This is a genomic window from Brevundimonas sp. FV1ye28 (genome assembly GCF_058681135.1).
Genome location: NZ_CM178731.1, coordinates 680,845 through 735,304 on the forward strand (window position 1 = coordinate 680,845; position 54,460 = coordinate 735,304).

General features: G+C 67.0%; 62 protein-coding genes and 4 tRNA genes (2 of these 66 running past the window's edge). 52 read left to right on the forward strand and 14 right to left on the reverse strand.

Annotated elements, in window-relative coordinates; all coding sequences use genetic code 11:
* From ACW171_RS03450 to ACW171_RS03470, 5 genes are all read left to right on the forward strand, one after another.
* A protein-coding gene (locus ACW171_RS03450; protein ID WP_492095703.1) for an NAD(P)H-hydrate dehydratase crosses the window boundary here: on the forward strand, positions 1-72 show its 3' portion. The gene continues 747 nt to the left of window position 1, outside the view; only the last 72 of its 819 coding nucleotides appear in the window; its start codon lies beyond the left edge, outside the window; it ends in the stop codon at positions 70-72.
* Positions 73-165: 93 nt separating this feature from the next.
* Complete coding sequence (locus ACW171_RS03455; protein ID WP_492095704.1) at positions 166-438, forward strand: hypothetical protein; 273 nt, start codon at positions 166-168, stop codon at positions 436-438.
* 40 nt (positions 439-478) lie between these two features.
* Complete coding sequence (locus tag ACW171_RS03460; RefSeq protein ID WP_492095705.1) at positions 479-991, forward strand: flavin reductase family protein; 513 nt, start codon at positions 479-481, stop codon at positions 989-991.
* Complete coding sequence (locus ACW171_RS03465) at positions 988-1,842, forward strand: NAD(P)-dependent oxidoreductase (RefSeq protein WP_492095706.1); 855 nt, start codon at positions 988-990, stop codon at positions 1,840-1,842. The genes ACW171_RS03460 and ACW171_RS03465 overlap by 4 nt, the downstream gene beginning before the upstream one ends.
* Positions 1,843-1,995: 153 nt before the next feature.
* A complete protein-coding gene (locus ACW171_RS03470) occupies positions 1,996-3,069 on the forward strand; it encodes an alpha/beta fold hydrolase (RefSeq protein WP_492095707.1) in 1,074 nt (357 codons plus the stop codon).
* A 187-nt stretch (positions 3,070-3,256) separates the two neighbouring features.
* On the opposite strand, the gene ACW171_RS03475 is transcribed toward ACW171_RS03470, so the two are convergent.
* From ACW171_RS03475 to hemB, 3 genes are all read right to left on the reverse strand, one after another.
* Positions 3,257-3,889 carry a peptidylprolyl isomerase gene (locus tag ACW171_RS03475; protein WP_492095708.1) on the reverse strand — a complete coding sequence of 211 codons (633 nt, stop codon included), beginning with the start codon at positions 3,887-3,889 and terminating at the stop codon, positions 3,257-3,259.
* A gap of 40 nt (positions 3,890-3,929) precedes the next feature.
* Positions 3,930-5,138 carry a hypothetical protein gene (locus ACW171_RS03480; protein ID WP_492095709.1) on the reverse strand — a complete coding sequence of 403 codons (1,209 nt, stop codon included), beginning with the start codon at positions 5,136-5,138 and terminating at the stop codon, positions 3,930-3,932.
* Between the two features lie 62 nt (positions 5,139-5,200).
* On the reverse strand, positions 5,201-6,205 hold the full coding sequence (gene hemB, locus ACW171_RS03485; RefSeq protein WP_492095710.1) for a porphobilinogen synthase: 1,005 nt from the start codon (positions 6,203-6,205) through the stop codon (positions 5,201-5,203).
* Positions 6,206-6,399: 194 nt separating this feature from the next.
* On the opposite strand from hemB, the gene ACW171_RS03490 reads away from it, so the two are divergent.
* From ACW171_RS03490 to mmsB, 7 genes are all read left to right on the forward strand, one after another.
* Positions 6,400-7,539 carry an isobutyryl-CoA dehydrogenase gene (locus tag ACW171_RS03490; RefSeq protein WP_492095711.1) on the forward strand — a complete coding sequence of 380 codons (1,140 nt, stop codon included), beginning with the start codon at positions 6,400-6,402 and terminating at the stop codon, positions 7,537-7,539.
* Positions 7,536-9,056: a tryptophan halogenase family protein gene (locus tag ACW171_RS03495; RefSeq protein WP_492095712.1), complete on the forward strand. Its 1,521-nt coding sequence runs from the start codon at positions 7,536-7,538 to the stop codon at positions 9,054-9,056. The genes ACW171_RS03490 and ACW171_RS03495 overlap by 4 nt, the downstream gene beginning before the upstream one ends.
* Before the next feature lie 48 nt (positions 9,057-9,104).
* Positions 9,105-9,371, forward strand: a complete 267-nt coding sequence (locus tag ACW171_RS03500; protein ID WP_492095713.1) for a type II toxin-antitoxin system Phd/YefM family antitoxin — start codon at positions 9,105-9,107, stop codon at positions 9,369-9,371.
* Positions 9,362-9,784 (forward strand): type II toxin-antitoxin system VapC family toxin, encoded by a 423-nt coding sequence (locus tag ACW171_RS03505; protein ID WP_492095714.1) that lies wholly within the window; start codon positions 9,362-9,364, stop codon positions 9,782-9,784. The genes ACW171_RS03500 and ACW171_RS03505 overlap by 10 nt, the downstream gene beginning before the upstream one ends.
* A complete protein-coding gene (locus tag ACW171_RS03510; protein WP_492095715.1) occupies positions 9,781-10,815 on the forward strand; it encodes an enoyl-CoA hydratase/isomerase family protein in 1,035 nt (344 codons plus the stop codon). Before ACW171_RS03505 ends, ACW171_RS03510 begins: the two co-directional genes overlap by 4 nt.
* Before the next feature lie 63 nt (positions 10,816-10,878).
* Complete coding sequence (locus ACW171_RS03515; RefSeq protein ID WP_492095716.1) at positions 10,879-11,655, forward strand: class I SAM-dependent methyltransferase; 777 nt, start codon at positions 10,879-10,881, stop codon at positions 11,653-11,655.
* A gap of 69 nt (positions 11,656-11,724) precedes the next feature.
* Positions 11,725-12,636, forward strand: a complete 912-nt coding sequence (gene mmsB / locus ACW171_RS03520) for a 3-hydroxyisobutyrate dehydrogenase (protein WP_492095717.1) — start codon at positions 11,725-11,727, stop codon at positions 12,634-12,636.
* A gap of 13 nt (positions 12,637-12,649) precedes the next feature.
* On the opposite strand, the gene ACW171_RS03525 is transcribed toward mmsB, so the two are convergent.
* Positions 12,650-12,991, reverse strand: coding sequence for a hypothetical protein (locus tag ACW171_RS03525; protein WP_492095718.1), 342 nt, complete (start codon positions 12,989-12,991; stop codon positions 12,650-12,652).
* A 183-nt stretch (positions 12,992-13,174) separates the two neighbouring features.
* Between ACW171_RS03525 and hemA the strand changes: the two genes are divergently transcribed.
* The 12 genes from hemA to ACW171_RS03585 all read left to right on the forward strand — a co-directional run bounded on the left by hemA (position 13,175) and on the right by ACW171_RS03585 (position 23,730).
* Positions 13,175-14,401 (forward strand): 5-aminolevulinate synthase, encoded by a 1,227-nt coding sequence (gene hemA / locus ACW171_RS03530; RefSeq protein WP_492095719.1) that lies wholly within the window; start codon positions 13,175-13,177, stop codon positions 14,399-14,401.
* 2 nt (positions 14,402-14,403) lie between these two features.
* Positions 14,404-14,580 carry a DUF6898 family protein gene (locus tag ACW171_RS03535; RefSeq protein ID WP_492095720.1) on the forward strand — a complete coding sequence of 59 codons (177 nt, stop codon included), beginning with the start codon at positions 14,404-14,406 and terminating at the stop codon, positions 14,578-14,580.
* Positions 14,581-14,646: 66 nt separating this feature from the next.
* Entirely contained in the window at positions 14,647-15,939 is a 1,293-nt protein-coding gene (gene glyA / locus ACW171_RS03540) for a serine hydroxymethyltransferase (protein ID WP_492096580.1), read from the forward strand.
* Positions 15,940-15,948: 9 nt separating this feature from the next.
* Entirely contained in the window at positions 15,949-16,425 is a 477-nt protein-coding gene (gene nrdR / locus ACW171_RS03545; protein WP_492095721.1) for a transcriptional regulator NrdR, read from the forward strand.
* A complete protein-coding gene (locus tag ACW171_RS03550; RefSeq protein WP_492095722.1) occupies positions 16,425-17,057 on the forward strand; it encodes a RibD family protein in 633 nt (210 codons plus the stop codon). The genes nrdR and ACW171_RS03550 overlap by 1 nt, the downstream gene beginning before the upstream one ends.
* A 4-nt stretch (positions 17,058-17,061) precedes the next feature.
* Positions 17,062-17,652, forward strand: a complete 591-nt coding sequence (locus tag ACW171_RS03555; protein ID WP_492095723.1) for a riboflavin synthase — start codon at positions 17,062-17,064, stop codon at positions 17,650-17,652.
* Complete coding sequence (ribB, locus tag ACW171_RS03560) at positions 17,652-18,797, forward strand: 3,4-dihydroxy-2-butanone-4-phosphate synthase (protein ID WP_492095724.1); 1,146 nt, start codon at positions 17,652-17,654, stop codon at positions 18,795-18,797. The genes ACW171_RS03555 and ribB overlap by 1 nt, the downstream gene beginning before the upstream one ends.
* Positions 18,767-19,255, forward strand: a complete 489-nt coding sequence (gene ribH / locus ACW171_RS03565; protein WP_492095725.1) for a 6,7-dimethyl-8-ribityllumazine synthase — start codon at positions 18,767-18,769, stop codon at positions 19,253-19,255. Before ribB ends, ribH begins: the two co-directional genes overlap by 31 nt.
* The gene (gene nusB, locus ACW171_RS03570) at positions 19,252-19,782 is read left to right on the forward strand and encodes a transcription antitermination factor NusB (protein ID WP_492095726.1); all 531 of its coding nucleotides are present in this window, start codon (positions 19,252-19,254) and stop codon (positions 19,780-19,782) included. Before ribH ends, nusB begins: the two co-directional genes overlap by 4 nt.
* 3 nt (positions 19,783-19,785) lie before the next feature.
* Complete coding sequence (gene thiL / locus ACW171_RS03575) at positions 19,786-20,775, forward strand: thiamine-phosphate kinase (RefSeq protein ID WP_492095727.1); 990 nt, start codon at positions 19,786-19,788, stop codon at positions 20,773-20,775.
* A 122-nt stretch (positions 20,776-20,897) separates the two neighbouring features.
* Complete coding sequence (locus tag ACW171_RS03580) at positions 20,898-21,299, forward strand: hypothetical protein (protein WP_492095728.1); 402 nt, start codon at positions 20,898-20,900, stop codon at positions 21,297-21,299.
* 283 nt (positions 21,300-21,582) lie between these two features.
* A complete protein-coding gene (locus tag ACW171_RS03585) occupies positions 21,583-23,730 on the forward strand; it encodes a sodium-translocating pyrophosphatase (protein WP_492095729.1) in 2,148 nt (715 codons plus the stop codon).
* Between the two features lie 217 nt (positions 23,731-23,947).
* On the opposite strand, the gene ACW171_RS03590 is transcribed toward ACW171_RS03585, so the two are convergent.
* Positions 23,948-24,427, reverse strand: a complete 480-nt coding sequence (locus tag ACW171_RS03590; RefSeq protein WP_492095730.1) for an outer membrane protein assembly factor BamE — start codon at positions 24,425-24,427, stop codon at positions 23,948-23,950.
* A 91-nt stretch (positions 24,428-24,518) separates the two neighbouring features.
* Between ACW171_RS03590 and ACW171_RS03595 the strand changes: the two genes are divergently transcribed.
* The 6 genes from ACW171_RS03595 to ACW171_RS03620 all read left to right on the forward strand — a co-directional run bounded on the left by ACW171_RS03595 (position 24,519) and on the right by ACW171_RS03620 (position 28,547).
* A complete protein-coding gene (locus ACW171_RS03595; RefSeq protein ID WP_492095731.1) occupies positions 24,519-25,058 on the forward strand; it encodes a ubiquinol-cytochrome C chaperone family protein in 540 nt (179 codons plus the stop codon).
* Entirely contained in the window at positions 25,055-25,579 is a 525-nt protein-coding gene (locus ACW171_RS03600) for a YceD family protein (RefSeq protein WP_492095732.1), read from the forward strand. Before ACW171_RS03595 ends, ACW171_RS03600 begins: the two co-directional genes overlap by 4 nt.
* Positions 25,580-25,675: 96 nt before the next feature.
* A complete protein-coding gene (plsX, locus tag ACW171_RS03605) occupies positions 25,676-26,752 on the forward strand; it encodes a phosphate acyltransferase PlsX (RefSeq protein ID WP_492095733.1) in 1,077 nt (358 codons plus the stop codon).
* Positions 26,749-27,726: a beta-ketoacyl-ACP synthase III gene (locus ACW171_RS03610; RefSeq protein WP_492095734.1), complete on the forward strand. Its 978-nt coding sequence runs from the start codon at positions 26,749-26,751 to the stop codon at positions 27,724-27,726. Before plsX ends, ACW171_RS03610 begins: the two co-directional genes overlap by 4 nt.
* Before the next feature lie 81 nt (positions 27,727-27,807).
* Positions 27,808-28,116, forward strand: a complete 309-nt coding sequence (locus ACW171_RS03615; protein WP_492095735.1) for an integration host factor subunit alpha — start codon at positions 27,808-27,810, stop codon at positions 28,114-28,116.
* On the forward strand, positions 28,116-28,547 hold the full coding sequence (locus ACW171_RS03620; protein ID WP_492095736.1) for a MerR family transcriptional regulator: 432 nt from the start codon (positions 28,116-28,118) through the stop codon (positions 28,545-28,547). Before ACW171_RS03615 ends, ACW171_RS03620 begins: the two co-directional genes overlap by 1 nt.
* A gap of 78 nt (positions 28,548-28,625) precedes the next feature.
* Here the strand turns inward: ACW171_RS03620 and ACW171_RS03625 are convergent.
* The 3 genes from ACW171_RS03625 to ACW171_RS03635 all read right to left on the reverse strand — a co-directional run bounded on the left by ACW171_RS03625 (position 28,626) and on the right by ACW171_RS03635 (position 29,256).
* Positions 28,626-28,702: transfer RNA gene (locus tag ACW171_RS03625), tRNA-Pro, on the reverse strand.
* A 72-nt stretch (positions 28,703-28,774) separates the two neighbouring features.
* Complete coding sequence (locus ACW171_RS03630; RefSeq protein ID WP_492095737.1) at positions 28,775-28,993, reverse strand: DUF2842 domain-containing protein; 219 nt, start codon at positions 28,991-28,993, stop codon at positions 28,775-28,777.
* Complete coding sequence (locus ACW171_RS03635; RefSeq protein WP_492095738.1) at positions 28,993-29,256, reverse strand: transglycosylase; 264 nt, start codon at positions 29,254-29,256, stop codon at positions 28,993-28,995. Before ACW171_RS03635 ends, ACW171_RS03630 begins: the two co-directional genes overlap by 1 nt.
* Positions 29,257-29,389: 133 nt before the next feature.
* On the opposite strand from ACW171_RS03635, the gene ACW171_RS03640 reads away from it, so the two are divergent.
* The 4 genes from ACW171_RS03640 (at position 29,390) to argC (ending at position 32,986) form a co-directional block, all read left to right on the forward strand.
* Positions 29,390-30,481: a COX15/CtaA family protein gene (locus tag ACW171_RS03640; protein ID WP_492095739.1), complete on the forward strand. Its 1,092-nt coding sequence runs from the start codon at positions 29,390-29,392 to the stop codon at positions 30,479-30,481.
* Positions 30,482-30,825: 344 nt separating this feature from the next.
* Positions 30,826-31,302 carry a 50S ribosomal protein L13 gene (gene rplM / locus ACW171_RS03645; RefSeq protein WP_492095740.1) on the forward strand — a complete coding sequence of 159 codons (477 nt, stop codon included), beginning with the start codon at positions 30,826-30,828 and terminating at the stop codon, positions 31,300-31,302.
* 3 nt (positions 31,303-31,305) lie between these two features.
* Complete coding sequence (gene rpsI / locus ACW171_RS03650) at positions 31,306-31,806, forward strand: 30S ribosomal protein S9 (RefSeq protein ID WP_492095741.1); 501 nt, start codon at positions 31,306-31,308, stop codon at positions 31,804-31,806.
* Between the two features lie 241 nt (positions 31,807-32,047).
* Positions 32,048-32,986: an N-acetyl-gamma-glutamyl-phosphate reductase gene (argC, locus tag ACW171_RS03655; protein ID WP_492095742.1), complete on the forward strand. Its 939-nt coding sequence runs from the start codon at positions 32,048-32,050 to the stop codon at positions 32,984-32,986.
* Here the strand turns inward: argC and ACW171_RS03660 are convergent, their stop codons facing one another.
* Positions 32,987-33,388, reverse strand: a complete 402-nt coding sequence (locus ACW171_RS03660) for an OmpA family protein (protein ID WP_492095743.1) — start codon at positions 33,386-33,388, stop codon at positions 32,987-32,989.
* A gap of 66 nt (positions 33,389-33,454) precedes the next feature.
* On the opposite strand from ACW171_RS03660, the gene msrB reads away from it, so the two are divergent.
* Positions 33,455-33,958: a peptide-methionine (R)-S-oxide reductase MsrB gene (gene msrB, locus ACW171_RS03665; RefSeq protein ID WP_492095744.1), complete on the forward strand. Its 504-nt coding sequence runs from the start codon at positions 33,455-33,457 to the stop codon at positions 33,956-33,958.
* Here msrB and ACW171_RS03670 read toward each other — a convergent pair.
* Both ACW171_RS03670 and phaC read right to left on the reverse strand, forming a co-directional pair.
* Positions 33,955-34,329, reverse strand: coding sequence for a hypothetical protein (locus tag ACW171_RS03670; RefSeq protein ID WP_492095745.1), 375 nt, complete (start codon positions 34,327-34,329; stop codon positions 33,955-33,957). The genes msrB and ACW171_RS03670 overlap by 4 nt on opposite strands.
* Positions 34,326-36,317: a class I poly(R)-hydroxyalkanoic acid synthase gene (phaC, locus tag ACW171_RS03675; protein ID WP_492095746.1), complete on the reverse strand. Its 1,992-nt coding sequence runs from the start codon at positions 36,315-36,317 to the stop codon at positions 34,326-34,328. Before phaC ends, ACW171_RS03670 begins: the two co-directional genes overlap by 4 nt.
* 72 nt (positions 36,318-36,389) lie before the next feature.
* Between phaC and ACW171_RS03680 the strand changes: the two genes are divergently transcribed.
* The 10 genes from ACW171_RS03680 (at position 36,390) to ACW171_RS03725 (ending at position 42,256) form a co-directional block, all read left to right on the forward strand.
* On the forward strand, positions 36,390-36,866 hold the full coding sequence (locus ACW171_RS03680) for a hypothetical protein (RefSeq protein ID WP_492095747.1): 477 nt from the start codon (positions 36,390-36,392) through the stop codon (positions 36,864-36,866).
* A gap of 66 nt (positions 36,867-36,932) precedes the next feature.
* Positions 36,933-37,889 carry a class II fructose-bisphosphatase gene (gene glpX, locus ACW171_RS03685; RefSeq protein WP_492095748.1) on the forward strand — a complete coding sequence of 319 codons (957 nt, stop codon included), beginning with the start codon at positions 36,933-36,935 and terminating at the stop codon, positions 37,887-37,889.
* A complete protein-coding gene (recJ, locus tag ACW171_RS03690) occupies positions 37,889-39,706 on the forward strand; it encodes a single-stranded-DNA-specific exonuclease RecJ (RefSeq protein ID WP_492095749.1) in 1,818 nt (605 codons plus the stop codon). Before glpX ends, recJ begins: the two co-directional genes overlap by 1 nt.
* A gap of 60 nt (positions 39,707-39,766) precedes the next feature.
* A tRNA-Glu gene (locus ACW171_RS03695) sits at positions 39,767-39,841 on the forward strand.
* Between the two features lie 219 nt (positions 39,842-40,060).
* Positions 40,061-40,624: a cold-shock protein gene (locus tag ACW171_RS03700; RefSeq protein ID WP_492095750.1), complete on the forward strand. Its 564-nt coding sequence runs from the start codon at positions 40,061-40,063 to the stop codon at positions 40,622-40,624.
* 23 nt (positions 40,625-40,647) lie between these two features.
* Positions 40,648-41,124, forward strand: a complete 477-nt coding sequence (locus ACW171_RS03705; protein WP_492095751.1) for a DUF192 domain-containing protein — start codon at positions 40,648-40,650, stop codon at positions 41,122-41,124.
* A gap of 48 nt (positions 41,125-41,172) precedes the next feature.
* A tRNA-Pro gene (locus ACW171_RS03710) sits at positions 41,173-41,249 on the forward strand.
* A gap of 219 nt (positions 41,250-41,468) precedes the next feature.
* A complete protein-coding gene (locus ACW171_RS03715) occupies positions 41,469-41,774 on the forward strand; it encodes an ETC complex I subunit (RefSeq protein WP_492095752.1) in 306 nt (101 codons plus the stop codon).
* A gap of 123 nt (positions 41,775-41,897) precedes the next feature.
* A tRNA-Arg gene (locus ACW171_RS03720) sits at positions 41,898-41,974 on the forward strand.
* Between the two features lie 21 nt (positions 41,975-41,995).
* Positions 41,996-42,256, forward strand: coding sequence for a hypothetical protein (locus tag ACW171_RS03725; protein ID WP_492095753.1), 261 nt, complete (start codon positions 41,996-41,998; stop codon positions 42,254-42,256).
* Here ACW171_RS03725 and metC read toward each other — a convergent pair.
* The gene (gene metC, locus ACW171_RS03730; RefSeq protein ID WP_492095754.1) at positions 42,253-43,425 is read right to left on the reverse strand and encodes a cystathionine beta-lyase; all 1,173 of its coding nucleotides are present in this window, start codon (positions 43,423-43,425) and stop codon (positions 42,253-42,255) included. The genes ACW171_RS03725 and metC overlap by 4 nt on opposite strands.
* A gap of 107 nt (positions 43,426-43,532) precedes the next feature.
* Between metC and ACW171_RS03735 the strand changes: the two genes are divergently transcribed.
* A complete protein-coding gene (locus ACW171_RS03735) occupies positions 43,533-44,645 on the forward strand; it encodes an amino acid ABC transporter substrate-binding protein (RefSeq protein WP_492095755.1) in 1,113 nt (370 codons plus the stop codon).
* Positions 44,646-44,694: 49 nt separating this feature from the next.
* Complete coding sequence (locus ACW171_RS03740; RefSeq protein WP_492095756.1) at positions 44,695-46,026, forward strand: dicarboxylate/amino acid:cation symporter; 1,332 nt, start codon at positions 44,695-44,697, stop codon at positions 46,024-46,026.
* A gap of 2 nt (positions 46,027-46,028) precedes the next feature.
* Here ACW171_RS03740 and sseA read toward each other — a convergent pair whose 3' ends face one another.
* The gene (sseA, locus tag ACW171_RS03745) at positions 46,029-46,865 is read right to left on the reverse strand and encodes a 3-mercaptopyruvate sulfurtransferase (protein WP_492095757.1); all 837 of its coding nucleotides are present in this window, start codon (positions 46,863-46,865) and stop codon (positions 46,029-46,031) included.
* Between sseA and ACW171_RS03750 the strand changes: the two genes are divergently transcribed.
* Positions 46,864-48,429: a cryptochrome/photolyase family protein gene (locus ACW171_RS03750; protein ID WP_492095758.1), complete on the forward strand. Its 1,566-nt coding sequence runs from the start codon at positions 46,864-46,866 to the stop codon at positions 48,427-48,429. The genes sseA and ACW171_RS03750 overlap by 2 nt on opposite strands.
* A gap of 3 nt (positions 48,430-48,432) precedes the next feature.
* Here the strand turns inward: ACW171_RS03750 and ACW171_RS03755 are convergent, their stop codons facing one another.
* Positions 48,433-49,896, reverse strand: coding sequence for a cryptochrome/photolyase family protein (locus ACW171_RS03755; protein ID WP_492095759.1), 1,464 nt, complete (start codon positions 49,894-49,896; stop codon positions 48,433-48,435).
* 117 nt (positions 49,897-50,013) lie between these two features.
* Between ACW171_RS03755 and kdsA the strand changes: the two genes are divergently transcribed.
* The 4 genes in view from kdsA to ACW171_RS03775 are tightly spaced (at most 18 nt apart) and all read left to right on the forward strand, a layout consistent with a single transcriptional unit that may run on beyond the window.
* Positions 50,014-50,895 (forward strand): 3-deoxy-8-phosphooctulonate synthase, encoded by an 882-nt coding sequence (kdsA, locus tag ACW171_RS03760; RefSeq protein WP_492095760.1) that lies wholly within the window; start codon positions 50,014-50,016, stop codon positions 50,893-50,895.
* 18 nt (positions 50,896-50,913) lie between these two features.
* Positions 50,914-52,386, forward strand: a complete 1,473-nt coding sequence (rfaE2, locus tag ACW171_RS03765; RefSeq protein ID WP_492095761.1) for a D-glycero-beta-D-manno-heptose 1-phosphate adenylyltransferase — start codon at positions 50,914-50,916, stop codon at positions 52,384-52,386.
* 8 nt (positions 52,387-52,394) lie between these two features.
* Positions 52,395-53,384, forward strand: a complete 990-nt coding sequence (gene rfaD, locus ACW171_RS03770; protein ID WP_492096581.1) for an ADP-glyceromanno-heptose 6-epimerase — start codon at positions 52,395-52,397, stop codon at positions 53,382-53,384.
* Positions 53,381-54,460, forward strand: partial view of a DUF3089 domain-containing protein gene (locus tag ACW171_RS03775; RefSeq protein WP_492095762.1) — the 5' portion only. It continues 27 nt past the right edge of the window; 1,080 of the gene's 1,107 nt are visible here — the first part of the coding sequence; its start codon is at positions 53,381-53,383; its stop codon lies off the right edge, out of view. Before rfaD ends, ACW171_RS03775 begins: the two co-directional genes overlap by 4 nt.

A 54,460-nucleotide genomic window follows, 5' to 3' on the forward strand; every position in this document is an offset into this window, starting at 1 on the left:
CGGTTCGGGCCGGGACTGACGGCGGAGGATCTGCCGGGGCTAATCCCGGCGGTGCTGCGCGATCTGGCGTGACGGCGATCGCAATCCACAGCGGAAGAACAAAGGCGGAACAATTGGCTTGAGGCGTTTGTCTCGGCGTGGTTCGCTGGCGGGAGGGAGCCCGCCATGCGTGACATTCGAAACGATTTCTATGAGCCGCGAAACCTGAGCGAGCCGGGGGCGCGGCTGGTTGTCGCGTGCGACGCGCGGGGGTGCGAGCGGGCGACCCTGATGGACCCCCGGCCGCTGTTCGGGGCGCGGCGATACTGGCCCGTCAGCGGGCGATCGGAGCGGTTCCGGTGCACCTGCGGGTCGCGGGTGACGACGCTGACCTACACGGCGAATACAGCCCAGAAGGATGGGCCGATCTCGATGGATGCGATCCGTCTCTGGCTCTGACGCAGTTGCCTGATCCAGCCGGGTCGCCTAGGTCCGGTGGGTGAGCCTTGAATCCCTTCCCGCAGAAGTCGCCGGGGGCGACGTGACCGCCTATCGCAGGGCGCTGGGCGCGTTCGCGACCGGGGTCTGCGTCGTGACGGCCGACAGCCAGCTCGGGCCGCTGGGGATCACCATCAACTCTTTTACCTCGGTGTCGCTGACGCCGCGCCTGGTGGTGTGGTGCCTGGATGAGCGGTCCGAGCGCTGGCCTGCCTTCTGCGAGGCGGAACGGTTCTCGATCCACGTTCTGGATGCCCAGTCGGAGGCCCTGGCCCGCCGCTTCGCCAAGGGCATCGGACTGATGGAGCCGCATGAGTTCCAGCGCGTGGGCGAGGCGCCGCCGAGGCTGGGTGCCGCGGCTGCACGGTTCGACTGCAAGACCCACGACCGGGTGCAGATGGGCGACCATATGATGATCATCGGCGAGGTCGAGGGCTTCGAGGCCTCGGGCGGGGCGGCCGCCCTGACCTATTTCCAGGGCCGCTACGGCATCGCCGGCGGAGCCCAGGCGTGAGGATCGGTTTCGCGGGCCTGGGCGTGATGGGCGGGCCGATGGCGCGCCATCTGGTCAAGGCCGGTCACGAGGTCGCGGGCTACAACCGCTCGCCCGACAAGGCGCGGGCCTGGGCTGAGGCCAGCGGCGGGGTGTTCGCGGGGACCGTGGGCGAGGCGGCGACGGGCGCGGACCTGTTCATCCTGTGCGTCGGCAATGACGACGACGTGCGCCAGGTCGTGGGCGAGGCGCTGTCCACCCTGAAGTCGGGCGCCGTCATCGTGGATCACACGACAACCTCGGCCAGGGTGGCGCGGGAGATGGCCGAGCTGTGCGGCGTGCAAGGCGTGGCCTTCATCGACGCGCCGGTCTCGGGCGGTCAGGCGGGGGCCGAGAACGGCCAGCTCAGCGTCATGGCGGGCGGCGATGCGGAGGCGCTGGAAACGGCGCGGCCGGCGGTCATGGCCTATTCCAAGGCGATCCAGCACATGGGCCCCTCGGGGGCGGGCCAGCTTACGAAGATGGTCAACCAGATCGCCATCGCCGGCGTGGTCCAGGGGCTGGCTGAGGCCGTGCATTTCGCCAAGGTCGCGGGGCTGGATACGGACGCCGCCTATGACGCCGTGTCCAAGGGCGCGGCCCAGTCCTGGCAGATGGACAACCGCTGGAAGACGGCGGCCAAGGGCGAGTTCGAGTTCGGCTTCGCGGTCGACTGGATGCGCAAGGACCTGGGGCTGGTGCTGGACGAGGCGCGGGCGAACGGCGCGGTGCTTTCGCTGACGGCCCTGGTGGATCAGTTCTATTCAGAGGTTCAGGGGATGGGCGGGAACCGCTGGGACACGTCGAGCCTGAAGGCGCGCCTGAAGCCCTGAACCGCCCGGATTGGACTCGAAGGGCCCCGAGTCCAGCGAGTCCATTTCGCCGAGAAGTGCCGCATAGTGGGTTGAATTTCATAGACTACATAGGGTGAGGTGGAGTTGGGCTCCGGGACGCCCTTGAGTCCAAATCATGTGCTGGAGGGTAAGATGAGCCTGCGTTTCGCGACGATGCTGATGTGTGCGGCGCTCTGGTGCGGTTCAGCGAGCGCCCAGACCTGGACGCCGGTCGAGGGGGATGTGGCAATCGGCGACCTGCCGATGGCGCGTGGCGAGGCCCTGGCCAACGCTCGGATACACTATCGGACTTTGGGCGAGCCCCGGCGCGATGCGGACGGCAAGGTCACCAATGCGGTGATGCTGCTGCATGGCACGGGCGGGACGGGGGCGACCTTCCTGTCTCCGCAGTTCGCGGGCGAGCTGTTCGGACCGGGCCAGCCGCTGGATGTGACCCGCTACTATATCATCATGCCCGACGGGCTGGGCCACGGCGGATCGTCGAAGCCCAGCGATGGCCTGCGCGCCCGCTTCCCCGAGTACGGCTACAACGAGATGGTCGAGGCGCAGCGGCGGATGCTGGTCGACGGGCTGAAGGTCGATCGTCTGCGGCTGATCCTAGGCACCTCGATGGGCTGCATGCATGCCTTCGTGTGGGGCGAGGAACACCCCGAGTTCGCCGACGCCCTGATGCCCATGGCCTGCATCCCGACCGAGATCGTCGGGCGCAACCGGCTGTGGCGCTCGATGGTCAAGGACGCCATTCGCGCGGACCCGCTGTGGAACGGTGGCGACTATGTCGAACAGCCCGTGCAGGGGTTGAGGACGGCGGTGGACCTGTTGCTGCTGGCCGGCGGAGCGGTGATGCCGATGCATCGCGATCTGGCCACGCCCGAGGCCGTCGACGGCTATCTGGCGACCCAGCTGGAGCGGCGGCTGCCGACGATCGACGCCAACGACTTCTGGTATCAGGTCAATGCGTCCTGGGACTACGACCCCTCGGCCAACCTGGAGCGGATCACGGTACCGGTGGCCTGGATCAACTCGGCCGACGACTTCATCAATCCGCCGGAACTGGGACTGGCCGAACGGTTCGCGCCGCGGATCGCCAACGGGACCTATCGGCTGATCCCCAACAGCCTCGACGGCAAGGGCCACGGGACCCATACGTGGGCGCGGTTCTGGAAGGACGATCTGGTGGCGTTGCTGGCGCGGAGCGAACGGTAGGTCCTATCGACACTCAGGCTCCTTCCCATCCGTGAACCCCGGCGAAGGCCGGGGTCCAGATCACGGATCCAGGCGGCCGGGATATCGCACCGACCTTCCTGCGGGGCGTCGGCGTTCGCCATCTGGACCCCGGCCTTCGCCGGGGTGCACGGTGAAAAAGGGTCGCACGGTCCGGTGTCGGTGGAGCCTAAGGAGCGGCTTCCCGCCAGGCCTGGAGGATTGTGATCTTGGGTTCCAGCATCTGGCCGCGCATGAAGCCTTCGCCCTCGGTGGGGGAGGTGGGCGCCGCGAGGATGGTGCGGATCACGTCCATCCCCTCGACGACCCGGCCGAAGACGGCGAAGCCGTCGGGATCGATCGAGAAGGACCGGCCGGCGTCATAGGACAGGGTCGGTCCGACCGAGACGAAGAAGTCGCCCGTGGCGGTGCCGGGCGCATAGCGAGCCATGGAGACCGCGCCGTCGATGTGGCTGAGGCCCGTCTGGGTCGTCGGCTCGTGAGCGATGGGCGGCAGGCTGCGCTCGGGATCATTGTTCGTGCCGCCCTGGACCAGGCCGGTAGGGGCGCCCGGCGCGGCCTGCATGGCGCGATAGAAGCTCGTGCCGTCGAAGCGGTGCTCGTCCACGTATCTGAGGAAGTTGGCGGCGGTGACCGGGGCCTTGGTCGTCTCGACCTCGATGACGATGCGGCCGGCCGAGGTTTCCATCTGCACGCGGGGCAGGACGGGCGCGGGCGCGTCCTGGGCACCGGCGATGGCGGGCCATAGCAGCAAGGCGGCCCACAACAGGACGGGGAGGCCGAAGAAGCGGCGTCTGATCATCGGAGGTGTCTCACGTCGTTCGCGGGCGACGCTAGCGGGATCAGCCGGCCTCTGCCAGAGCGCGATCCAGCGACAGGACGGGCAGTTCGCCAATGTCCCAGCCACGCGCGCCGATGGGCTCGGCCAGGGGGCGGCAGATGCCGGGGCCGGTCAGGAAGGGGAAGTCGAGGCTGACGGCCAGCTCGCGCTCGACCTTGGTGCGGACGTTGGTCAGTCCGGCCCAGATGCGACGGCGCCTGTATTCCGAGGCGTGCGAGGCGAACCGCCGGAGCGCGGCCGTCCGAACTTCCTGTGTCGCGTGGGGCAGGACGAGGGTGACGCTGGTGACGGTCTTCTCGGCCAGTTGGCGGACCTCGAAATCGGGATCCTGGGTGCGGAGGTCCAGGCGGGCGAAGGCGCAGCTGAGGGCCTCGTGGATCACCTTGATGGACTGGAACGACGGGGCGCGCGGCACGTCATAGACGGTTGCGGCCAGTTGAACGCGGGTCTCCGGCGGCAGGATGCCCAGCAGTTCGACATAGTTGGCGCGCTGGGTCGGGCGGACCAGGGTCGAGAAGGAGACCGGCACATAGAGGGGCGCGGTGCTGGGGAAGTCGAGCAGGAAGCGCAGCGCCGTCATCACGCAGCCGCCGTCGAACGATTCGGAATCGATCGGCAGGTGCTCCTCTCCATCGACGGCGCTGTACCAGGTCTCGGCGCGGGACGGGGTGCAGCTGATGACGTCGCCGACGAAGGCCCGGCCACGGGGGAAATAGATCCCTTGGGCGGCGTCGATGGAGGGGCCGAAGTTGAAATCGTCGATCGGGCCCTTGGGTGCGCGCACGTCCTCGGGCACATCGATCAGGGTTCCGTCGGGCGCGATGCGACGCAGGCGGCCGCCTTTCGGCAGGCGACCGGGGTCCTCCATGGCCAGCACCACCTCTTCGGCGGTGGCGGCGGTGAAGGCCTGGATGGCTTCGTCCTCACCCTCGAACAAGACCAGTTTGACGGCGTCCTCGACGCCGGTGCCGAACAGCCGCTCCTGAAGCTCGGTGGCCAGGTGGGCCAGTTCGACGGTGTCGAGCTGGTCTGTCTGGGGGTCGCTGAGCAGATAGCAGTAGTGGCTCAACTGATCGGCGGTGCGTGGCCGGACCCAGCGGACCTCAAGGAAGATGTTGGCATATTTGGCGACCAGCGGGCCGAGCGTCTCCGCAGGCAAATCCGTGCGATTTGCGTCGACCATGACCCGCAGGCACGAAACAGCCGTCATCCGGTTCCCTTTTCCCGAGCATTTGCGGGTCCGGGTGAAGATTTGGCGAAGGAGCTTTGCCGTTAGCGGCCCAGCAGACGGGCGGCTTGGGGCGCGAAATAGCTGAGCACGCCGGCGCAGCCCGCACGCTTGAAGCCGTGCAGGGTCTCCAGGATGGCGCGGTCCTGGTCCAGCCAGCCGTTGGCGATGGAGGCCTGCATCATGGCGTACTCGCCGCTGACTTGGTAGGCGAAGGTCGGGATCTTGAAGGTCTCGGAGACCCGCTGGACGATATCGAGATAGGGCATGCCGGGCTTGACCATGACCATGTCGGTGCCCTCGGAGATGTCCATGGCGACCTCCTTCAGGGCCTCGTCGGAGTTGGCGTAGTCCATCTGATAGGTCTTCTTGTCGCCGGTCAGCATCTTCGCCGAGCCGACAGCGTCGCGGTACGGGCCGTAGAAGGCCGAGGCGAACTTGGCGGCGTAGGACAGGATCAGGGTGTCGTGGAAGCCGTTGGCCTCCAGCGCCTCTCGGATGGCCTGGACCCGGCCGTCCATCATGTCGGAGGGGGCGACGACGTCGGCGCCGGCGTGGGCCTGGATAAAGGCCTGTTCGGCGAGGCGGTCGAGCGAGGCGTCGTTGACGATGCGGCCGTCTTCCACGACGCCGTCATGGCCGTGGTCGGTGTAGCAGTCGAGCGCCACGTCGCACATGACGCCGATCTCGGGCGCCGCGTCCTTGATGGCCTTGATGCAGTCGGGGATCAGGCCGTCGGGATCGGTCGCGCCTGTGCCGATGGCGTCCTTGGTGGCGGCGTCGACATTGGGGAAGAGGGCGACCATGGGGATGCCGAGGTCGCGGGCCTCGACGGCGGCCTGGGCTGCGGCTTTCGGCGACAGGCGGAAGACGCCGGGCATGGAGGGGACGGGGACGCGGTCTTCCGAGCCATCGTGGACGATCAGGGGCCAGATCAGGTCTGACGGCGTCAGGGTGGTCTCGGCGACGAGGCGGCGCACCCACGGCTGGCTGCGCAGGCGGCGGGGACGGGCCATGGGGAAGGCGGCGGGCATGAAGGGGAGGGTCATGGGCTGTATCTACCTTCCTTCTCCCGGCGGGAGAAGGTGGCCGCGAAGCGGACGGATGAGGGGTTGGCTTCGCCGTTGAGGCACGACCCTCACCCTTTCGCGCCAGAACGACGGCTGCGCCGCCGTGCGCTCAAGCCCTCTCCCACCGGGAGAGGGATGCGGATAGAAGCGTCGAAAAGTTTGCAGGAAACACCATGGATTTCGCCCTCAACGAAGATCAACGCGCCATTCAGGATGCGGCGCGGGCCTTCGCCGACGCAGAACTGGCGCCGCACTCGGCCGAGTGGGACGAGCACAAGATCTTCCCGGTCGATGTGATGCGTCAGGCGGCCGAGATGGGCTTCTGCGGGATCTACGCGTCGGAGGAGCATGGCGGCATGGCCCTGGGCCGGGTCGAGGCGGCCTTGATTTTTGAAGAGCTGTCACGCGGAGACGTGGCGACGGCGGCCTTCATCTCGATCCACAATATGTCGACCTGGATGATCGACCGGTTCGGCTCCGACGACCTGCGTCAGCGCTATGTGCCGAAGCTGACGACGATGGAGAACATCGCCTCCTACTGCCTGACCGAGCCGGGCTCGGGATCGGACGCGGCGGCTATGCGGACGACGGCGGTCAGGGACGGTGACGACTGGGTTCTGAACGGGTCAAAGGCCTTCATCTCGGGGGCCGGGACCTCGGACATCTATGTCGTCATGGCGCGGACCGGCGAGGCGGGGGCCAAAGGGATTTCCGCCTTCGTCGTCGACAAGGATGCGCCGGGCCTCAGCTTCGGAGCGCAAGAGAAGAAGATGGGCTGGAACGCCCAGCCGACGGCCATCGTCCAGTTCGACGACTGTCGCGTGCCGGCGGCGAACCTGCTGGGCACGGAAGGGGACGGCTTCCGCTATGCGATGTCGGGTCTGGACGGCGGGCGGCTGAACATCGCGGCCTGTTCGCTGGGCGGGGCGCGGCTGGCGCTGGAGACGGCGCTCGCCTACGTCACGACGCGCAAACAGTTCGGCAAGCCGATCGCCGATTTCCAGAACACCCAGTTCAAGCTGGCGGACATGGCGACGGAGCTGGAGGCGGCGCGGCTGATGGTGCTGCGCGGGGCCTGGGCCATCGACACCGACCATCCCGAGAAGACCAAATGGTGCGCCATGGCCAAGCGCATGGCGACGGACGCCTGTCACCAGATCGCCGATGAGGCGCTGCAGCTTCACGGCGGCTACGGCTATCTGAAGGACTATCCGCTGGAGCGGATCGTGCGGGATCTGCGGGTGCACCGCATCCTGGAGGGGACGAACGAGATCATGCGGGTGATCACCGCGCGCGAGATGATGCGGCAGTGAGCGCGCCGCCGATCAAGTCCGTCCTGATCGTCGGCGGCGGCACGGCGGGCTGGATGGCGGCAGCGGCGATCAAGCGGTCGGTGGGGCCCAACGCCGAGGTGCGGCTGGTCGAGAGCGCCGACATCGGCATCGTCGGCGTGGGGGAGGCGACGGTGCCGCCGATCCGCGACTTCAACGCCCTGATCGGTCTCGACGAGGCCGAATTCATGCGCGAGACCAAGGCCACGATCAAACTCGGCATCGCGTTCAAGGGGTGGGGCCGCAAGGACAGCGCCTATTTCCACCCGTTCGGGACGTTCGGGACGGGGCCTACGCTGGGCGATTTTCCCGGCTCGTATTTCGCGCTCAGAGACCGGGGCAAGGCGGGGTCGCTGGAGGCCTATTCCATCACCTCGCATGCGGCCAAGCGTGGCAAGGTCGGGGCACGGTCGGGGGATCCCCGGTCGGCCCTGGCGGGATTTCATACCGCCTATCATTTCGATGCGACCCTGTATGGCCAGTATCTGCGCAAGGTCTGCGCCGGGCGGGGCATCGAGCGGATCGAGGGCGAGATCGTCGGGGTCGTGCAGCGGCCTGAGGACGGCTTCGTCGACCATGTCGTACTGAAGGACGGGCGTACGCTGAGCGCAGATCTATTCATCGACTGCACCGGGTTCCGGGGCCTGTTGATCGAGGGGGCGCTGAAGGCGGGGTACGAGGACTGGTCCCGCTGGCTGCCGATGAACCGGGCCATGGCCGTGCCCTGCGCCAAGGTGCGGGCGGTGGATCCGTTCACGTCCTCGACGGCGGAGGACGCCGGCTGGCGCTGGCGGATCGCGCTGCAGCACCGAACGGGCAACGGCTATGTCTATTGCTCGGACTTCATCGACGACGATGCGGCCAGGGAGACCCTGCTGGCGGGTCTGGACGGCGAGGCCCTGGCGGATCCGCGTCCACTGCGGTTCGTGACCGGCAGGCGCAAGAAGCTGTGGGACAAGAATGTCGTGTCGCTGGGCCTGTCGTCAGGCTTCATCGAACCGCTGGAATCGACCAGCATCCATCTGGTTCAGGCGGGGATCACCCGGCTGTTGCAACACTGGCCGGACACGGGCTTCAGCCAGACGAACACGGACGGCTACAACCGGCGTCTGAACCGCGAGATCGAGCTGATCCGCGACTTCGTGATCCTGCACTATCATGCGACCGAGAGGGACGACACGCCGTTCTGGCGGCAGGTCCGCGACATGCCGATCCCCGACAGCCTGGCCGAGCGGGTCGAGCTGTTCCGCGACCGAGGCCTGTTGTTCCAGGTCGGGGCCGACGAATATTTCAGCCAGGGCTCGTGGATGGCGGTGATGATGGGGCAGGGGATCGTGCCGAAGGCGCACAACCCCCTCTATGACTATCAGGACCTGGACCGGGTGGCGGCGGGCTTCGAGCAGATCAAACAGGCCTGGGCGGCGACGGCGGAAAACCTGCCGGCGCACGAGGATTATCTGAAGGCGAACAGGATGTGGGCGGGTCCAGGCCCAGATTGAATATGGTCTGAAAAATGATAAGCTGACCACAACTGATCAGGATCGGACATGCGCGAAGTCGGAGTGCTCGAAGCGAAGACGACATTCTCGTCCATCGTCGCCGAGGTCGAGCGGACGGGAGAGGACGTTATCGTGACGCGCTACGGAAAGCCCGCTGTGCGCATCTCATCAGCCGTCGCCAAACCTCGACTGAGCGAGGCCGAGCGCGCCGAGCTCATCCGCCAGATGATCGCGGATCGAGACAGGCAGCCCCTCATCGAACCTTTGGATATCCGAGACGCCCTGGGTCGCAACCGGGGTGAGGAATGGTCCTAGACGCCTCCGTCGCTGCGTCATGGTTTCTGAAAAATCAGGCGACGCGAAGAGCTGACGATCTTCTGGCGAATCGGGATCGCTACAGCTTTGTCGCGCCCATCTATTTCGCAGTCGAGTTGCGGAACCTGCTGCTGGTGGGTGAAAGGCGAGGAGCCCTGACCACGGCCATGGTCGATGAGAACCTTCTTCGCGCGGAGGTTCTCATCGACATCGAGCACGGCGATGTTCATGAGGAAGCCGAGGCCGCGATGGCGACCGGTCGCGCCTATGGTCTGACGCTTTACGACGCGATCTATCTGACCAAGGCCTTGCGCGAGGGCCGTGACCTGGCGTCACGTGATCGGCAACTGCTGGCGGCGGCGACCGCAGCCGGGGTGAAGATCTATGATGCCCGAGACCAGGAGCCGGCATGACTGAGGTATTGATCGGTATCCAGGGAGCGGTCGGGCGTATCACCCTGAACCGGCCGAAGGCGCTGCACGCGCTGAACCTCGGCATGTGCGAGATCATGTCCGACGCGCTGCTGACGTGGCGAGACGATGCGGCCGTCGTTTCGGTGCTGATCGACCATGCGGGCGAGCGGGGGTTCTGCGCGGGCGGGGACATCCGGATGATCGCCGAGAGCGGGGCGACGGATGCGGTGGAGGCGAAAGCCTTCTTCCTGTCGGAGTACCGGCTGAACCATCTGATGTTTTCCTATCCCAAGCCGATCACGGCCATCGTGGACGGGATCGTGATGGGCGGCGGCGTGGGCATCTCCGAACCGGCGACGGTGCGGATCGCGACCGAGCGGACGACCTATGCCATGCCGGAGACGGGGATCGGCCTGTTCCCCGATGTCGGCGGCGGCTGGTTCCTGCCGAGGCTGCCGGGCGAGGCCGGGACGTGGCTGGCGCTGACCGGGGCGCGGTTGAAGGCGGCGGACACCGTGGCGCTGGGGATCCACACGCATTTCGTTCCGGCCGATGCCGTCGAGGCCCTGAAGGCGCATCTGATCGCATCTGGACCGGACGCGGTGGCCGGTCATGCAGTGGATGCCGGACCTGCGCCGCTGGCGTCACATCGTGAGACCATCGACCGGCTGTTCGCCTTCGATACGGTCGAGGAAATCTTCGCGGCGCTGGAGGCGGACGGGTCGGACTGGGCGCTGGCGCAGCTGGCGATCCTGAAAGCCAAGTCGCCGCAGTCTCTCAAGATAACCCTGCGCCAGCTCAGGGCCGGGCGGGCGATGACCGACTTCGCCGAGGTCATGGCGATGGAGTATCGGCTGGGCGGGCGCGTGGTGCGGACCCACGACTTCCAGGAAGGCGTGCGGGCGGTCATCGTCGACAAGGACAATGCGCCGAAATGGTCGCCGTCAACGCTGGAAGGCGTGTCGGACGCAGACCTCGACGCGCTGTTCGCAGCCCTGCCGGCGGACGAGGAATGGACGCCGCTCGCCTGAGGGCTTGCATCCCGTGACGCTCTCGCGCGTATGTGCGCAGAACCGCTGTTCGAGGACCGTCCCATGTTGAAATCGTCGCTGCTGATCGCCGCCTCCGCCCTGGCCTTGGGCGCCTGCGCGCCGACGATGTCGGGTGAGACGCCAGCCGACCCGGCCGAGCGGGCATCCGCGACGGTCAACGACTACGCCCTGGCGATCGCCGACCCGCTGCGGCCCGCGAGCGAGGTGGCGCGCGATCCCTTGCGCAAGCCGGCCGAGATGCTGGCCTTCGCCCAGATCGACGGCGGCGAGCGGATCGCCGACGTCCGGCCGGAAGAGGGGTATTTCAGCCGACTGTTCGCCCGCGCGGTGGGACCTGAAGGCCGGGTCTACGCCTTCGTGCCGAACCAGACGGCGGCGCGCGAGAATGCGTTCGGCGACACCCTGGCGACCGACTATCCGAACGTGACGCGGGTCACCGGCGCGCTGGAGGACCTGACCTTCCCCGAGCCGCTGGACGTGGTCTTCATGGGCCAGGAATACCACGACTTCGTCATCGACCGGTTCGGCGTAGACGTGGCGCGGATGAACGCGGCGGTGTTCGCGGCGCTGAAGCCCGGCGGCCTCTATGTCATCCTGGATCACCAGGCGGCGGCGGGGGCGGGGACGTCCGTGGTCGGCACCCTGCACCGGATCGAGGGCTCGGCCCTGCGCGCCCAGGTCGAGGCTGCGGGCTTCGTCTTCGACGGCGAGACCGAGGTGGTGCGCAACCCGGACGACGACCACAGCCTGTCGGTCTTCGACGAGGCGATCCGCGGTCGGTCCGACCAGTTCGTCTATCGCTTCCGCAAACCCGCGTGAGGGCTCTGGCGGGGACGTAGGCGAGCGGCTAACCGGAAGCCAACAAGAACGCTTCCAGGGACCGCCGACATGACTAACGCCACGAAAATCGCCTTCATCGGCCTGGGCAACATGGGCGGCGGGATGGCCGCGAACCAGGCCAAGGCCGGCCATGCGGTCGCGGCCTTCGACCTGTCGGCGGCGGCGCTGGAGCGCGCGGCGGGCGCGGGATGCTCGGCTGCCGCGTCGGTCAGCGAGGCCGTGCGCGACGCCGAAGTGGTCATCACCATGCTGCCGGCCGGGCCGCATGTGCTGAAGGTCTATTCGGAACAGATCATCGGGGTGGCGCCGTCATCGGCCCTGCTGCTGGATTGCTCGACCATCGACGTGGACACGGCGCGCAAGGTCGCGGGACTGGCCAAGGAGGCGGGTTACGCCTTCGCCGACGCGCCGGTCTCGGGCGGGACGATGGCGGCGGACGCCGGGACCCTGGCCTTCATGGTCGGCTGCGACGAGGGTGACTTCGCGCGCATCGAGGCGGCGCTGGAGCCGATGAGCCGGGCCACTTTCCGCGCCGGCGACCACGGGGCGGGGCAGGCGGCCAAGATCTGCAACAACATGATCCTGGGCATCACCATGCTGGGGACCTGCGAGGCGATCGCCCTGGCCGAGAAGCTGGGGCTGGATCCGGTGAAGATGTTCGACATCGTGGCCAAGTCCTCGGGCCAGAGCTGGTCGACGACGACTTACTACCCGTGGCCCGGCCCCGTGCCGACCGCGCCGTCGAACCGCAATTATGACGGCGGCTTCGCCACGGCCATGATGCTGAAGGACCTGAAGCTGGCCCAGGACGCGGCGGCCAAGGCTGGGGCTTCGACGCCGCTGGGAGCGCAGACGGAGGCGTTGTTCCAGATGTTCGACGGGCTGGGTTACGGCGGTCGGGACTTCTCGGGGATCCTGCAGATGCTGCGTGGGAAGCTGGACGAGTTGCCGAAGGCGTGAGATCAGGCTGCGGCTATTTGTTCTTCGATGCTTTGCCGACAGTCCAAAGCAGCACCGCTTTGTAGAACTGAAAAATCAGCCAGCAGATGACGCCGGAGAATGCGATCACCGGGAGCCAGTGAAGTCCTGGAGCACGAGAATCGGAGGTTACGGCTAGGACAACCCAGCCGACCCAGAAAATTCGAATGACCCAAGCCAGGATTTTCAACGTCAGAACCGTTTTTGGACCGGGGACGACGGGCTTAGACGAAGCGGTCGGCTCTGCGATCGGTGCCGCTGATTTCGGCGTCCGAGTTTCAAGAGCGGTCTGAAGATCGCTGAGACGTTCTTCGGTCGATCTCTGCGGTTCGGTCATTACCCACAATATCGAGAACGAATGGGTCAGGCCACAAGGCTACGTAGTCAAGAATGAGAACCGTTATCAATTAAGGGGTTGGGGCAATTTGTCCTTGCGTGCGCGTGGACAGAAGGGGCCAATCGGCGCATTACGCCGCCATCTTTTTCCGGCCCGGCCGGAGCTCCCGAAAGAGCGTTTCGCTTGTTCGACTATACCGCCGCATTCCAGTCCGCCGTCGACCAGGTGAAGGGCGAGGGGCGTTATCGCGTCTTCGCCGACCTGAAGCGGGTGCGCGGATCCTTCCCCAAGGCGGTTCGGCGGCTGGATGACGGGTCCGAGCAGGATGTCGTCATCTGGTGCTCCAACGACTACCTCGGCATGGGCCAGCATCCGGTCGTGCTCGACGCCATGCAGGCCGAACTGGACGCCGTGGGCGCCGGCGCCGGCGGCACGCGCAACATCTCGGGCACGACGCGCTCGGCCGTGGACCTGGAGGCCGAGCTGGCCGCCTGGCACCAGAAGGAAGCCGCGCTTCTGTTCACCTCGGGCTATGTGGCCAACGAGGCGACGCTGACGACGCTGCAGCGCATCCTGCCGGGGCTGATCATCTTCTCCGACAGCCTGAACCACGCCTCGATGATAGCGGGCATCCGGAACGGCGGCTGCGAGCGGCACGTCTTTCTGCACAACGACCTGACCCATCTGGAAGAGCTGCTGGCAGCGGCGCCCGCCGATGCGCCCAAGCTGATCGCGTTCGAGAGCGTCTATTCGATGGACGGCGACATCGCCGACCTGGCCGGGACCATCGCCCTGGCCAAGAAATACGGCGCGATGACCTATCTCGACGAGGTCCATGCCGTGGGCCTGTACGGCGCGACGGGCGCAGGCGTGGCCGAGCGTGATGGCGTGCTTGACGGCATCGACATCGTCGAATGCACCCTGGGCAAGGCCATCGGCGTCATGGGCGGATACATCGCCGCCGACGCGGTGATCGTGGACGCGGTACGGAGCTGGGCCTCGGGCTTCATCTTCACGACCTCGCTTCCGCCCGCGTTGACGGCGGGGGCCCTGGCCTCGGTGCGTCACCTGAAGGCCCACCCGGAGTTGCGCGTCGCTCATCAGGAGCGCGCCCAGACCCTGAAAGAACGCTTCGCCGCCGCCGGCATCCCGGTGATGGCGAGCGAAAGCCACATCGTCCCGGTGTTCGTCGGCAATCCGGTCCATGCCAAGATGATCTCGGACATGCTGCTGGAAGACTTCGGCGTCTATGTTCAGCCGATCAACTATCCGACCGTGCCCAAGGGGACGGAAAGGCTGCGCTTCACCCCCTCGCCGAACCACGACGACGGGATGATGGACGCCCTGGTCACGGCGATGGACAAGCTGTGGACCCACTGCAACGTCGCGCGGATGCCGGCGGCGGCTTGATGATGGACGATCTCGGCGAGGTCATCGTCGAGGCGATCCGCAACGGGACCTATTTGAAGGTCACCGCCGTCCATGTCGCGACCGGGACCGAAGCGACCGCCGTCGGGCCCGCGCATGAACCCAGGACCGTCGAGCGTCTCGCCATAGCCAAGCTCAAGCGGCTTCTCGCCGCGTCCTGACACAAGATGTTGTGGTGAACGGGCGCGGGGACTAGATAGGCGGCCTCCCATTCCGTCAGCCCGGATCTGCCCGTGACCGCTTCCTTCATTCACGACGCCTATTTCTCCAAGGGTCTGGCCGAGGCCGATCCCGAGGTCTTCGCCGGCGTCACCGGAGAGCTGCATCGCCAGCAGGAACAGATCGAGCTGATCGCGTCGGAGAACATCGTCTCGAAGGCGGTGCTGGACGCTCAGGGCACTGTGCTGACCAACAAGTATGCCGAGGGCTATCCGGGGCGTCGCTATTACGGCGGCTGCGAATACGTCGACATCACCGAGAACCTGGCGCGCGAGCGGGCCAAGGAACTGTTCGGCGCGGCCTTCGCCAACGTCCAGCCGCACTCGGGCGCCCAGGCGAACCAGGCGGTCTTCTTCGCCCTGCTGCAGCCCGGCGACACCTTCCTGGGCATGGATCTGGCGGCGGGCGGACACCTGACGCACGGCAGCCCGGCCAACCAGTCGGGCAAGTGGTTCCGGCCGGTGACCTACAAGGTCAAGGAAGACGATCACCTGATCGACTACGACCACGTCGCCGAGATGGCGCAGCAGGAAAAGCCCAAGCTGATCGTGGCGGGCGCCTCGGCCTATAGCCGCCACATCGACTTCGCCCGCTTCCGCGAGATCGCCGACAGCGTGGGGGCCTATCTGATGGTCGATATGGCCCACTATGCAGGGCTGGTCGCGGGCGGCGCCTATCCGAACCCGGTGCCGCACGCCCATGTCGTGACGACGACGACGCACAAGACCCTGCGCGGGCCGCGCGGCGGCATGATCCTGTCCAACGACATCGAGCTGGGCAAGAAGATCAACTCGGCCGTGTTCCCGGGACTGCAAGGCGGACCGCTGGAGCATGTCATCGCGGCCAAGGCCGTGGCCTTCGGCGAGGCGCTGAAGCCCGAGTTCAAGCTCTATGCGAAACAGGTCGTGCTGAACGCCCAGGCGTTGGCGGCCGTGCTGATCGAGCGCGGCCTGGCGGTCGTGTCCGGCGGCACCGACAGCCACATCGTGCTGGTCGATCTGCGGCCCAAGAACGTGACCGGCAAGGCGACCGAGCTGCAGCTTGAGCACGCGCTGATGACCTGCAACAAGAACGGCGTGCCGTTCGACACCGCGCCGTTCACCGTCACCTCGGGCGTTCGCCTGGGCACGCCGGCGGGGACGACGCGCGGCTTCCGCGAGGAAGAGTTCAAGCAGATCGGCCACTGGATCGCCGACGTCGTCACCTCGATGAACGGCGGGGACGAGGCCGATCCGGCCGTGGTCGCCGAGGTCGCCGGACAGGTCCGCAACCTGACCGCCCGCTTCCCGATCTACGGATAAGACCCTGAAATGAAGTGCCCCTTCTGCGGCAACGTGGACAGCCAGGTGAAGGACAGCCGCCCGTCGGACGACGGCGCGGCCATCCGTCGTCGCCGATCCTGTCCCAACTGCAACGGGCGTTTCACGACGTTTGAGCGGGTGCAGCTGCGAGAGCTGGTGATCCTGAAGCGGAACGGGCGGCGCACCCCCTTCGACCGCGACAAGCTGGAACGTTCACTGGCCATCGCCCTGCGCAAACGCCCGATCCAGCCGGAACAGATCGAACAGCTGGTGTCGCGCATCGTGCGCCAGCTGGAGAGCCTGGGCGAGACCGAGATCCCGTCCAGCGTCGTCGGCGACTTCATCATGAAGGGGCTGAAGGGCGTCGATGAGGTCGCCTATGTCCGCTACGCCTCGGTCTACAAGGACTTCCGGGCGACCGGGGACTTCGCCAAATTCCTCGGCGACGAGGGGTTGGACGACGATCAGGGATCGTCGGGCCGCTGATGAGACCGCGCATCACCTGGAAGGTCGCCACGTCGCTGGACGGGCGGATCGGCACATCGACGGGCGAGAGCCAGTGGATCACGGGTCCGCAGGCGCGTGAGCAGGGCCACCGACTGCGTGCCGCCCATGACGCCGTGCTGGTCGGGGTGGAGACGGTGCTGGCGGATGATCCGCGCCTGACGGTGCGACTGCCCGACGGCGAGACGGGCACGGATCCGCTTCGAGTCGTCTTGGATTCGCGGTTGAGGACGCCCGCCTTCGCGCGTCTGGCCAAGGCGGGGACGCTGATCCTGACGACGCGCGAGCCTATCGCGGTCGGTGAGGCGGAAGTGCTGAAGGTGAAGGGCGATGCCCAGGGGCGGCCGACGGTAGATGCCGTGCTTGAAACCCTGACCGCACGGGGCGTCAAATCCCTGATGATCGAGGGCGGCGGCCGGGTGGCGGCCTGTTTCGTCACGGCGGGTGTCGTCGACGCCATCGAGTGGTTCCGGGCTCCGATCCTGTTGGGCGGCGACGGTCGTCCGGGGGTCGCGGCCCTGGCGCTCGCACGATTGGCGCACGCGCCGAAGTACCGGCGCCTTGCGGCGGAGCCCATGGGTGACGACCTGTGGGAACGTTACGAGAAGGCTTGAGACGTTGTTCACCGGAATTATCACCGACATCGGCCGGGTCCGCTCGGTCGCGCAAACGGCGCGTGATCGGCGCTATGAGGTCGAGACGGCCTGGGATGTGTCGGACATAGACCTCGGCGCCTCTATCAGCCACGCGGGCGTCTGCCTGACCGTGGTGGAGAAGGGCGACCACTGGTTCGCCGTCGAGGTGTCGGGTGAGACGCTGGACAAGACGACGCTGGGCCGCTGGGCCACCGGGACCCCGATCAATCTGGAGCGGGCGACCAAGGTCGGCGACGAGTTGGGCGGGCATATCGTGTCGGGCCACGTCGACGGGCTGGGCACGGTCGTCGAGATCACGCCGGAGGGCGGGTCGCACCGGATCGTCGTCGAGGCACCCGAGCCCCTGCACCGCTTCATCGCCGCCAAGGGGTCGATCACGGTGGACGGCGTGTCTTTGACGGTGAACGCCGTGGACGGCCGCCGCTTCGGCCTGAACATCATCCCGCACACCTGGGAGGCGACTACACTAGGGGCGCTGAAGGTCGGCGATCCGGTCAATCTGGAGATCGACATGCTGGCGCGATACCTCGCGCGGTGGCAGGAGACCGCGTGATGACCAACACAATCGCCCTGGCGCACGACATGTTCGACAGCCCGATCAGCCCGATCGAGGATATCCTCGAAGACGCCCGCAATGGCCGTCCCTACATCCTCGTCGACGCCGAGGACCGCGAGAACGAGGGCGACATCATTATCCCGGCGCAATTCGCGACGCCCGACCAGATCAACTTCATGATCCGGCAGGCGAGGGGACTGGTCTGCCTGGCCCTGACCGCCGAGCGCGCGCAGCAGCTGCGCCTGCCCCCGATGGCGGCCGACAATCGCGAGAGCATGAAGACCGCCTTCACCGTCTCGATCGAGGCCAAGGAGGGCGTGACCACCGGCATCTCGGCCGCAGATCGCTCGCACACCATCCAGGTCGCGACGGATGCGTCCAAGAGCATGGACGACATCGTCTCGCCCGGCCACATCTTCCCGCTGGTCGCTCGTGACGGCGGTGTGCTGGTCCGCGCCGGTCACACAGAGGCGGCCGTGGATATCAGCCGCATGGCGGGGCTCAACCCGTCGGGCGTCATCTGCGAGATCATCAAGGACGACGGCGAGATGGCCCGCCTGCCGGACCTGATCGCCTTCGCCCAGCTTCACGGATTGAAGATCGGCACCATCGCCGACCTGATCGAATACCGCCGCCGCACCGAACGGTTCGTCGAGCGGGTCATGGATCAGCCGTTCGAGAGCGTGCACGGCGGTCCGTTCCGCCTGATGCTGTATCGGAACACCATCGAGGGCGCGGAGCATGTCGCCCTGGTCCACGGCAAGATCGATCCCGACAAGCCGACCCTGGTGCGGATGCACCAGGTGGACTTCGCCGCCGACCTGCTGGGTCATGTCGAGGAGCGGCAGAGCTATATCCCCGACGCATTGAAGGCGATCACCGAGCACGGCGGTGCCGGCGTCGTCGTCTTCCTGCGTGATCCGATGTTGCAGGGGCTGGCCGAGCGTCTGGCCGGGGCGGACAAGCCGGGGGCGCTGGATCGCTCCCTGAGAAACTACGGCGTCGGGGCTCAGATACTGCTCGACCTCGGCGTTCGGGACATGATCGTGATGTCGAAGAACCGCCCCGAACCCGCCGCCATCGAAGGCTACGGCCTGCGCATCACCGGCTGGTGCGACATGCACGGAGAAGAACAATCCTGAAGGATCCCCCCCGCGTCCTCATCGTCGAGGCGCGCTTCTATGACGAACTGGCCGACGCGCTTCTCGAAGGCGCGAAGGATGCGCTGCGTTCGCAGGGCTTCGAGTTCGACGTCGTCACCGTGCCGGGCGCGCTGGAGATCCCGCCCGCCATCGCCCTGGCCGAAGAGGCCGGGAAGTTTCCGACCGCGCCGCGCTATGACGGCTATGTCGCCCTGGGCTGCGTGATCCGGGGCGAGACCTATCATTTCGAGATCGTGTCGGATCAATCGGCCTCGGGCATCATGCTGCTGGGCATCCGCGGCACGATCATCGGCAACGGCATCCTGACCGTCGAAGACGAGGACCAGGCCTGGGCCAGGGCGCGTCTGTCCGAGGGCGACAAGGGCGGCGGGGCGGCCCGTGCTTGCATGGATCTGATTGCACTGAAGAAGCGGTTGCGCGTAGGGCTCGGCGGATGACCGAACCCAACTCCATCCAGGCCGTCCTGGCGCAACTCGCCGAGAACGAGCGCGCCCAGGCCGAACCCCAGCTGACCAGCCGCCAGCGTCGCGCACGCACCGTCGCCCGTCTGGCCGCCGTCCAGGCCCTGTACCAGATGGAGCTGGCCGGGGAGGGCGTCGAGACCGTCATCACCGAGTTCTCGAACCACCGGTTCGATTCGGACATCGAGGGTGAACCGCTGGCCGAGGCTGACGAGGCCTATTTCGCCGATGTCGTGCGTGGCGTGATTACCGATCAGTCGGACATCGACACGGCCGTGAAGGCGCGCCTGGCGTCGAATTGGCGGATGGAGCGTCTGGACGCGACCCTGCGGGCTTTGCTGCGCTGTGGCGCGTGGGAGCTGATGCACAAGCTCGACGTGCCCAAGGAGATCGTCATCGACGAATACGTCGAGCTGGCGAAGGCCTTCTTCGACGAGGCCGAGGCCAAGTTCGTCAACGCCGCCCTGGACGGCGTGGCCCGCGACGTGCGCCCGAAGGCGTAACCGATGGCCGGTGTCGACGCCGCCGGCGAGTTCGAGACGATCCGCAAGCTGTTCGCCCCGCTGGCTCATCCCGAGCATGCCTGGGGCCTGACCGACGACGTGGCCGTCATGCCGACGCGGCCGGGCCATGACCTCGTCCTGACCAAGGACGCGATCGTCGAGGGCGTGCATTTCCTGCCCGAAGACCCGCTCGACACGGTGGCTCAGAAGCTGTTGCGGGTGAACCTGTCCGATCTCGCGGCCAAGGGCTGCGAGCCGTTTGGATACCTGCTGGCCTGTCACTGGTCGCCGCGGTGCGGATGGCCGGAGCGGGAGGCGTTCGCGGCGGGATTGGCGGAGGATCAGAGGGCGTTCGGCATTCATCTGCTGGGTGGCGACACCGTTCTGACGCCGGGGCCGGCGTCCTTCTCCGCGACCATGCTTGGCTGGGCACCGAAGGGCGGATCGGTCACGCGCGGCGGAGCCAAGCCCGGGCACGGCATCTATGTCACCGGCACGATCGGCGACGGTTACCTGGGCCTGCAGGCCGCCAAGGGCCATCTGAAGCTGGAACAGGAACGTATCGACACCCTGGCCGAACACTATCGCAGGCCGACGCCACGTCTTGCCTACGGCCAGACGGTGCAGGGCTATGCCACGGCCATCATGGACGTATCGGACGGGTTGATCGCAGACCTGTCGCATATCGCCAACGCCAGCGGGGTCGCGGCCTCGGTGCAGATGGAGCTCTTGCCCCGGTCGGCGGCAGCCACAGCCTGGTTCGATACCCGTACCGATCCGGAGGCGGCTCTGGAGCAGTTGGCCACCGGTGGCGACGACTACGAGCTGTTGCTGACGGCCCATCCCGCCTACGAAGCGGCGCTGAAGCGCGAAGCGGAGCGTCTGCTGCTGCGGCTGACCCGCGTTGGGACGGTTGCGGCGGGCAGGGGCGTGACGGCGACCTACCTCGGCAAGCCGGTCGATATTCGCAAGCCCGGCTGGACCCACGACTAATGTTGTCATCCCGGCCCCAGCGAAGCGGAGAGCCGGGATGACAAAGCAACGGAATCCTAATCGATCCGCGCGAAAAGGGCGTTATGCGCCGTAGAGACCTCTTCGCCCTCGGAACTCTGGCCTTGGCCGGGACCGCCGCCACCGCCGCCACAGCCGCCTCGGCGTCCGAGGCACCGTCTGGCGGGGGTGGAGCCTTGACCACGAATATCGCGGGCGTCGGCCTGCCGATCATCTCGGGGGGGCGGATCCGCAACTACGTCTTCGTGACCATCAGCCTGACGCTGGGCGGCGGTTTCACTGCCGAGCAGATGCGCGCCAAGGAACCCTATTTCCGCGACGCCCTGGTTCGCGCCGCGCATCGGACCCCGTTCGTGCTGGCCGACGACTGGACCCAGGTCGACGCCCCGGCGCTGTGCGCGGCCATGATGCGGATCGCGCCATCGATCTCCGGGGCCGGTTCGATCGCCAGCGTCCAGGTCGCCCTTCAGGCCCCGCGCCGCCGGACGGGCGTGCGACCCTCCTAGCGGCGCTACCGCTCGGCTCGCGGAGCCTCGCTGCTTGAGCGCGGGCGTTCTTTGCGCGCTATCGCTCGGCTCGCGGAGCCTCACTGCTTGAGCGCGAGCCCTCTTCGACCCTCAAAAAACGCCGGTTGCGTCGTCTCGACGCAGTTGTAAGCTTCCCGGGCAATCCCGAGGGGCGCGCACTTGCGTCCACACTGCGCACGGGGGGACCGGAAGGCGGACAGAGGCCAAAAGGCCCGCCGCGCCAAGGGGCCGCGCGCCTAATGCATTAGGTATGGAAACGCCAATGACAAACTATCTGTGGCTAGTGATAGCCGCCGGTGCGCTGGGGGTCCTTTACGGGCTCGTCCAGACCGCGAGCCTGATGAAGGCCGACACCGGCAACGACAAGATGCGAGAAATCGCCGCCGCCATTCAGGAAGGCGCCTCCGCCTATCTGAAGCGGCAATACACCACCATCGCCATGGTCGGCGTGGTCATCCTGATCGCCGCCTACGTGTTGATCGGCCAATACGCCGCCATCGGCTTCGTGATAGGCGCGGTCCTGTCGGGTCTGGCAGGGTTCGCCGGCATGCTGATCTCGGTCCGCGCCAATGTGCGTACCGCGCAGGCGGCATCGGTCAGCCTGTCCAAGGGCCTGGATCTGGCCTTCCGCTCGGGCGCCATCACCGGCATGTTCGTGGCGGGCGGCGCCCTGATCGGGGTGGCCGGCTACTATGCCGTGCTGACCGAGGTCATCGGCCTGGAATCGACGGGCCGCGAGGTCATCGACGGTCTGGTGGCCCTGGGCTTCGGCGCCTCGCTGATTTCCATCTTCGCGCGTCTGGGCGGCGGCATCTTCACCAAGGGCGCCGACGTGGGCGGCGACATGGTGGGCAAGGTCGAGGCCGGCATTCCCGAGGATGATCCCAGGAACGCCGCGACCATCGCCGACAACGTGGGCGACAACGTCGGCGACTGCGCCGGCATGGCCGCCGACCTGTTCGAGACCTATGCGGTGACCACCGTCGCCACCATGGTGCTGGCGGCCATCTTCTTCCGCGACCAGCCCTATGTGGACGTGATGATGCTGCTGCCGCTGGCCATATGCGGCATCTGCATCGTGACCTCGATCATCGGCTCGTTCTTCGTCCGTCTCGGCAAGTCCAACAACATCATGGGCGCCCTGTATCAGGGGCTGATCGTCACTGGCGTTCTATCGGTCGGCGCGGTCTGGTGGGTCATCACCTCGCTCGTCACCGGTCCGGTCGTGACGACCAGTGGACTGCAGATCGAGCCGATGAGCCTGTTCTGGTCGGGTCTGGTCGGTCTGGCCGTCACCGCCGCCATCGTGGTGATCACCGAATACTATACTGGATCGAACTTCCGTCCGGTGCGGTCGGTGGCCAATGCCTCGGTCTCGGGCCACGGCACCAATGTGATCCAGGGCCTGGCCGTCTCACTAGAGTCCACGGCCCTGCCGGCCCTGGTGATCATCGTCGGCATCGTGGCCAGCTTCCAGCTGGCCGGCCTGTTCGGCATCGCCATCGCCACCACGACCATGCTGGGCGTGGCCGGGATGATCGTGGCGCTGGACGCCTTCGGTCCCGTGACCGACAACGCCGGCGGCATCGCCGAGATGGCGGGCCTGCCTTCGGACGTGCGTCATGCGACGGACGCCCTGGACGCCGTCGGCAACACCACCAAGGCCGTGACCAAGGGCTATGCGATCGGTTCGGCGGGCCTCGGCGCGCTGGTGCTGTTCGCCGCCTATACGTCCGACCTGCAATACTTCGCCGCCAACCCGACGGACTATCCCTTCTTCGCCAACATGGGCGTCGTCGCCTTCGACCTGACCAATCCCTACGTCGTGGTCGGCCTGCTGTTCGGGGGGCTGCTGCCCTTCCTGTTCGGGGGGATGTCGATGATGGCCGTGGGGCGTGCGGCCGAGGCCGTCGTGGCCGAGGTTCGTCGCCAGTTCCGCGAGAACCCCGGCATCATGACCTATGAGGTCAAGCCGGAGTACGGCCGGGCCGTCGACATCCTGACCCGGGCGGCGATCCGCGAGATGATCGTGCCGTCTCTGTTGCCGGTGCTGTCGCCGATCGTGCTGTTCACGGCGATCCTGTTCATCTCGGACAAGGCCAACGCCTTCGCCTCGCTGGGCGCCATGCTGATGGGGGTGATCGTTACGGGCCTGTTCGTGGCCATCTCGATGACCTCGGGCGGCGGCGCCTGGGACAACGCCAAGAAAGTGATCGAAGAGGGCTTCACCGATAAGAACGGCGTCGTCCACGGCAAGGGCTCCGAGGCGCACAAGGCCGCGGTGACCGGCGACACGGTCGGCGATCCTTACAAGGACACGTCCGGCCCGGCGGTGAACCCGATGATCAAGATCACGAACATCGTGGCGCTGTTGTTGCTGGCGGTGCTGGCGAGCGGGAACATCGGGTAGAGTTCACGCAGACTGAAGCGACAGACGCCCCGGAGAGCGATCTCCGGGGCGTTTTGCTATGTTTTCCCTCCCACTCGGGGGAGGGTGGTCGGAGCGAAGCGGAGATCGGGTGGGGGCGGCAAAGCGAAACGCCACCGACCTGTGTCTGGATCACCGGCCGTTCCCACCCCGTCGCTGCGCGACGACCCTCCCCCGAGGGGGGGAGAGGTCGGTGGCTTTAGTCCGGACGCCGTTGCCCCGGCACGTCCTCGTCCGTGCGGGGCAGCTGGCCGCGGCCGACGTTGCCGAGAAGCTGTTCCAGGATCGTCAGCTGGCGACCGCGGGTCGGGGTCTCGCGTCGCTCCATGGCGAGCTGCTGACCGTCTTCGAGATCGAGGTTGCGGACCTCGGTGACCTTGTCGTCGCCTTCGTTGAAGGTGATGGCGGTGACGCTGCGCTGGGACACCTGGGGGCGGTTATAGGTGTACCGCTCCGTCGTCTGGGAGATGTAATACCAGATGTTGTCTTCGAAGGTCGAAACCGCCGAGGGCGAGCCGAGCTGGGCCAGGACCGTGGACTTGGTGTCCGTGCCGACCGCGATATCCTTCGGATTGACGTCGATGACCTGGAAGCCGTGGTTGCCCACGACAGGCGCACAGGCGACGGCCAGCGGCGCGAGGGCGGCCAGAACGGCGAGACGAACGACGACTTTATTCATGGAGACGAGCGCCTGGGACGAAACAAGGTCTTTGACCTAACCGGACCTGACGCCTAGTTCAACGGCGCGGCGGAAAAGGGGCCGTATACTGATGCTGAAGAACCTGTTCCGAACCCGATCCGCCGAACGCATGGGGCTGCCGCTGTACACGGCGGCCGTCGAACAGGCGCGCGATCCGGCCTTCTACACCGCGCTCGGCGTCACCGACGAGATCGACGCGCGGTTCGAGCTCTATACCCTGCATGTCCTGCTGCTGATCCTGCGTCTGCGCGACGAGACGGGCATGGACGCCGAGAAGGGCGCGGAGGCCGCGCAGAACCTGTTCGACGTCTATGTCTCGGCGCTCGACAACACCCTGCGGGAGCTGGGCGTCAACGACGTGACCATGGCCAAGAAGATGCGGCGGCTGGGAGAAAGCCTGTATGGGCGGATGACGACCTATGAGGTCCCGCTGCGTTCGGGAAACACGGATGAACTGGCCGATGGACTGGCTCGCAACGTCTATGGCGTGGAGGACGCTGCCCGGGGGCAGGGGCTGGCGGCCTATGGCCTGGCGGCGCGCTCTAAACTGGCAACACAGCCGATCGACGCGGTCCTGACCGCCCCGGTCTGGCCGGAGGTGAAGGCATGAACCCGCAGCAACGCCCCCCCTTCAGCGAAATCATCCGGATCAACGAGATCGGTCCTGGCCTGGAACGCCGTCTGGTTCCCGACGCCGAGGCGACGAAACGGATCGTCAAGGCGCTCGATCTGGGCTCGCTGACGTCGTTCGAGGCGGATCTGAAGGTCGAACCGGCCCGCGTGGGCTGGACCCTGTCGGGGCGGATCAAGGCCTCGCTGGAACAGGTGTGCGGCATCACTCTCGAACCCCTGCCGGTCGAGGTGGACCAGCGGTTCTCCGTCGATCTGGTCGAATCCGCGGAGCCCGAGATCGAGGAGATCGAGATCAGCCTGGACGATGATTCGCCCGACGTGATCGAAGAGGGGAAGATCGATCTCGGCCAATACGCCGTGGAGCAGCTGGCGCTTACGCTGGACCCGTTCCCCCGCAAGCCGGGCGCGGAATTCGTTCAGCCCGAAGAGCCCGCCGAAATCTCGCCCTTCGCCGTGCTGAAGGCCTTCAAGGCCAAGGATGAAGACGGAAAAACTTGACCTAGCGTCGGCGCGGTTTGCATCCGACCGGCGCGGCGGTATCCTTGAGGCCAGCAGAACGCGCCGCAACGTCGGCGCACCGGAGTTTCCGACCCCTTGCCAACCCCCACGCTTATTTCGCTCGACGCCATGGGCGGCGACCATGGCCCGCCCGTCGTCGTCGGCGGCATCCGTGACTACATCAGCCGGCATGGAGGCGAAGACGTGCGCTTCCTGCTGCACGGAGACGAGGCCGCAATCGTCGTCGAGCTGGCCAGGCACAACCTGACCTCCGACATCTGCGACATCCGCCATACCGACAAGAAGATCGCCTCCGACGAAAAGCCCGCCCAGGCGATGCGGCGCGGCAAGGGCTCCAGCCTGTGGAACGCCATCGAGGCGGTGAAGGCGGGCGAAGCGGGTGCGGTCGTCTCGGCCGGCAACACCGGGGCCCTGATGGCCATCTCCAAGCTGATCCTTCGCATGTCGGCGCCCGGGCTGGAGCGTCCGGCGATCGTGGCCAGTTGGCCCACCCTGCGCGGCGTCACGGCCGTGCTGGACGTCGGCGCCAATATCGAAAGCGATGCGGAGCAACTGGTCGAGTTCGCCATCATGGGCGAGGCCTTCCACACCGCCGTCCATGGGGTCGCGCGGCCCACCATCGGGATACTGAACGTCGGTTCCGAAGACATGAAGGGCCACGAAGAGGTCCGCGAGGCGGCCCGTGTTCTGCGCGAGGGCGGTCTGGGCCTGAACTATCACGGTTTCGTCGAAGGCGACGATATCGCCAAGGGCACGGTCGATGTGGTGGTCACCGACGGCTTTACCGGAAACATCGCCCTGAAGACCGCCGAGGGTGTGGCGCGGTTCATCTCGACCGTGCTGAAGGAGGCCCTGACCTCCAGCCTGCAGGCCAAGCTGGGCGCGGCGATCGCAATGCCGGCGCTGAAGGCCATGGCCCAGAAAATCGACCCCAGCGCCATCAACGGCGGCCCCCTGCTGGGCCTGAACGGCATCGTGGTGAAGAGCCACGGCGGCGCGGACGCCAAGGGTTTCGGCAATGCGATCCGCATCGCTGTCGATCTGGCCCGCAGTGACTATATGCAGACCGTCGGCGCCAATCTCGGTCGCCTGACGGACGTCATGCACGCGGCCCCGGCCGCTCCATCCCAGTCTCAAGAGAACGTTTCGTGAGCGTCATCCGCAGCGCCGTCACCGGCGTCGGTTCCTTCCTGCCGGAACAGGTGGTCACCAACGCCGACCTGGCCGAGTTCGTCGACACCTCCGACGAATGGATCATCGAACGCACGGGCATCCGCCAGCGTCACAAGGCGCGCGACGACGAGCCGACCAGCGACCTGGCCGCCGAGGCCGCCAGACGCGCGCTCGCCGATGCGGGCAAGACGGCCGCCGACGTGGACATGATCATCGTCGCCACGACGACGCCGGACATGACCTTCCCCGCCACAGCCTCGATCGTGCAGCGCAAGATCGGCGCGCCGGTCTGCATCGCCTTCGACGTCCAGGCCGTGTGTTCGGGCTTCGTCTATGCGTTGAGCGTCGCCGACGGCTTCGTGGCCCGCGGCCTGGCCAAATGCGCCCTGGTCATCGGCGCGGAGGAAATGACCCGGCTGATGGACTGGAACGATCGGACCACCTGCGTCCTGTTCGGCGACGGCGCCGGGGCCATCGTGGTCGAACCACGCGAAGGGCAGGGGACCACCGCCGATCAGGGCCTGCTCGGCTTCGCCCTGCGCTCCGACGGAACCAAGACAGACCTGCTCTATGTCGACGGCGGTCCCTCTACGACGGGTTCGGTCGGGCATCTGCGCATGGCCGGCAACCAGGTCTTCCGCCACGCCGTGGTCAATATCGCCGAAGCCATCACCGCCTGCTGCGAGGCTTCCGGCATCACCGTGCCCGAGGTCGACTGGTTCGTGCCGCACCAGGCCAACCAGCGAATCATCAAGGGTGTCGGCGACCGTCTGGGCCTCGACGAGCACAAGGTGATCTCCACCGTGGCCATGCACGCCAACACATCCGCGGCCTCGATTCCGCTGGCGCTCGACGCCGCCATCCAGGACGGGCGGATCAAGAAGGGCGACCTGGTCCTGCTCGAGGCGATGGGCGGCGGATTGACCTGGGGAGCCTGCGCTTTCAGGCTCTGACGGCCGAGGTAACCACGCTCGCCTTTGACTTCGCCCGCTTTTCGCCGTTTATGGACATGTCGGGATCAGAGGGGACGAACCTTGGGCGAACTACAAACCTTGACCCGCGCGGATCTGTGCGAGGCCGTCCACGAAGAGGTCGGCCTGTCGCGGCAGGAATGCTCCAGCATGGTCGAGCGGACGCTCGACCTGATCGTCGAAAGTCTTGAAAAGGGCGAGACGGTCAAACTGTCGGGCTTCGGCGTCTTCCAGGTCCGCGAAAAGCGCGCCCGGATGGGCCGCAACCCGAAGACGGGCGAACCGGCTGCGATCAATCCGCGCCGCGTCATCAGCTTCCGCGCCTCCCAGATCATGAAGTCACGCGTGCACGGCGCGGGCGCTGACGCCTGATGGCCAAGGGGCCCGACGCCTTCCGGACCATTTCGGAGGCCGCCGAGGCCGTGGGCGCGCCGCAGCATGTGCTGCGGTTCTGGGAAACCAAATTTCCGTTCGTGACGCCGGTGAAGCGGGCGGGCGGTCGCCGATTCTATCGGCCGCAGGATATCGTGGTCCTGAAAGCGATCCGTCGTCTGCTGCACGACGAGGGTCTGACCATCAAGGGCGTGCAGCGCCTGCACAAGGATCAGGGCCTGGCCCGTCTGGCCGCCTATGGCGATGCCGGCGCGGCGTTCACCATGGATGCCGAAGTGGGCGCCGGGCCTGCGGCTCCGACCGAATCGACGACGGCACCGGCGACAGGTTCCTCCGACGGCGATCTGCGGACGATTCTGGCCGATCTCGAAAGCGCGCGCGCGCGCCTGGACGCCGTACTGGCGGGCTGACGCCAGCCCATAGCGGATATGCAAAGGGGCCGTCCGAAGACGACCCCTGATACATCCGACATCTAATCGATGAGTAGATGGTCGGAGCGACAGGATTCGAACCTGCGACCCCTTGACCCCCAGTCAAGTGCGCTACCAGGCTGCGCCACGCTCCGAGAGGCCGGTCCTATAGCGGGGGGTTTGCGTCGCCGCAAACGAGAAAACGCACAGCCGCGATTTCGTCGTCGTCAGCCCTGCTTCTTCTTCAGAAACGGCTTCCCCTCCGCCCAGGACATGAGGGGCAGCAGCGGCACCCCCCAGAGCGTTCCAGCCAGGCCGTAGAACAGCAGCGTCGCGACCGGATGCTCCGGCACATGGGCCCCGATCGCGATGACGGCCCAGACATAGAAGATCAGGAAGGCGAGGATGCCGACCGAGGCGATCGCGCGCCGCGCACGCGCGCCCATCAGCGCTTGCTCCGGAAAAGGTAGTAGGCGGCGAGCGCCAAGGCCGCGCCCGCACCGGACCAGAGCACCCAGCGGAACTCGTCCATCGTCGAGGCGCCGAACACCCGCACCGCCAGGAACCAGCCACAGGCCGCGCCGGTGAAGGCCACCAGGGAGGCGGCGAACAGGCCGCGCCGGCCGGTTAGCAGGTCGGCGATCCAGGCGAGGGCGAAGACGCCCGCCACGGCGATCAGGATGTCGGCGTATTCGAGCACGGCTTGCACCAAGGGGCCTCCCGGCGGGCCGCATGCGACCTCGCATCATGACTTCGGACTTTGATCTCGCCACGATCGAAGGGCATACCGCCTAGGTCGTCTCGAAAGGCGACACTGTATCCGTCGGAGCGTCAGGCGTCGAATGAACCGTTTCAGAAGCCGGGACCAGTCGAAAGCCGCTGCGATCTGGCTGTTCGTCTGCGCCGCCATGGTGTTCGCGATGGTGGTCATCGGGGGCATCACCCGGCTGACGGGGTCTGGGCTGTCGATCACCGAGTGGAAGCCGATCATGGGCGCGATCCCGCCGATGACCGCCGCCGACTGGAGCGAGGCCTTCGAGAAGTACAAGGCCATCCCCCAGTACGCCCAGGTCAATGCCGGCATGTCGCTGGGCGAGTTCCAGGGCATCTTCTGGTGGGAATGGCTGCACCGGCTGTTCGGCCGGCTGATCGGCGTGGCGTTCGCCCTTCCGTTCTTCGCCTTCCTGGCCTTCCGCCTGCTGCCGGAACGGTCGTTCCTCGGTCGCATGGCGATCCCGACGCGCCTGATCTGGCGTTGCGCTGTCCTTCTGGCCCTGGGCGGGCTTCAGGGGTTGATCGGCTGGTGGATGGTGTCGTCCGGCCTGTCGGAGAGGGTCGACGTCGCGCCCGAAAGACTGGCGACCCACCTCGGCCTGGCCCTGATCATCTTCGCCGGCCTGATCTGGACGGGGCTGGAGGCCTGGTCCGGCGAGGAGCATTCGCGCTCGCCCGTGGGCTGGAGCCGGGGCGCGGCCGTGCTGTTGGGCGCGGTCTTTGTCCAGTGCCTGCTGGGCGGTCTGGTGGCCGGCGCCAAGGCTGGCTTCATCTACACCGACTGGCCGCTGATGAACGGCGACATCCTCGCACCCGTCGAGTGGGGCATCGGCGGCCTTGCCTTCCTGCATGATCAGGCCCTGGTTCAGTTCAATCACCGGATCTTCGCCTACGCCCTGCTGATCGGCGGCACGGCCTATGCGGTCCAGGCCTGGCGCTGGCGCCTGGCCGAGGGTTTGGGCGTTTCCGCGTTCGTCGTCGCGGCGGCTCTTTGGCTTCAGGCCGCGCTGGGGATCGTCACCCTGATCCACGCCGTGCCCCTGTGGCTGGGCGGACTGCATCAGGCGGGGGCGGCGGTCGTTCTGGCGCTGGCGACGGCCAATCTGTGGCTTGTTCGGCGCTCGCAGCCCCGGCTTTTCATGTCCGGGCCACGCAGATAAATTTTAGCTCCGTGCACCCTGGCGAAGGCCGGGGTCCAGATCACGGATTCTGTCGTCTGGGTTTTGCTCCGGGCGCGCTGACCCGGTCACCGAGCTGGCCATCTGGACCCCGGCCTTCGCCGGGGTGCACGGTTAGAGGGGCGAGAAGCGAACAAAAGACGCATGTTTTTGTGCGGTATTTTAATACCGCTCCGATTAAATCATTCCAGAACAACAGTTTAGCTCATGCTACGCGTCGAAAACGGCATTGACGCCTGTGGACGTTTCCCCTACTAGCGCGCCTTCGCTCGCTTCGGCCCGCCGGATCGACCCCGTTTCGCCTCCTGTTTTTAGGAAAACCTCACATGCTGAAGAGCACTACGGCTGCGTTGAAGCCGTCCGAGGTCGAGAAGAAGTGGATCCACATCGACGCCGAAGGCGTCGTCGTGGGCCGTCTCGCGACCTTCATCGCCATGCGCCTGCGCGGCAAGCACCTGCCGACCTACACCCCCCACGTTGACTCGGGCGACTACGTCATCGTCACCAACGTCGACAAGGTCGTGTTCACGGGCAAGAAGAACACCGACAAGATCTACTACCGCCACACCGGTCACCCGGGCGGCGTCAAGTCGACGACCCCGCAGAAGGTCCTGGGCGGCCGCTTCCCCGAGCGCGTGCTCGAGAAGGCCGTCGAGCGCATGCTGCCGAAGGAAAGCCCGCTGGCCCGCACGCAGATGACGCACCTGCGTCTGTTCGCCGGCTCCGCGCACGCTCACGACGCTCAGCAGCCCGAGACCATCGACTTCGCCGGCCGTTCGGCCAAGAACACCCGGAGCCTCTAAGCCATGACCGACGTCACGCAAGAAGCGGCCACCGGCTTCGACGCCCTGAAGGGCCTCTCGACCTCCGACAACGGCTACGACAACTCGGCTCCGGTCTACGTCCGCAAGGTCGACGCCCAAGGCCGCGCCTATTCGACCGGCAAGCGTAAGAACGCCATTGCCCGCGTCTGGGTCATGCCCGGCACCGGCAAGTTCACCATCAACGGCAAGGATCAGCTGCAGTATTTCGCCCGCGAAATCCTGCGCATGATGATCGCCCAGCCGCTGGTCGTTTGCGGTCGCGAGACCGAGTTCGACGTCGTCTGCACGGTCGAGGGTTCGGGCCTGTCGGGTCAAGCCGGCGCCATCCGCCACGGCCTGTCGCACGCCCTGACGCACTACGAGCCGGAGCTGCGCCCGGTCCTGAAGCCGCACGGCTTCCTGACCCGCGACAGCCGCGTCGTCGAGCGCAAGAAGTACGGCCGCGCCAAGGCTCGCCGTTCCTTCCAGTTCTCGAAGCGCTAGTCGCAACCGCGACTTGGAATACAAAGGCGCTCCGGGGAAACCCGGGGCGCCTTTTTCTTACCCTCTCCCAGAGGGAGAGGGCTTGAGGCTCGGAGAGCGAAGCGATCCGCAAGCCGAAAGGGTGGGGGGTTAGGGTGCTAACCGGTGAGGGCATTACCCCTCACCCTTTCGCGCAAGACCGCTCGCTGACGCTCACGGGCGCTCAAGCCCTCTCCCTCCGGGAGAGGGATCGGAGATTGAAATGACCCACACCATCTTCATCGACGGCGAGGCCGGGACCACGGGGTTGGAGATCCGCCAGCGGCTGGAAGGCCGAGCGGATCTGGAGTTCATCTCCCTGACCGGAGACCTACGCAAGGACCCGACCGCGCGCGCCGAGGCGCTGAACGCCGCCGACGCCGTGATCCTGTGCCTGCCCGACGAGGCGGCGAAGGAAGCGGTCGCCATGATCGAGAACACGACGACGCGGGTCATCGACGCCTCGACCGCCTTCCGCACCGCCACCGGCTGGACCTATGGCTTCGCCGAGATGGACGCCATCCAGCGCGGCGAGATCTGCGGTTCGCGCAGAGTGTCGAACCCGGGCTGCTATCCGACCGGCTTCATCGGCCTGATGCGGCCGCTGGTGAAGGCTGGGCTCGTGCCTGCCGACTGGCCGGTGACCGTCAATGCTGTCTCGGGCTATTCCGGCGGCGGAAAATCAATGATTGCCGAGTTTGAACAAGGGGAGGGCGCGCCGGCCTTCCGCGCCTATGGCCTGTCGCTGCAGCACAAGCATGTGCCGGAGATGACCAAGCATTCGGGCCTGAGACACGACGTCCTGTTCGCGCCCGCCGTCGGCGCCTATCGCCAGGGCATGCTGGTCGAGGTCCCGCTGCAGCTCGCGGCCCTGCCGGAGACGCCGTCGATCGACCGCCTGCACGGCGCCCTGGTCGAGGCCTATGACGGCTGCCGCTTCGTCGAGGTGGCCGGTCTGGATGAGACCGAGGCCATGACCGGGCTCGATCCGGAAGGTCTGAACGGCACCAACCGCATGCGTCTGCATGTCTTCGGCCACCGCGACGGGTCTCAGGCGCGGCTGGTCGCCCTGTTGGACAACCTCGGCAAGGGGGCGTCCGGCGCGGCGGTTCAGAACCTCAACCTGATGCTGGGTCTGGACGAGGCGACGGGGCTGACCTGATCAGTCACTGACCCTGATATCGACCCAGACATACCGGTTCAGGGGTTCGTCGACGTTGTCGGGGGTAGGGCGCGCAAGCCGAGTCTCGCCACGGGGCTCGATCCGGATGAGGGAGGGAGAGACGCCGCGGGCGATCAGAAGGTCGGCCAGATTGCGGCCCCGTTGTTCGGAGAGGGCCATGTTGTCTCTAGCGGATCCAACGGTGTCCGTGTGCGCGGAGACAACGATGGCGGTGACACCCGACCGAAGAGCGTAGTCCAGCAGGACCTCATAATTTCGCTCGTTCTGCGGGCGATGCACGCTCGCTCCCGTGTCGAAGTAGAACAAGGGCTCGGTAATGACTGGGGCCGGAGGCGGCGTCATCGCCTGCGCGAGCGTAGCGATGATGAGTGAGGCGGACATAGAGATCATCGACAAGCTTGAGAGGGTCCTTGAAACCTACGCGCATCTGCCGACGTATGTAACGTCATGACCCACGCTCTCACCACATCCCGCCGGACCCTGTTGCTGGGCGGCGTCGCGACCGCGCTCGCCGCCTGTACCTCGGGCGAGGCCGATGCGTCGGTGGCGCAATACGCCAACTCGCCGTTCCGCCGGGTGACCGACGCCCAGTGGCGTCAACGCCTGCCCGGCCTCAGCTATCAGGTGCTGCGTCATGAGGCGACCGAGCGGCCCTACACCAGCCCGCTGAACGATGAGCACCGGGCGGGGACCTTCCTGTGTCGCGGTTGCGCGCTGCCGCTGTTCCGGTCGCAGACCAAGTTTGAGTCCGGCACCGGCTGGCCCAGCTTCTATGCGCCGATCGAAGGGGCGTTGGGGACCAAGCAGGACTTCGCCATCGGCTTCCCGCGCACCGAATATCACTGCGCCCGCTGCCTGGGTCATCAGGGGCATGTCTTCGACGATGGCCCGCGTCCGACCGGCAAACGCTATTGCAACAACGGCGTCGCCCTGACCTTCCAGCCGGCCTAGCCGCGCCGCGCCTTCAGCGCCGATTCGATCGTCACCCCTGCCATGACCGAGGCGATGATGATCAGAAGGCCGTAGTCGTGGCCGCTCCAGATCAACGGGATCGCGGCGAACAGCATCACCACGATCGGAAACGCGCCGGCGAAGACCGCAGTGGCCGGCGTCTCGAGGCTGATCATCGGCGGGGTGACCCGTCCCATCCGCGCCGCCATCATCCCGTTGCCGATGACGAAGGCGACGACGCATATCAGGGCGATGATCGGATATTTGATCGCCCCGCCGGGCTCGCCATAGACTGCGCTGGTCATGATCAGCAGGCACAGGGCGACGACGGTCGAGACCGCCAGCATCAGGTTGGGTTCGATACGCTTCAAGACTTCACTTTCACATAGCTTCCGGGCGCCGCCTCGATCGGGGCCAGCGGTCCCTTAGCCGGATCGCGCGCGGGAATCATCTCGCCCGACTTGTCGGCCAGCCAGCTGGCCCAGTGGTTCCACCAACTGCCCGGATGTTCGACCGCGCCCGCCTGCCATTCGGCCAGCGAGCCGGGCAGGGCGGCGTTGGTCCAGTGCTGGTACTTGTTGGCGCTGGGCGGATTGATGACCCCGGCGATATGGCCCGACCCCGCCAGCGTCAGGGTCACGTCGGCGTTCGAAAACGCCTTGGCCGAGCGATAGACGGAGTTCATCGGTGCGATGTGATCCTCGCGGCTGGCCTGGAAGTAGAGGGGGATCCTGACCTTCGACAGATCGACCTTGACCCCGCCGATCTCGAACTCGCCCTTGGTCAGCAGGTTCTGGCCGTACATCGAGCGCAGATAGTCGAGGTGCAGCTTCTTGGGCATGCGGGTCTGGTCGGCGTTCCAGAACAAGAGGTCGAACGCCGCAGGCGACTTGCCCATCAGATAGTTGGACACGAAGAACGACCAGATCAGGTCGTTGGCCCGCAGCGCATTGAACGTCTCCGCCATCGCCGCGCCGGGCAGGACGCCGCCGGCCGCATCCATCTGTTCTTCGACCTGGGCCAGCCAGTGCTCGTCGGTGAACAGCAGCAGGTCCCCGGCCTCGGCGAAGTCGTGTTGGGCGGCGAAGAAGGTGGTCGAGGCGACGCGCGCATCCTTCTTTTCCGCCATATGCGCCAGCGCCGCCCCCATCAGGGTCCCGCCGATGCAGTAGCCGACGGTGTTCAGCGTCTTCGACCCGGACTGCTCCAGCGCCTTCTCGACGGCGCGATAGATGCCCTTTTCCAGATATTCGTCGAAGCCGAAATCCGCCTTGTCCTTGTCCGGGTTGACCCAGGAACAGACGAAGACGGTGAAACCCTGGGCCGACAGCCAGCGGATCAGCGAGTTCTCCGGTTGCAGGTCCATGATGTAGAATTTGTTGATCCACGGCGGGAAGATCAGCAGCGGGATGGCGTGCTGCTTGTCCGTCGCCGCATTGAACTGGATCAGTTCGAACAGCTCGTCGCGCCAGACGACCTGGCCCGGTGCGGTGGCGACGTTCTCGCCGACGACGAACTTGCCGTAGTCGGCCTGGCTGATCTTCAGCTTGCCCATGCCGCGTTCGAGGTCGGCGGCGAAGTTCTGCATCCCCTTCACCAGCGATTCGCCGTTCGATTCCTGCATCGCCTTCAGCGCGACGGGGTTCGACGCCAGGAAGTTCGACGGCGAGAAGGCGTCGGTCAGCAGTTTGGTGAAGAATTCCGCGCGGCGTTTGACGATCGGATCGACGTCCTCGACCGACGACACCAAGCCGTTCATCCAGTCCGAGGTGACCAGATAGGACTGGCGCATCATGTCGAACATCGGATTTTCGGACCAGGCCGGGTCCTTGAACCGCTTGTCCTTCGACGGGGTAGGGGCGGCTTCCTCACCCGCTGCGCGACGGGTCGAGGAGGCCCACAGGTCCATGTAACGGTTGAACAGATCGGCCTGGGCGGCGAACAGTTTGTCCGGACGCGCGGCGAGGCTGGTCATCACCGAGTTCATCGCCGGACCGACGTTGAACGGGTCCGGCGACAGGGCGGCGGGGCGGTCGGCCTGCGACAGGGCGGCCTCCGCGATGGCCGACTGGGCCGTCATCGCCGCCCTGGCCAGGTTCAGCGACAGAGTCTCCAGCATTTCCCGCTGATCGGCGGCGGGGAAGGCGAATGGATTGTCGGTGGGCGGCGGCGGGGTCGGCTCGGGCTGAGGCGCGGCGGCCCTGGGCTCGGGCGAGGGGGCGGCGTCCGCGACGACAGGCTCGCTCTCGGCCTTCTTCGCCTTGGGCGCACGGGGCTTGGCGGAGGTCGGGCGGCCGGACTTTCGCGGCGACTTGGCGACGGCGAGCGGCTCGGGCGGGGTCCGGGGTGTCTTGGCCATGAGATCGTCCGCGCGCCTCCGTTGTGACGTCGGGCGTGTGCTCCGCCCTTCCGCCTGTCATGATCATGGCATATGACCAGCTCCGAGATGAACGCGCATCAGGCGAAAAAGATAATCGGCGGTCTGCTGGCCGCCTCGGTCGTCCTGGCGCTGGGCGGATGCGCGAATGCATTCAACCCGGCGACCGATCCGACGTCGCCCGTCGCGCCGCGCGTTCAGGCCTTGGTCGACGCCAACCGCGCCTATCCGCGCTGGGAAGACTTCCCGCGCTCTTCCGAGCCTCTGCCGGATCCGGTCGAGGTCGGCGCGCGCGTGAACAGCCTTCGCTCGAGCGGCACGGATCTGGCCCAGGAAACCGCCCGTATCGACTGGCAGCTCGGCGACCCCGCCACCTTCGCCGCCGACGTCAATAGCCGCATCGACGCCCAGGCTGTCTCGCCGGTCACCGCCGAGACACAGGCAGAAGTCGAAGAATTCGCCCGCCGCACGCGCCAGCGCGGAACGGCCCCGCCGCCGGTGGACCGGGGTCCCGCACCGACGCCTCGCTGAACGTCATTCTCTATCGCCCGGTCGACAGAATCCGGGGATCATCATCGCCTATCAGGAGCTTCCCGCATGGCTGACACGGCCCCCTTCGCCTCGACCCTCGCAGCAGATGCGGCCATGGTCACCGAACTGGCCGCGATCGCGTCCTGGGCCCAGATCGGTCGCGGCGATGAGAAACACGCCGACCAGCTGGCCGTCGACGCCATGCGCACGGCGCTGAACAGCCTGGATATCGACGGCAAGATCGTCATCGGCGAGGGCGAGCGCGACGAAGCGCCGATGCTCTACATCGGCGAGAAGGTCGGCACCGGCAAAGGTCCGGCCATCGACATCGCCCTGGACCCGCTGGAAGGCACCACCCTGACGGCCAAGGCCATGGCCAACGCCCTGACGGTGCTGTCGATGTCGGCCGGCGGCGGCATGCTGCACGCGCCCGACACCTATATGGACAAGATCGCCATCGGGCCGGGCTATGCTCCGGGCACCGTCGATCTGGACATGAAGCCGGCCGACAACGTGCGTTCGCTGGCCTCGGCCAAGGGCGTCCGTCCCGAGGACATCACGGTCTGCGTCATGGATCGCCCGCGCCACGAAGAGCTAATCGCCGCACTGCGCGAAGTCGGCGCCCGCGTCATGCTGATCACCGACGGCGACGTCGCCGGCGTCATCCACACCGCCGAGCCCGAGACGGGCATCGACCTCTATCTGGGATCGGGCGGCGCGCCCGAGGGCGTGCTGGCGGCCTCGGCGCTGAAATGCGTCGGCGGTCAGTTCCAGGGCCGTCTGCTGTTCCGTAACGACGACGAGCGCGCCCGCGCCCAGCGCACCGGCGTGACCGACTTCGACCGCAAATACGACCTGCACGAACTGGTGTCGAAGGACGCCGTCTTCGCGGCCACCGGCGTGACCAAGGGCGCCATGCTGGACGGGGTCCAGATGGGCAATGGCTTCGTCACCACCCATACGCTGGTGATGGATTCCTCGACCCGCACCGTGCGCCGCATCCGCACGACGCGCCCTCTCTGATGGCGGATGGAGCCTCGGCTGCGGACCTGACGCCGGGCTTCCTCGACGTATCACGCTCGCTGTCGGGACGGGCCTGGCGGCAACGGCCGGCCGAGGCCTCGACGATCCGCGCCCATATGCAGGCGCTCGGCCTGTCCGAGCCGCTGGCTCGCGCCCTGGCGGCGCGGGGCGTTGCGGCGGATCAGGGGGCGGACTTCCTGGAACCGACGCTGAAGCGGCTGTTCCCCAATCCATCCTCGTTCATGGACATGGATGCGGCGGCCGAGGCCATCGTTTCGGCCATGCAGGCAGGAGAGGCGATCCACGTTTTCGCCGACTACGACGTCGACGGCGCCTCCAGCGCGGCCCTTCTGGTGCGTTGGTTCAGGGCGCTGGGCGCGTATCTGCCTATCTATGTCCCGGACCGTCTGACCGAGGGATACGGCCCGAGTCCGCTCGCCTTCGACCGGCTGAAGGCCTCGGGCGCCGATCTGGTCATCACGGTGGACTGTGGCGCGGCGGCCAACGAGGCCATCGCCCACGCCTGCGCCATCGGGCTGAAGGTCGTGGTCATCGACCATCACATGATGCGTGAGGAGCCGCCGCAGTGCCTGGCGGTCGTCAATCCGAATCGGCCGGGAGACACCTCGGGCCAGGGCAATCTGGCGGCGGCGGGGGTGGTTTTCGTCCTGCTGGCAGCCCTGAACCGCGAGGCCCGCAAGCGCGGCCTGTTCGAGACGAGGCCTGAACCCGATATTCGCCAGTGGCTCGATCTCGCCGCACTGGGCGCCATCTGCGACGTCACGGGCCTGACCGGGTTCAACCGCGCCCTGACGGGGCTCGGCCTCAAGGTCATGTCGAGTTGGGGCAATCCGGGGCTGAAGGCGTTGCTGACCGTTGCGGGCTCCGAACCCGGTCCGGCCAAGTCGAATCATGCCGGCTTCATCCTCGGCCCGCGCATCAACGCCGGGGGCCGAATCGGTCGCGCCGATCTCGGAGCCCGGCTGTTGTCGACCGACGACCCGCTGGAGGCCCAGGCCCTCGCCGAAGAACTGGACGCCCTGAACATCGCCCGCCGCGAGGTCGAGCGCGAGGTCACCGAGACCGCCACGCGCCGCGTCGAACAGACCGGCCAGCATGCGGACGGATCGGCCGTCGTGGTCGTCTCGGGCGAAGACTGGCACCCCGGCGTCGTCGGGATCGTGGCGGGACGGCTGCGCGAACGCTGGCGCAAGCCCGTCATCGTCATCGGCGTGGACGCCGTCGGCAACGTCGGCAAGGGGTCGGGGCGCTCTCAGCCGGGCATGAACCTCGGTCGCGCGATCCAGTCCGCCTGGCGCGACGGCCTGTTGCTGGCCGGGGGAGGGCACGCCATGGCGGCGGGTCTGACGATTCGCCCCGACGGCATCGACGCGCTCAGGGACTTCCTCAACGCCGCCATGGCCGGCGAACAGGTCGATGCCGAAGCGATGGACTGGGTCGAGATCGACGCCCTGATCGAGCCGGGTGCCGCGTCGCGCGCCCTGTCCGAGGATTTCGAACGGCTGGCCCCCTTCGGTCCCGCCAACCCCGAGCCCCTGTTCGCCCTCAGCGGCGTCCAGGCACGGGAGCCCGTGGCGATGAACGGCGGGCATGTCCGTTGCCGGCTGGTCGGGGCGGACGGGGCCTCGGTCAAGGCGATCGCCTGGCGCTGTGCCGATCTGCCGACCGGTCGAGCCCTGCTGGCGGGGCAGGGCGGTTTGAGCGTCACGGGTCGTCTGAAGGCGGACGACTGGAACGGCCGCAAGGGCGTCCAGTTCGAGATCGAGGACGTCGCCGATCCGCGTATGGCGACTTAGTTCGTTTTGGCGCTTGCACCCCGGGAGGGCGTTGGCTATATCGCCGCTTCCCCGCGCAGCGGTCCCTTCGTCTATCGGTTAGGACGTCAGGTTTTCAACCTGAAAAGAGGGGTTCGACTCCCCTAGGGACTGCCACGCGGGGCATTCCATTTCATCGTCATCGCACGATCCGACGTCGCCCAGCGGCGCGCAGGATTTTGTCGCGCCGCCGTGTCGTAGGCGTAACGCGACGCGAATCCGTTTCCCGATCCACTCCCGATCTGGTTGAAACCGGCGTTTTTCGATTTTCACGCGTTCACAGAACCGTGTTAAACATGACCCGTTCGCAGGGAGTGCGCGGACGGGGGGCTTGAAGTGTCTGACTACGAGGAGATCGACGCACCGGACACCGTCCGGATCGCCGGTCATGTAAAATGGTTCGATGCGGGCAAGGGCTACGGCTTCATCGTGCCCGATGACCCCGGTGTGACCGAGGGCAAGGACGTCCTGCTGCATATCAGCGGCTTGCGCGACGGCGGCTGGGATTCGGCCGGCGAAGGTGCGCCCATACAATGCGATTGCGCTCGCCGCCCCAAGGGCTGGCAGGTGGTCCAGGTCCACGACCTAGGCGAAGGCGACATCGAGCCGCCCGCGCGGCGCACGGGCTATGACGCGCTGCGGGCTGATTCTCGCTCGGTTCGCGACCCGGTGGCGACGACCGCTACGGGCGATCTCGAGCCCGCGACCGTGAAATGGTTCAATCGCACCAAGGGTTACGGATTCGTAGTGCGCGCGACCGATCCGGGCGATATCTTCGTTCATATCGAGACCCTGCGTCGCTGCGGGCTGGACGATCTGGTCCCAGGCGACACGGTTGCGGTGCGATTCGCCGAAGGTCCCAAGGGGCTGGTGGTCGCGGAAATCAGACCGGGCGACTGATCGGTCGCCCCGAAAGGGCGATCATGCTGTCGAGGCGTCTTCTAATTGTCGGATCCCTGGCGATCGGCCTGGTCCTGTCCGCCTGCGCTAAGTCCAATACGCCCACGGACGAGGCGGGGCGCCCGCTTGAGGCGCTGAAGGTCGTCACGGCGTCGGGCGAGCATGAATTTCTGGTCGAGATCGCCGACGACGACGCCGAACGCGAACGCGGCCTGATGTTCCGCCCCCCGCTGGCGGACGACCGCGGCATGCTGTTCCACTTCCCCGATTCGGCCGAGCGGTCGTTCTGGATGCGCAACACGCCCAGCTCGCTCGACATCATCTACGTTGACCCGATGGGCACGATCGTCTCCATCGCCCATCACGCCACCCCCTATTCGGACGCGCAACTGCCGTCCAACGGAGCCGCAAACGGCGTGCTGGAGCTGCGCGCGGGACGGGTCGAGGAGATCGGCGCCAAGCCCGGCGACAAGATCGTCCACCCCTTCTTCAAGCCGTAGACCAATCTTGCATTGCACCGCGGCGAACTTGCTGGCAGACCCCTCCGCCGGAGTGTAGCGCAGCCTGGTAGCGCATCTGGTTTGGGACCAGAGGGTCGGAGGTTCGAATCCTCTCACTCCGACCATGCCTTCTTGAAGAGGGCTACCGCTCGCGACGCGGTCGCTCACTGCTTGAGCCACCGTTTTAGTGTGGCTACCGCTCAGCGCGCGGCGCTTCGCTGCTTGAGCCGCCTGTTGGTGTAACTACCGCTCAGCGCACGGCGCTTCGCTGCTTGAGCCATGGGTTGGCGTGGCTCGCGGCGCGCGATAGAACCCGCCCATCCTTCCCGCCGACGAGATTGACCATGCTGGCCCGCATCTATCGCCCCGCAAAGACCGCCATGCAGTCGGGCAAGGCCAAGTCCAGGGACTGGCGTCTGGATTTCGAGCCGGCCTCGGCGCGCACCATCGATCCGCTGATGGGCTGGATCAGTTCTTCGGACATGAACGGCCAGGTCCGCCTGACCTTCGAGACCAAGGAAGAGGCCGTGGCCTACGCCGAGCGTCACGGAATTCCCTTCCGCCTGCACGAGCCGCAGGAGCCGCCGATGATCCTCAAGGCCTACGCCGACAACTTCGCCACCAACCGCAAGCAGTCCTGGACGCACTAATCCAGGACGGCGGCTATCGCTCAGCGCGCGGCTCTTCGCTGCTTGAGCTGCGGGTCGATGCCGCGCCAGTTCCACCCACTTTTCTTTGCGGCCACCGCGCATTGCGCTAGTTGAGCCGCACAGGCGCCCATAGCTCAACCGGATAGAGCACCCGCCTTCTAAGCGGGATGTTGCAGGTTCGAGTCCTGCTGGGCGCGCCACCCTCGTTCGCAAGGACCACCATGGCCGAAGTTCGCAACCAGACCCTTCAGGGCCGCACGCTCGTGGATGGCAAGACCTTCATCGACTGCGAGTTCAAGAACGCCCAGCTGGTATTCAAAGGCGTCGAACAGCCCAGCTTCGCCAACTGCAAATTCACCCAGAGCCAGTTCGTCTTCGAAGACAAGGCGGCCGTGACCGTGAACTTCCTGCGCGGCATGCTCCAGCCCCAGACCGGCATGCGTGGCTTCGTCACCGGCATGATGCCCGAGATCGGCGCCTAGCCCAGCGCAGCGCGCCAGGCGGCCAATCCGACCGCCAGATCGGTGATCAACTCGTTCGGATCTTCCAGCCCGACGTGGATCCGCAGCAGCGGCCCCTTCAGCGCCGGCGCGTTCACGCGGAACGCCATCTGAGGCGTCTCATAGGTGATCAGGCTCTCGAACCCGCCCCACGAATAGCCGAGCCCGAACAGGCTGAGCGCTTCGAGGTAGGCGTGGGCCGCCCTCGCGTCGCCGCCCTCCATCACCACGCCGAACAGGGACGCCGCGCCGCTGTAATCCCGAGACCAGAGGGCATGGCCGGGATCGCCTGGCAGGGCGGGGTGCAACACGCGCGACACCTCCGGCCGCGCCGTCAGCCAGCCGGCCACCTTCATCATCGACCGCGCCTGTTCGCCGTATCGCAGAGGTAGGGTGCGCAGCCCCCTCAACGCCAGCCACGCATCGTCCGGCGACACGCACAGGCCGATATCCTCGTAGGTCTCGGCGATGGCTTTCACGACTGCCGGGTCGGACGCACACACAGCGCCCAGCATCAGGTCCGAATGGCCGCCGGCGTATTTGGTCAGAGCCTGGATGCTGACGTCGACGCCGCGGGCCAGGGGCTTGAACGCCAGTCCCGCCGCCCAGGTGTTGTCCATGATGGTCAGCACGCCCCGCGAGCGCGCGGCTGCGGCCAGGGCCGGAACGTCGATCATCTCCATCGTCAGCGAACCAGGCGCCTCGATCAGCAGGATGCGCGTGCGCTCGCCGATCAGGGCGATGACCTCTTCGGCGGACGCCTCGGCCGGGTGGAACCGGGCCGTCACCCCGCGCGCGGTCATATGGCGGGTCAGGAAGCGTCGCGTCGGCCCGTAGACGGCGTCCGTCGTCAGCACCTCGTCGCCCGGCTTCAGCATCGCGAGCAGCGGCAGGGTCACCGCCGCCAGCCCTGACGGCGCCAGCCAGCACTGATCCGCCCCCTCCAGATCGGCGATCGCCCGCCTCAGTGCGTCCTGCGACGCCGTGCCGTCGATGCCGTAGAGCGGCCCCAACCCGGCATCGCGCATATCGCCGACGGCATCGGACAACATCGTCGAGGCGCGCTCGATCGGTGGATTGACCGGACGACGCCCGCCGCCTCTCCGGGTTGCCGCCGCGATCAGACGAGTGCGGTCGGAAAGCGGATCCATGGCGGCCTCGACGGGTTGCGAACGACGCCCCAAAGGCCTCTAAAGCTGCGGGGGCGCAAGGGGTCGTGACGGGCGAGTCGCGACAGGCAGCGAACGCAGGACGGACCATGGGCCAAAGAACCACGGGTTTCTGGATGGGGCTGACGGGCCTGGCGAGCCTTGTGCTCGTGGCGTCGTGCGGCGATCAGGACCGCAAAACCGACGTTCCCGCGACCGTCGCCGCTACCGGGGTGACCACGACCTCCGCCGAGGTCGTGGAAAGTCCGACCCTCGTGGCGATCAAGCGGCGCGGCCGCCTGAACTGCGGCGTCAATCAGGGCCTCGTCGGTTTCGCCTACAATGACAATCGCGGCCAGTGGCGCGGATTTGACGTCGATTTCTGTCGTGGATTGGCCGCCGCCATCTTCGGCGACCCGGGCGCGGTGCGTTTCGTGCCGCTGACGGCCGAGAACCGATTCCAGGCGCTCGCGGACGGTCGGATCGACGTCCTGTGGCGCAACACCTCCTGGACGATGGAGCGCGACACCTCGGGCCAGCTCGCGTTCGCCGGCATCAACTACTACGACGGCCAGGGCTTCCTGGTCCGGCGTTCGCTGGACCTGAACAGCGCGACCGAACTGAACGGCGCGCGCATCTGCGTCCAGGCCGGCTCGACCAGCGCCCTGAACGCCGAGGACTATTTCCGCAGCCGGGGCATCGAACACCGCGCCGTCGTCCTGCCGACCGAAGAGGCCGCGCGTCAGGCGTATGGCCGCGAGGACTGCGACGCCTTCACCGCCGACGTCTCCGCCCTGGCCGCTGCCCGCACCACCCTGCCGGATCCGCAGCAGCACATGATTCTGCCCGACGTCATCTCGAAAGAGGCGCTTGGCCCCGTCACCCGTCGTGGCGACGAACAATGGACGGCCGTGGTTCGCTGGACGCAGAACGCCCTGATCCTGGCCGAGGAACTGGGCGTGACCCAGGCCAATGTCGAGGAACAGACCGAAAGCTCACGCGTGCCCCAGGTGCGCCGTCTGCTGGGCGCCGAGGGCGATTTCGGGCCGCGCCTGGGTCTGTCCAAGACCTGGGCGGCGGATGCGGTCGAGGGCGTCGGCAACTACGGCGAAATCTTCGACCGGAATCTCGGTTCGCAATCGCCTCTCGACCTGGCCCGCGGGTTGAATGCACAATGGAATGCTCGACCGGCCGGGCTGATCTACGGCCTGCCGGTCCGATAACGCTTCAAGCGAGGCCGCCAGTACGCGGTCGCCGCCTTTCGGGGGACGAATGGATACGACGAAGAAGGGCGGTATTCCGCTCCACTGGCTGATGCTCATCGGCTTCACGGTCGGCCTGGCCGGCGGCCTGTACGTCAACCAGTACATCGGCCCCGAGACCGAGTGGGTTCAGTGGGTGACTTCGAACGTCACGGGCCCCGCAGGCCAGATCTTCCTGCGCCTGCTGTTCATGCTGGTTATCCCCCTGCTGTTCTCGGCCCTCGTCGTTGGCGTGGCCGAGATGGGCGACCTGAAGTCGCTGGGCCGCGCGGGCATCAAGACCCTGTTGCTGACGATCGTCGTGTCCGGCATCGCGGTCGTGATCGGCCTGGGCATGGTCAACTTCTTCCGTCCCGGCGACGGCGTCGATCCGGCCCTGGCCCAGCAGTTGCTGACACAGGGCGCCGAGGGCGCGGCCGCGATCGTCGATAAGGCGCCGGAAAGCGTACAGTTCGGGACCTTCTTCCTCGACCTGATCCCGTCCAACGTCTTCACGGCGGCGGCGGAAAACCAGATCCTGCCGATCATGATCTTCGCCCTGCTGTTCGGCATCGGCCTGGTCATGGCCAGGAGCCCCAACACCGACAAGCTGCAGAACGTTATCGAGGGCATCCTCGAAGTCACGATGAAGCTGATAAATCTCGTGATCAAACTGGCGCCCATCGCGATCGCCTGTCTGATGTTCAACCTCGCGGCCCTGTTCGGCTGGGACCTGCTTGTGCGTCTCGCGGCCTTCGTCGGCGTGGCCGTGGGCGCGATGGCGATCCACATGTTCGTCGTCTATCCGCTGGTCGTCTGGATCGGCGGCGGGATGAACCCGCTGACCTTCTTCAAGGGCGTGCGCGAGCCGATGGTCGTGGCCTTCTCGACCGCCTCGTCCAACGCCTCCTTGCCGGTCTCCCTGAAGGCGGCCGAGGAGCAGCTGAAGCTGCCGCGCAAGATCGCCCGCTTCGTCCTGACGGTCGGCGCGACGGCCAACCAGAACGGCACGGCCCTGTTCGAGGGCGTCACCGTTCTGTTCCTGGCTCAATTCTTCCAGATCGAGCTGTCGCTCACCCAGCAGGTCGTCGTGATGCTCGTCTGCATCCTCGGCGGCGTGGGTACGGCGGGCGTGCCCGCAGGCTCGCTCCCGGTCATCGCCATGATCCTGGTGATGGTGGGGGTGCCGGCAGAGGGCATCGGTCTGATTCTGGGCGTGGACCGCTTCCTGGACATGTGCCGGACGGTGCTGAACGTCACGGGCGACCTGGTCTTGGCCACCGTCGTCTCGCGCGGCGAGAAGGACGATCCGGTCGCCCCCGGGGCGCCCCCGCCTGCGCCGACGGTGGCAACCGTCGCCTGACGTCAGGGGCCGGTGACGACCTCGGTGTCGTCCCGGCCGCCCCATTCGGCCCAGGATCCGTCGTAGAGCACGCCCTCGCGGCCCAGCACGGCCAGTGCGAGCAGCGGCACGGTCGCCGTCACCCCGGAGCCGCAGCTGGCGATCGGCCTGTCGTCCGACGCCAGGCCGCGCGCCGCAAAGGCCGCCCGCAGCGCCTCAGGTTCTTGCATCAGGCCCTCCGGGGTCAGCAACTCGCCGAAGGGCAGATTGACCGCGCCCGGCATGTGCCCGGCCCGCAGTCCCGCACGCGGCTCGGGCGCCGATCCGGCGAACCGGGCGGCGGCCCGCGCGTCCAGCACCGGCGCACCGGCGGCCAGGGCCTCGCGGACCCGTTCGACGTCGGCGATCATGCCGGGCCTCGGCTCAGCCTTGAAGACGGCGGGGGAGGGTGACGACGGCCCGGTTTCGAGCGTCCCGCCCATCCGGATCCATGCCGGCAAGCCGCCATCCAGCACCTGCACCCGGTCGCAGCCCATGCCCCGGAACATCCACCAGGCCCGTCCGGCGGTGAACAGGCCGAAGGTGTCGTAGACGACGATCCGGTCGGTCTCGGACACGCCAAGCCGACCAGCTTGTTCGCCAAATTGACCAGGCGTCGGCATCATATGGGGCAGGGGGTTGGCCTGATCCGAAATCTCCTCCAGATCGAAAAAGACCGCGCCCGGAACGTGCCCCGCCTCGAAGATCGGCCGCGCGGGCGTGCCGTCCAGATGCCAGCTGGCGTCGAGAATACGAAGGTCGGGATCGCCGAGTGCGGTCGCGAGTTCAGCGGCGGAGACGAGGGGAGGCAAGACGGTCATGACCCAGACTACCACGGCCGCGACGGGCACGCTGCGTCTGGTGCTCGGCGACCAGCTGTCCGACGGCCTGTCCGCCCTGACCGATCTCGACCCGGCCCGCGACGTCGTCCTGATGGCCGAGGTCAATGACGAGGCGACCTACGTCAGGCACCACAAGCAGAAGATCGCCCTGATCTTCGCCGCGATGCGCAGCTTCGCCGTTCGGCTCGAGGGACGCGGCGTGACCGTTCGCTACGTCTGCATCGACGACCCGGCCAACACCCACTCGATCGTCGGCGAACTGCACCGGGCCCTCGACGACCAACCGTTCGGCGCGGTCGTGATCACCGAATGCGGAGAGTGGCGTCTGGCCGAGGCCCTGGCCGCCTTCGCTGGCGTCGCCCCGGTCCCGGTCGATATCCGAGAGGACAGCCGCTTCATCTGCACCCACGACCGCTTCCGGCGCTGGGCTTCGGGCAAGAAGGAGCTGCGGATGGAGTTCTTCTATCGCGAGATGCGGCGCGAGACCGGTCTGTTGCTCGACGACGCCCAGCCCGTCGGCGGTAAATGGAACTATGACGTCGAGAACCGCAAGAAGCTGACGAAGGGCATGCGGCCGCCCGCACGACTGCGCATCGCGCCAGACGCTGTAGCCCTCGAAGCCATCGCGGACGTCGCCCGACTGTTCCCCGACCATTTCGGCGACCTCGACGCCTTCGGCTGGCCGACGACGACCGCGCAGGCGGAAACGGTTCTGGTCGATTTCCTGGCCAATATCCTCCCCGGCTTCGGCGACTGGCAGGACGCGATGGCGTGGGGCGAGCCGTGGATGTGGCACGGCCTGATCTCGACCTCGATCAACCTCGGCCTGCTCGATCCGCTCGACGTCTGCCGCCGCGCCGAGGCCGAGTATCGCGCCGGCCGTGCGCCGCTGAACGCCGTCGAGGGTTTCATCCGCCAGATCATCGGCTGGCGCGAATTCGTGCGCGGCATCTACTGGCTGAAGGTCCCGGAGTACCGCAGCCGCAACTTCCTCGACGCCGACCGGACCCTGCCGTGGTTCTACTGGTCGGGCGAGACGGACATGGCCTGCGTCGCCGACGTCGTCGCCATGACGCGCAGCCACGCCTACGCCCACCACATCCAGCGGCTGATGGTGACCGGCAACCTCGCCATGCTGCTCGGCGTCCATCCGGACGAGGTCGATGACTGGTATCTGGTCGTCTACGCCGACGCCTATGAATGGGTGGAGATGCCCAACACTCGCGGCATGGCGACCTTCGCCGACGGCGGAATCATGGGGTCGAAACCCTATGCGGCCTCGGGCGCCTACATCGACCGGATGAGCGACTATTGCGGATCATGCCGCTATGACGTCAAGGCCAAGGCGGGCGAAAACGCCTGTCCGTTCAACCGTCTCTACTGGGGTTTTCTGGAACGGAATCAGAAGCGACTGCACGACAACATTCGTCTGGCCATGCCCTATCGCACCCTGGAGAATTTCGGCCCCGAGCGCCGCGCCGCCCTGTTGGCCGAGGCCGAGGCGACCCGGACGGCCCTCGGAGCTGTCCTCCGGTCCGACTGACGATCAATCGTCCGGATAGGCCTCACCCGACGGCTTGATTGCCTTCAAGGCTGCCAGAGCCCGCGCCCGCGCCTCGGCGTGATCGACCATCGGCTTCGGATAGGTCTTGCCCAAGGTCACGCCTGCGTCCCGCAACACCTCGGTCGGCGCCGTCCAGGGCGCTTGGACGAACTTGGCCGAGACCTTGGTCAGCTCTGGAACCCATCGCTTCACGTACTTGCCGTCCGGATCGAACTTCTCGCCCTGGGTCACAGGATTGAAGATCCGGAACCAGGGCGAGGCGTCGGCGCCCGACCCGGCGACCCACTGCCAGTTCTGGCTGTTCTGCCCCAGGTCCGCGTCGACCAGCGTGTCCCAGAACCAGGCCTCGCCCTTTCGCCAGTCGATCAGCAGATGCTTGATCAGGAACGACGCCACGATCATCCGCACGCGGTTGTGCATGATCCCCGTCGCCCACAGCTCGCGCATCCCGGCGTCGACGATGGGATAGCCGGTCTGGCCCCGCGTCCAGGCCTCGAACCCGGCCTCGTCGTCGCGCCATGCCATCGCGTCGTATTCGGGCCGGAACGCTTTGTCGGGCAGGGTCGGGAAGTGGTGCAGCAGATGGGCCGAGAACTCGCGCCAGATCAGCTCACTGGTCAGCTTCTCGGCCTGCGCGGCCGGGACCTTGGCCGAACCTGCCGCGTCATAGACGACGCGCCAGACCTGCCACGGGCTGATCTCGCCGTAGTGCAGGTGCGGGGACAGGCGGCTGGTGCCGTCACGATCCGGCCGGTCGCGATCCGTCGCATAGGACTTCAGCGCCCCCGAAACGAACCCGTTGAGCGCCGCCGTCGCCCCGGCCTCGCCGGGTTCGCCCAAGAACCCCGTCGACCAATCCGGCTTCGTCGGATGCAGGCCCCAGTCGTCGATGTCGTCGCTGGCCAGCTTTGGTGCGCCCGCCAGGCTACGCGGCCCGGTCGTGTGTGGCGGAGCCTCGACCTGGGCCCTCAGCGCCTTCATGAAGGGGGTGAAGACCTTGTATGGCCCGCCCGTGCCGTTCAGCACCGAGCCCGGCCGCGCCAGCAGCGCGCCGTTGAAGCCCTTCACCTCCACGCCTTCGGACTGGAGCGAGTGAGCGACGTCGGCGTCGCGGGCCCAGGCGTCCGGCTCGAACAGTCGGTTCATCAGGACGCAGGTCGCGCCCGTTTCCTCGATCAGGCGACGCAGCTCGGCCTCCGAATCACCACGCCGTAGGATCAGACGTCCGCCGCGCTGGGCGATCGCATCCGACAGCGCCCTCAGCGACTTGTCGAGCCACCACAGCGACGCCGCGCCGATCGGCCGGACCGCATGCCCCTGATCGAGGATGTAGACCGGCACGACGGGCCGTCCGCTGGCGTGCGCATGGTTCAGCGCCGGGTTGTCGGCCAGCCGCAGATCCTGTCGGAACCACAGGATGATGGGCGTCTCGTCCTTGGTGGTCACGCTCCGGAACTCCGTGGTAGGTTGAAACTCAAGGCGCGCGGGGCCACCTGACCGCCCCATAGGCGTGGCATTGCCAACGCGCCACCCGTCAGAATGTCCTAAAGAGAAGGCCCGCCCGTGAGCGCTCCGAATTCCGTCATCACCCTGTCCGGAAACGGCATCACCACTCCGGTCGTCATCGGCGGCGGCGCGCGCATCGCCTTCATCGCCGGCCCCTGCCAGCTGGAAAGCCGTCAGCACGCGCTGGAAATGGCTCACGCCCTCAAGGAAATCGGCGAACGGCTGAACGTCGGCATCATCTACAAGACCAGCTTCGACAAGGCGAACCGCACCTCGGCCAACGCCGCGCGCGGTTTGGGCCTCAAGGATTCGCTGCCGATCTTCGACGAAATCCGCCAGGCCACCGGCCTGCCGGTGCTGACCGACGTCCACTCAGAGGAACAGGCGCAGCAAGCCGCCCAGGCCGTCGACGTGCTGCAGATCCCGGCCTTCCTCAGCCGCCAGACCGACCTGCTGCTGGCCGCGGCCGCCACCGGCAAGGCGATCAACATCAAGAAGGGCCAGTTCCTGGCCCCCTGGGACATGAAGAACGTCATCGCCAAGGTCGTCGGCGCCGGCAATCCGAACGTCATGGCCTGCGAGCGCGGCGCCAGCTTCGGCTACAACACCCTCGTCAGCGACATGCGCGCCCTGCCGATCCTGCGCGAGATCGGTTGCCCGGTCGTCTTCGACGCGACCCACTCCGTCCAGCAGCCGGGCGGGCAGGGGACGTCTTCGGGCGGTCAGCGCGAGTTCGTCCCGGTCCTGGCCCGCGCCGCCGTGGCCGTCGGCGTCGACGCCGTCTTCATGGAAACGCACCAGGACCCCGACCACGCCCCGTCGGACGGCCCCAACATGGTGCCCCTGTCGCAGTTCGAGGCCCTCGCCGCCGAACTGCTGGCCTATGACGATCTGTCCAAGGCCCGGATGGCGGCCATTCCTCTTTCTGGGGCCGCCTGAATCCGATAGGCCAAGGCGATGGTTGATCGCACCCTGGACCTCGGCGCCCTGCAAAGCCTGCTCGATCGCGCGCGCGACCAGACGGTGGCCTGCGTCGGCGACCTGATGCTCGACCGCTATGTCTATGGCGAGGTCAGCCGCATCTCGCCCGAGGCTCCGATTCCGGTCCTGCGCTCGCGGCGTACCGTTTCAATGCCCGGCGGCGTCGGCAACGTGGCCCGAAACGTCGCAGCCCTCGGCGGCCTGGCCCTTCTGGGCGGCGTGACGGGCGCGGATGCTGCGGGCGAGGAACTGGCCCGGCTGGTCTCCGCCGAAGATCGGATCGAGGACTTCATCGACCGGACCGGCCCGGCCGGCACCATCGTCAAGACCCGCTACGTCTCGGGTGGCCAGCAGCTGATGCGCCTGGACGAGGAGGAGGTCTCCGTCGGCGGCTTCGCCCGCGAGGACGTGTTTTCAGGGGCTTCCGCCATTCTCCTGTCAGACTATGCCAAGGGCGTGGTGACCGAACGGCTGATCCGCTCGGCCCTGCATCAGGCGCAACAGACGGGCGCCGTGGTCATCGTCGACCCCAAGGGCCGGGACTTCGCCCGTTACGGCGCGGTCGATCTGATCAAGCCCAACGCCTCCGAACTGGCCGGCGCCACCGGCCTGCCGGTCGAAACGGACGCCGAGATCGAGGCCGCGCTAGAGGCCCTTCTGGCCGCCACGACCGCCAAGGCCATCGTCGTCACCCGCGCCGGCAAAGGCATGAGCCTGATGCGGCGCGGCGAACCGGCCCAGCATTTCCCCGGTCGCGCGCGCGAGGTGTTCGACGTCTCCGGCGCCGGCGACACCGGACTTGCGGCCCTCGGTCTGGCGCTCGGCGCGGGCGCGTCGCTGGAACAGGCGGTGCAACTCGCCATCCTCGCGTCGGGGGTCGTGGTCGGAAAGAGCGGCACCGCCGTCGTCTCGCCCGCCGAACTGATCGAGGCCGAGATGAGCCAGCACGCCGGCGCGGCACTCGCCAAGGTCACCGCGCTCGACGACCTCGCCGCCGAGGTCGAGGCCTGGCGTCGTCAGGGGCTGAAGGTCGGCTTCACCAACGGCTGCTTCGACATCCTGCACCGCGGCCACGTCGCCTATCTGGCCCAGGCCCGCAGCTGGTGCGACCGACTGGTGGTCGCGCTGAACACCGACGCCTCGGTCCACCGACTCAAGGGCGACGGCCGCCCCGTGAACGATCTCGACAGCCGCGCGGTCGTCATCGGCGGCCTGGCCAGCGTGGATCGGGTCACATCCTTCGACGATCCGACGCCCTTGGCCCTGATCGAACGCCTGCGCCCCGACGTCCTGATCAAGGGCGCGGACTACACTCGCGAAGGCGTGGTCGGCGGCGACTTGGTCGAGAGCTGGGGCGGGGAGGTGCGTCTGGCGGAGTTCGCCGACGGCTATTCCACCACCCGGACGATCGCGAAAATGACGGAGAGCGCTTTGGGAGAAGCTGGCTGATGCGCCGCATGATCGTGGTCACCGGCGGCGCCGGCTTCATCGGCTCCAACATCGTCTCGCGCCTGTGCGCCGAGGATCGCTGGGACGTCGTCGTCTGCGACCGGCTGGAGGGCGCTAACTCCGGCAAGTGGCGCAACATCGCCAAGTCGCCCATCACAGACTTCTGGCAGCCGGAGGAGCTGTTCGCCCAGCTCGAACGCCACGCCGAACGGATCAGCGCCGTGGTTCACATGGGCGCGATTTCCTCGACCACCGAGCAGGACGCCGACCTGATCCTGCGCACCAACTTCAGCCTGTCTCGCGACCTCTGGGACTGGTGCGCCGTGAACGACGCCCGCATGATCTACGCCTCTTCGGCAGCCACCTATGGCGACGGTGAGGCCGGGTTCGACGACGCCGATGATCTTGCTTCTATCTCGAAGCTTCAGCCGCTAAACGCCTATGGTTATTCGAAAAAACTGTTCGACCAGTACGCCGTGCGCGAGGCGTCGCGCGACCATGCCCCGCGTCAGTGGGCGGGCCTGAAGTTCTTCAACGTCTATGGCCCCAACGAAGGCCACAAGGGCGGGATGAAGTCGGTCATCGCCCAGATCTGGCCCAGGGTCGCCGCCGGTGAGACCGTCAGCTTGTTCCGCTCGCACCATGCCGACTATGCCGACGGCGGCCAGTTGCGCGACTTCGTCTTCGTCGACGACGTGGTCGACATCATCGACTGGCTGCTGTGCGCGCCCGAGGTCAGCGGCATCTTCAACGCCGGATCGGGCCAGGCGCGGTCCTTCCTCGATCTCGCCAACGCCACCTTCGCCGCCGCCGGCAAGGACCCGGCCGTCGCCTATATCGACATGCCCGAGGTCATCCGCGACCGGTATCAGTATTTCACCGAGGCGAAGATGGACCGCGTCCGCGCCTTGGGCTTCGGCGGCCAGTCGACGCCGCTCGAAGAGGGCGTGCGCCGCTACGTCCAGTCCTTCCTGTCCCAGCCGGATCCGTATCGGTGAAACTTCCACGCCTGACGTTCTGGCAGAGCGTGGGCTGGCTGGGCTTTGCCTTGGTGTTCCTCGTCGCCGCTGCCGTCGCGGTCTGGCGCGGCGACATCCTGAAGGCCGGGCTTGACCCACAGGTTCCTTTCCAGACTTACGATCCGCCCGCACCGCCGAACTACGCCTCGGCCGAGTCCTGGGCCATGAAGGAGGTGCGGGCGCCGACCTCGGGTTCGGCCGCGATCTTCTTCCTGCATTCCACCACCTTCGACGGCGGTGAGGAGTGGAACGAGCCTATCGGCGACGCGCGCGCCGACGCCTATCTGGAGCGGGTCGTCATCCCCAACTACGCCGGGCCGTTCGCCCGGGCCGGGGCGATCAGCCTGCCGCGCTACCGCCAGGCCTCGCTCTACACGCGTCTGACGCTGCGCGATGACGCCCGCGACGCCCGCGCCTTCGCCTATGGCGACGCCCTGGCAGCCTTCGACGCGTGGCTGGCCGATCACCCAACCGATCCACTGGTTCTCGCCGGGGTGGAGCAGGGCGGCGAACTGATCGATCGCCTCGTTCGTGAGCGCGTCGCTGCCGATCCGGCCGTGCGCGGCCGCCTCGTCGCCGTCTATCTGATCGACGTCATCGCGGCGGTGGGCAATCTGGCGCCCTCCGTGCCGGCCTGCGCCACGGCCACCAGCATAGGTTGCGTCATAGGCTGGTCCCAGGTCGGCGACCAGAACGAAGGCGCCGCCCGCCGCCGGCTGCGCCGGGCCCTGGTCTGGGACGATGCCGGCAGACTGGTCGATCTCGACGGCCGCTCGGCCCTCTGCGTCAATCCCGTCAGCGGCGCGACGGGCGACGCCGCCGTGCCCGCCCGCCTTCATCGCGGCGCCGCCAACGCGACGGGTCTCGAATGGGGCGTCCGCCCGGCCTTCATCGACCGCGCCGTGGCGACACAGTGCAGGAACGGCATCCTGCGCCACACCGAACTGATGACGGAATCCTTCAAGGAGGTCGGAAACTGGGCGGATCGAAGAAAGGCGCGCCAGTACAATCTCTTTTATGCCGATATTGAAGCAGACGTTGAGCGCCGCCTGAAC

What these genes read in the sequence shown, in the direction of transcription:
- glpX (WP_492095748.1), top strand. Translation starts at nt 36,933, where the DNA reads ATGGCTGACACGGCCCCCTTCGCCTCGACCCTCGCAGCAGATGCGGCC.
- ACW171_RS03640 (WP_492095739.1), top strand. Translation starts at nt 29,390, where the DNA reads ATGAACCGTTTCAGAAGCCGGGACCAGTCGAAAGCCGCTGCGATCTGG.
- msrB (WP_492095744.1), top strand. Translation starts at nt 33,455, where the DNA reads ATGACCCACGCTCTCACCACATCCCGCCGGACCCTGTTGCTGGGCGGC.
- ACW171_RS03735 (WP_492095755.1), top strand. Translation starts at nt 43,533, where the DNA reads ATGGGCCAAAGAACCACGGGTTTCTGGATGGGGCTGACGGGCCTGGCG.
- ACW171_RS03470 (WP_492095707.1), top strand. Translation starts at nt 1,996, where the DNA reads ATGAGCCTGCGTTTCGCGACGATGCTGATGTGTGCGGCGCTCTGGTGC.
- ACW171_RS03660 (WP_492095743.1), bottom strand. Translation starts at nt 33,388, where the DNA reads ATGTCCGCCTCACTCATCATCGCTACGCTCGCGCAGGCGATGACGCCG.
- phaC (WP_492095746.1), bottom strand. Translation starts at nt 36,317, where the DNA reads ATGGCCAAGACACCCCGGACCCCGCCCGAGCCGCTCGCCGTCGCCAAG.
- ACW171_RS03475 (WP_492095708.1), bottom strand. Translation starts at nt 3,889, where the DNA reads ATGATCAGACGCCGCTTCTTCGGCCTCCCCGTCCTGTTGTGGGCCGCC.
- ACW171_RS03600 (WP_492095732.1), top strand. Translation starts at nt 25,055, where the DNA reads ATGAACCCGCAGCAACGCCCCCCCTTCAGCGAAATCATCCGGATCAAC.
- ACW171_RS03455 (WP_492095704.1), top strand. Translation starts at nt 166, where the DNA reads ATGCGTGACATTCGAAACGATTTCTATGAGCCGCGAAACCTGAGCGAG.
- ACW171_RS03525 (WP_492095718.1), bottom strand. Translation starts at nt 12,991, where the DNA reads ATGACCGAACCGCAGAGATCGACCGAAGAACGTCTCAGCGATCTTCAG.
- ACW171_RS03725 (WP_492095753.1), top strand. Translation starts at nt 41,996, where the DNA reads ATGGCCGAAGTTCGCAACCAGACCCTTCAGGGCCGCACGCTCGTGGAT.
- ACW171_RS03510 (WP_492095715.1), top strand. Translation starts at nt 9,781, where the DNA reads ATGACTGAGGTATTGATCGGTATCCAGGGAGCGGTCGGGCGTATCACC.
- ACW171_RS03750 (WP_492095758.1), top strand. Translation starts at nt 46,864, where the DNA reads ATGACCCAGACTACCACGGCCGCGACGGGCACGCTGCGTCTGGTGCTC.
- ACW171_RS03680 (WP_492095747.1), top strand. Translation starts at nt 36,390, where the DNA reads ATGACCAGCTCCGAGATGAACGCGCATCAGGCGAAAAAGATAATCGGC.
- rplM (WP_492095740.1), top strand. Translation starts at nt 30,826, where the DNA reads ATGCTGAAGAGCACTACGGCTGCGTTGAAGCCGTCCGAGGTCGAGAAG.
- hemB (WP_492095710.1), bottom strand. Translation starts at nt 6,205, where the DNA reads ATGACCCTCCCCTTCATGCCCGCCGCCTTCCCCATGGCCCGTCCCCGC.
- ACW171_RS03515 (WP_492095716.1), top strand. Translation starts at nt 10,879, where the DNA reads ATGTTGAAATCGTCGCTGCTGATCGCCGCCTCCGCCCTGGCCTTGGGC.
- sseA (WP_492095757.1), bottom strand. Translation starts at nt 46,865, where the DNA reads ATGACCGTCTTGCCTCCCCTCGTCTCCGCCGCTGAACTCGCGACCGCA.
- ACW171_RS03620 (WP_492095736.1), top strand. Translation starts at nt 28,116, where the DNA reads ATGGCCAAGGGGCCCGACGCCTTCCGGACCATTTCGGAGGCCGCCGAG.
- rpsI (WP_492095741.1), top strand. Translation starts at nt 31,306, where the DNA reads ATGACCGACGTCACGCAAGAAGCGGCCACCGGCTTCGACGCCCTGAAG.
- ACW171_RS03715 (WP_492095752.1), top strand. Translation starts at nt 41,469, where the DNA reads ATGCTGGCCCGCATCTATCGCCCCGCAAAGACCGCCATGCAGTCGGGC.
- ACW171_RS03590 (WP_492095730.1), bottom strand. Translation starts at nt 24,427, where the DNA reads ATGAATAAAGTCGTCGTTCGTCTCGCCGTTCTGGCCGCCCTCGCGCCG.
- ACW171_RS03630 (WP_492095737.1), bottom strand. Translation starts at nt 28,993, where the DNA reads ATGGGCGCGCGTGCGCGGCGCGCGATCGCCTCGGTCGGCATCCTCGCC.
- ACW171_RS03705 (WP_492095751.1), top strand. Translation starts at nt 40,648, where the DNA reads ATGCTGTCGAGGCGTCTTCTAATTGTCGGATCCCTGGCGATCGGCCTG.
- ACW171_RS03585 (WP_492095729.1), top strand. Translation starts at nt 21,583, where the DNA reads ATGACAAACTATCTGTGGCTAGTGATAGCCGCCGGTGCGCTGGGGGTC.
- ribB (WP_492095724.1), top strand. Translation starts at nt 17,652, where the DNA reads ATGACCAACACAATCGCCCTGGCGCACGACATGTTCGACAGCCCGATC.
- ACW171_RS03595 (WP_492095731.1), top strand. Translation starts at nt 24,519, where the DNA reads ATGCTGAAGAACCTGTTCCGAACCCGATCCGCCGAACGCATGGGGCTG.
- ACW171_RS03505 (WP_492095714.1), top strand. Translation starts at nt 9,362, where the DNA reads ATGGTCCTAGACGCCTCCGTCGCTGCGTCATGGTTTCTGAAAAATCAG.
- argC (WP_492095742.1), top strand. Translation starts at nt 32,048, where the DNA reads ATGACCCACACCATCTTCATCGACGGCGAGGCCGGGACCACGGGGTTG.
- ACW171_RS03550 (WP_492095722.1), top strand. Translation starts at nt 16,425, where the DNA reads ATGAGACCGCGCATCACCTGGAAGGTCGCCACGTCGCTGGACGGGCGG.
- ACW171_RS03490 (WP_492095711.1), top strand. Translation starts at nt 6,400, where the DNA reads ATGGATTTCGCCCTCAACGAAGATCAACGCGCCATTCAGGATGCGGCG.
- thiL (WP_492095727.1), top strand. Translation starts at nt 19,786, where the DNA reads ATGGCCGGTGTCGACGCCGCCGGCGAGTTCGAGACGATCCGCAAGCTG.
- ACW171_RS03535 (WP_492095720.1), top strand. Translation starts at nt 14,404, where the DNA reads ATGGACGATCTCGGCGAGGTCATCGTCGAGGCGATCCGCAACGGGACC.
- rfaD (WP_492096581.1), top strand. Translation starts at nt 52,395, where the DNA reads ATGATCGTGGTCACCGGCGGCGCCGGCTTCATCGGCTCCAACATCGTC.
- nrdR (WP_492095721.1), top strand. Translation starts at nt 15,949, where the DNA reads ATGAAGTGCCCCTTCTGCGGCAACGTGGACAGCCAGGTGAAGGACAGC.
- recJ (WP_492095749.1), top strand. Translation starts at nt 37,889, where the DNA reads ATGGCGGATGGAGCCTCGGCTGCGGACCTGACGCCGGGCTTCCTCGAC.
- nusB (WP_492095726.1), top strand. Translation starts at nt 19,252, where the DNA reads ATGACCGAACCCAACTCCATCCAGGCCGTCCTGGCGCAACTCGCCGAG.
- ACW171_RS03480 (WP_492095709.1), bottom strand. Translation starts at nt 5,138, where the DNA reads ATGACGGCTGTTTCGTGCCTGCGGGTCATGGTCGACGCAAATCGCACG.
- mmsB (WP_492095717.1), top strand. Translation starts at nt 11,725, where the DNA reads ATGACTAACGCCACGAAAATCGCCTTCATCGGCCTGGGCAACATGGGC.
- ACW171_RS03740 (WP_492095756.1), top strand. Translation starts at nt 44,695, where the DNA reads ATGGATACGACGAAGAAGGGCGGTATTCCGCTCCACTGGCTGATGCTC.
- rfaE2 (WP_492095761.1), top strand. Translation starts at nt 50,914, where the DNA reads ATGGTTGATCGCACCCTGGACCTCGGCGCCCTGCAAAGCCTGCTCGAT.
- metC (WP_492095754.1), bottom strand. Translation starts at nt 43,425, where the DNA reads ATGGATCCGCTTTCCGACCGCACTCGTCTGATCGCGGCGGCAACCCGG.
- ACW171_RS03500 (WP_492095713.1), top strand. Translation starts at nt 9,105, where the DNA reads ATGCGCGAAGTCGGAGTGCTCGAAGCGAAGACGACATTCTCGTCCATC.